This window comes from uncultured Marinobacter sp., from assembly GCF_913055835.1.
Lineage (GTDB): Bacteria > Pseudomonadota > Gammaproteobacteria > Pseudomonadales > Oleiphilaceae > Marinobacter.
Genome location: NZ_CAJXKQ010000020.1, coordinates 1 through 56,772 on the forward strand (window position 1 = coordinate 1; position 56,772 = coordinate 56,772).

General features: G+C 56.6%; 52 protein-coding genes, 3 tRNA genes and 1 pseudogene (1 of these 56 only partly in view). 12 read left to right on the forward strand and 44 right to left on the reverse strand.

Annotated elements, in window-relative coordinates:
• Positions 1-82: 82 nt before the first annotated feature.
• A complete protein-coding gene (gene fadB / locus QZ534_RS11790; RefSeq protein ID WP_296934677.1) occupies positions 83-2,230 on the reverse strand; it encodes a fatty acid oxidation complex subunit alpha FadB in 2,148 nt (715 codons plus the stop codon).
• A gap of 436 nt (positions 2,231-2,666) precedes the next feature.
• On the opposite strand from fadB, the gene QZ534_RS11795 reads away from it, so the two are divergent.
• Positions 2,667-3,485: a hypothetical protein gene (locus tag QZ534_RS11795; RefSeq protein ID WP_296934678.1), complete on the forward strand. Its 819-nt coding sequence runs from the start codon at positions 2,667-2,669 to the stop codon at positions 3,483-3,485.
• Between the two features lie 155 nt (positions 3,486-3,640).
• Entirely contained in the window at positions 3,641-4,072 is a 432-nt protein-coding gene (locus tag QZ534_RS11800; protein WP_069185002.1) for a universal stress protein, read from the forward strand.
• Between the two features lie 59 nt (positions 4,073-4,131).
• On the opposite strand, the gene QZ534_RS11805 is transcribed toward QZ534_RS11800, so the two are convergent.
• From QZ534_RS11805 to QZ534_RS11830, 6 genes are all read right to left on the reverse strand, one after another.
• Positions 4,132-4,800: a hypothetical protein gene (locus tag QZ534_RS11805; RefSeq protein WP_296934679.1), complete on the reverse strand. Its 669-nt coding sequence runs from the start codon at positions 4,798-4,800 to the stop codon at positions 4,132-4,134.
• Complete coding sequence (locus QZ534_RS11810; protein ID WP_296934680.1) at positions 4,797-6,749, reverse strand: ATP-binding cassette domain-containing protein; 1,953 nt, start codon at positions 6,747-6,749, stop codon at positions 4,797-4,799. Before QZ534_RS11810 ends, QZ534_RS11805 begins: the two co-directional genes overlap by 4 nt.
• An 8-nt stretch (positions 6,750-6,757) precedes the next feature.
• Positions 6,758-7,552, reverse strand: coding sequence for an MOSC N-terminal beta barrel domain-containing protein (locus tag QZ534_RS11815; RefSeq protein ID WP_296934681.1), 795 nt, complete (start codon positions 7,550-7,552; stop codon positions 6,758-6,760).
• Between the two features lie 134 nt (positions 7,553-7,686).
• Positions 7,687-7,762, reverse strand: a tRNA-Gly gene (locus QZ534_RS11820).
• A gap of 58 nt (positions 7,763-7,820) precedes the next feature.
• Positions 7,821-8,537: a murein L,D-transpeptidase catalytic domain family protein gene (locus tag QZ534_RS11825; protein WP_296934682.1), complete on the reverse strand. Its 717-nt coding sequence runs from the start codon at positions 8,535-8,537 to the stop codon at positions 7,821-7,823.
• Between the two features lie 146 nt (positions 8,538-8,683).
• The gene (locus QZ534_RS11830; protein WP_296934683.1) at positions 8,684-9,286 is read right to left on the reverse strand and encodes a DUF924 family protein; all 603 of its coding nucleotides are present in this window, start codon (positions 9,284-9,286) and stop codon (positions 8,684-8,686) included.
• A gap of 101 nt (positions 9,287-9,387) precedes the next feature.
• Between QZ534_RS11830 and QZ534_RS11835 the strand changes: the two genes are divergently transcribed.
• The 3 genes from QZ534_RS11835 (at position 9,388) to QZ534_RS11845 (ending at position 10,903) form a co-directional block, all read left to right on the forward strand.
• A complete protein-coding gene (locus tag QZ534_RS11835; protein ID WP_296934684.1) occupies positions 9,388-9,762 on the forward strand; it encodes a CbiX/SirB N-terminal domain-containing protein in 375 nt (124 codons plus the stop codon).
• A 54-nt stretch (positions 9,763-9,816) separates the two neighbouring features.
• Positions 9,817-10,728 (forward strand): TIGR01777 family oxidoreductase, encoded by a 912-nt coding sequence (locus tag QZ534_RS11840; RefSeq protein WP_296934685.1) that lies wholly within the window; start codon positions 9,817-9,819, stop codon positions 10,726-10,728.
• A gap of 99 nt (positions 10,729-10,827) precedes the next feature.
• Positions 10,828-10,903, forward strand: a tRNA-Glu gene (locus QZ534_RS11845).
• Between the two features lie 107 nt (positions 10,904-11,010).
• On the opposite strand, the pseudogene ccoM reads toward QZ534_RS11845, so the two are convergent.
• A pseudogene (gene ccoM, locus QZ534_RS18890) lies at positions 11,011-11,103 on the reverse strand (cytochrome c oxidase subunit CcoM); the annotation flags it as partial.
• 239 nt (positions 11,104-11,342) lie between these two features.
• Here ccoM and QZ534_RS11855 point away from each other — a divergent pair.
• The 3 genes from QZ534_RS11855 to pta are packed head-to-tail and all read left to right on the forward strand — an operon-like array spanning position 11,343 to position 17,168.
• Positions 11,343-13,754: an EAL domain-containing protein gene (locus QZ534_RS11855; protein ID WP_296934687.1), complete on the forward strand. Its 2,412-nt coding sequence runs from the start codon at positions 11,343-11,345 to the stop codon at positions 13,752-13,754.
• A gap of 27 nt (positions 13,755-13,781) precedes the next feature.
• Positions 13,782-14,978, forward strand: a complete 1,197-nt coding sequence (locus QZ534_RS11860; RefSeq protein ID WP_296934688.1) for an acetate kinase — start codon at positions 13,782-13,784, stop codon at positions 14,976-14,978.
• A gap of 27 nt (positions 14,979-15,005) precedes the next feature.
• Positions 15,006-17,168, forward strand: a complete 2,163-nt coding sequence (pta, locus tag QZ534_RS11865) for a phosphate acetyltransferase (protein ID WP_296934689.1) — start codon at positions 15,006-15,008, stop codon at positions 17,166-17,168.
• Positions 17,169-17,189: 21 nt separating this feature from the next.
• On the opposite strand, the gene der is transcribed toward pta, so the two are convergent.
• From der to trmJ, 13 genes are all read right to left on the reverse strand, one after another.
• Positions 17,190-18,611: a ribosome biogenesis GTPase Der gene (gene der, locus QZ534_RS11870; protein WP_296934690.1), complete on the reverse strand. Its 1,422-nt coding sequence runs from the start codon at positions 18,609-18,611 to the stop codon at positions 17,190-17,192.
• Positions 18,612-18,620: 9 nt separating this feature from the next.
• On the reverse strand, positions 18,621-19,793 hold the full coding sequence (gene bamB / locus QZ534_RS11875; protein ID WP_296934691.1) for an outer membrane protein assembly factor BamB: 1,173 nt from the start codon (positions 19,791-19,793) through the stop codon (positions 18,621-18,623).
• Positions 19,793-20,449 carry a tetratricopeptide repeat protein gene (locus QZ534_RS11880; protein WP_296934692.1) on the reverse strand — a complete coding sequence of 219 codons (657 nt, stop codon included), beginning with the start codon at positions 20,447-20,449 and terminating at the stop codon, positions 19,793-19,795. Before QZ534_RS11880 ends, bamB begins: the two co-directional genes overlap by 1 nt.
• Before the next feature lie 52 nt (positions 20,450-20,501).
• Entirely contained in the window at positions 20,502-21,782 is a 1,281-nt protein-coding gene (hisS, locus tag QZ534_RS11885; RefSeq protein WP_296934693.1) for a histidine--tRNA ligase, read from the reverse strand.
• Positions 21,783-21,831: 49 nt separating this feature from the next.
• Complete coding sequence (gene ispG, locus QZ534_RS11890) at positions 21,832-22,950, reverse strand: flavodoxin-dependent (E)-4-hydroxy-3-methylbut-2-enyl-diphosphate synthase (protein ID WP_296934694.1); 1,119 nt, start codon at positions 22,948-22,950, stop codon at positions 21,832-21,834.
• Positions 22,951-22,985: 35 nt separating this feature from the next.
• Positions 22,986-24,011, reverse strand: coding sequence for a RodZ domain-containing protein (locus QZ534_RS11895; protein WP_296934695.1), 1,026 nt, complete (start codon positions 24,009-24,011; stop codon positions 22,986-22,988).
• The gene (pilW, locus tag QZ534_RS11900) at positions 24,001-24,762 is read right to left on the reverse strand and encodes a type IV pilus biogenesis/stability protein PilW (protein WP_296934696.1); all 762 of its coding nucleotides are present in this window, start codon (positions 24,760-24,762) and stop codon (positions 24,001-24,003) included. The genes QZ534_RS11895 and pilW overlap by 11 nt, the downstream gene beginning before the upstream one ends.
• A gap of 86 nt (positions 24,763-24,848) precedes the next feature.
• Positions 24,849-25,961 carry a 23S rRNA (adenine(2503)-C(2))-methyltransferase RlmN gene (rlmN, locus tag QZ534_RS11905; RefSeq protein ID WP_296934697.1) on the reverse strand — a complete coding sequence of 371 codons (1,113 nt, stop codon included), beginning with the start codon at positions 25,959-25,961 and terminating at the stop codon, positions 24,849-24,851.
• Between the two features lie 63 nt (positions 25,962-26,024).
• A complete protein-coding gene (gene ndk, locus QZ534_RS11910) occupies positions 26,025-26,453 on the reverse strand; it encodes a nucleoside-diphosphate kinase (protein ID WP_069184985.1) in 429 nt (142 codons plus the stop codon).
• 68 nt (positions 26,454-26,521) lie between these two features.
• A complete protein-coding gene (locus QZ534_RS11915) occupies positions 26,522-27,670 on the reverse strand; it encodes an IscS subfamily cysteine desulfurase (protein ID WP_296934698.1) in 1,149 nt (382 codons plus the stop codon).
• Between the two features lie 22 nt (positions 27,671-27,692).
• A complete protein-coding gene (gene iscR, locus QZ534_RS11920; protein ID WP_296934699.1) occupies positions 27,693-28,190 on the reverse strand; it encodes a Fe-S cluster assembly transcriptional regulator IscR in 498 nt (165 codons plus the stop codon).
• Positions 28,191-28,268: 78 nt separating this feature from the next.
• The gene (cysE, locus tag QZ534_RS11925) at positions 28,269-29,042 is read right to left on the reverse strand and encodes a serine O-acetyltransferase (protein ID WP_064228158.1); all 774 of its coding nucleotides are present in this window, start codon (positions 29,040-29,042) and stop codon (positions 28,269-28,271) included.
• Positions 29,035-29,898 (reverse strand): tRNA (cytosine(32)/uridine(32)-2'-O)-methyltransferase TrmJ, encoded by an 864-nt coding sequence (gene trmJ / locus QZ534_RS11930; protein ID WP_296934700.1) that lies wholly within the window; start codon positions 29,896-29,898, stop codon positions 29,035-29,037. The genes cysE and trmJ overlap by 8 nt, the downstream gene beginning before the upstream one ends.
• Positions 29,899-30,081: 183 nt before the next feature.
• Between trmJ and QZ534_RS11935 the strand changes: the two genes are divergently transcribed.
• Positions 30,082-30,882 carry an inositol monophosphatase family protein gene (locus QZ534_RS11935; RefSeq protein WP_296934701.1) on the forward strand — a complete coding sequence of 267 codons (801 nt, stop codon included), beginning with the start codon at positions 30,082-30,084 and terminating at the stop codon, positions 30,880-30,882.
• 84 nt (positions 30,883-30,966) lie between these two features.
• Here QZ534_RS11935 and secF read toward each other — a convergent pair whose 3' ends face one another.
• The 18 genes from secF to QZ534_RS12025 form a co-directional block, all read right to left on the reverse strand.
• On the reverse strand, positions 30,967-31,920 hold the full coding sequence (gene secF / locus QZ534_RS11940; RefSeq protein ID WP_296934702.1) for a protein translocase subunit SecF: 954 nt from the start codon (positions 31,918-31,920) through the stop codon (positions 30,967-30,969).
• Positions 31,913-33,787, reverse strand: coding sequence for a protein translocase subunit SecD (gene secD / locus QZ534_RS11945; RefSeq protein WP_296934703.1), 1,875 nt, complete (start codon positions 33,785-33,787; stop codon positions 31,913-31,915). Before secD ends, secF begins: the two co-directional genes overlap by 8 nt.
• Positions 33,788-33,881: 94 nt before the next feature.
• Positions 33,882-34,187, reverse strand: coding sequence for a preprotein translocase subunit YajC (gene yajC, locus QZ534_RS11950; RefSeq protein ID WP_228739403.1), 306 nt, complete (start codon positions 34,185-34,187; stop codon positions 33,882-33,884).
• 86 nt (positions 34,188-34,273) lie between these two features.
• Positions 34,274-35,395 (reverse strand): tRNA guanosine(34) transglycosylase Tgt, encoded by a 1,122-nt coding sequence (gene tgt / locus QZ534_RS11955; RefSeq protein ID WP_296934743.1) that lies wholly within the window; start codon positions 35,393-35,395, stop codon positions 34,274-34,276.
• Between the two features lie 14 nt (positions 35,396-35,409).
• Positions 35,410-36,513: a tRNA preQ1(34) S-adenosylmethionine ribosyltransferase-isomerase QueA gene (gene queA / locus QZ534_RS11960; protein ID WP_296934704.1), complete on the reverse strand. Its 1,104-nt coding sequence runs from the start codon at positions 36,511-36,513 to the stop codon at positions 35,410-35,412.
• Positions 36,514-36,548: 35 nt separating this feature from the next.
• Positions 36,549-36,635 (reverse strand) — tRNA-Leu (locus tag QZ534_RS11965).
• 82 nt (positions 36,636-36,717) lie between these two features.
• The gene (gene flgL / locus QZ534_RS11970) at positions 36,718-37,935 is read right to left on the reverse strand and encodes a flagellar hook-associated protein FlgL (RefSeq protein WP_296934705.1); all 1,218 of its coding nucleotides are present in this window, start codon (positions 37,933-37,935) and stop codon (positions 36,718-36,720) included.
• A gap of 18 nt (positions 37,936-37,953) precedes the next feature.
• Positions 37,954-40,017 carry a flagellar hook-associated protein FlgK gene (flgK, locus tag QZ534_RS11975; RefSeq protein WP_296934706.1) on the reverse strand — a complete coding sequence of 688 codons (2,064 nt, stop codon included), beginning with the start codon at positions 40,015-40,017 and terminating at the stop codon, positions 37,954-37,956.
• Between the two features lie 5 nt (positions 40,018-40,022).
• Positions 40,023-41,009, reverse strand: a complete 987-nt coding sequence (flgJ, locus tag QZ534_RS11980; RefSeq protein WP_296934707.1) for a flagellar assembly peptidoglycan hydrolase FlgJ — start codon at positions 41,007-41,009, stop codon at positions 40,023-40,025.
• Positions 41,010-41,017: 8 nt separating this feature from the next.
• A complete protein-coding gene (locus tag QZ534_RS11985) occupies positions 41,018-42,115 on the reverse strand; it encodes a flagellar basal body P-ring protein FlgI (protein ID WP_296934708.1) in 1,098 nt (365 codons plus the stop codon).
• On the reverse strand, positions 42,112-42,804 hold the full coding sequence (gene flgH / locus QZ534_RS11990; protein ID WP_296934744.1) for a flagellar basal body L-ring protein FlgH: 693 nt from the start codon (positions 42,802-42,804) through the stop codon (positions 42,112-42,114). Before flgH ends, QZ534_RS11985 begins: the two co-directional genes overlap by 4 nt.
• A gap of 28 nt (positions 42,805-42,832) precedes the next feature.
• The gene (gene flgG / locus QZ534_RS11995; RefSeq protein WP_296934709.1) at positions 42,833-43,621 is read right to left on the reverse strand and encodes a flagellar basal-body rod protein FlgG; all 789 of its coding nucleotides are present in this window, start codon (positions 43,619-43,621) and stop codon (positions 42,833-42,835) included.
• An 81-nt stretch (positions 43,622-43,702) separates the two neighbouring features.
• Complete coding sequence (locus tag QZ534_RS12000; RefSeq protein ID WP_153634643.1) at positions 43,703-44,455, reverse strand: flagellar basal body rod protein FlgF; 753 nt, start codon at positions 44,453-44,455, stop codon at positions 43,703-43,705.
• 76 nt (positions 44,456-44,531) lie between these two features.
• On the reverse strand, positions 44,532-46,433 hold the full coding sequence (locus QZ534_RS12005) for a flagellar hook protein FlgE (protein WP_296934710.1): 1,902 nt from the start codon (positions 46,431-46,433) through the stop codon (positions 44,532-44,534).
• A gap of 27 nt (positions 46,434-46,460) precedes the next feature.
• The gene (locus tag QZ534_RS12010) at positions 46,461-47,138 is read right to left on the reverse strand and encodes a flagellar hook assembly protein FlgD (RefSeq protein WP_064226898.1); all 678 of its coding nucleotides are present in this window, start codon (positions 47,136-47,138) and stop codon (positions 46,461-46,463) included.
• 18 nt (positions 47,139-47,156) lie between these two features.
• Positions 47,157-47,606: a flagellar basal body rod protein FlgC gene (gene flgC, locus QZ534_RS12015; protein WP_296934711.1), complete on the reverse strand. Its 450-nt coding sequence runs from the start codon at positions 47,604-47,606 to the stop codon at positions 47,157-47,159.
• Between the two features lie 28 nt (positions 47,607-47,634).
• Positions 47,635-48,036 (reverse strand): flagellar basal body rod protein FlgB, encoded by a 402-nt coding sequence (flgB, locus tag QZ534_RS12020; protein ID WP_296934712.1) that lies wholly within the window; start codon positions 48,034-48,036, stop codon positions 47,635-47,637.
• Positions 48,037-48,275: 239 nt separating this feature from the next.
• Positions 48,276-48,827: a nitroreductase family protein gene (locus QZ534_RS12025; RefSeq protein ID WP_296934713.1), complete on the reverse strand. Its 552-nt coding sequence runs from the start codon at positions 48,825-48,827 to the stop codon at positions 48,276-48,278.
• A gap of 167 nt (positions 48,828-48,994) precedes the next feature.
• On the opposite strand from QZ534_RS12025, the gene QZ534_RS12030 reads away from it, so the two are divergent.
• The gene (locus tag QZ534_RS12030) at positions 48,995-49,306 is read left to right on the forward strand and encodes an Mpo1-like protein (protein WP_296934714.1); all 312 of its coding nucleotides are present in this window, start codon (positions 48,995-48,997) and stop codon (positions 49,304-49,306) included.
• Position 49,307: 1 nt separating this feature from the next.
• Positions 49,308-50,747, forward strand: coding sequence for an adenylate/guanylate cyclase domain-containing protein (locus tag QZ534_RS12035; protein WP_296934715.1), 1,440 nt, complete (start codon positions 49,308-49,310; stop codon positions 50,745-50,747).
• Between the two features lie 30 nt (positions 50,748-50,777).
• Here QZ534_RS12035 and queF read toward each other — a convergent pair whose 3' ends face one another.
• From queF to QZ534_RS12050, 3 genes are read right to left on the reverse strand one after another with little or no spacing between them, the layout of a single operon-like run.
• Positions 50,778-51,596, reverse strand: coding sequence for an NADPH-dependent 7-cyano-7-deazaguanine reductase QueF (gene queF, locus QZ534_RS12040; RefSeq protein ID WP_296934716.1), 819 nt, complete (start codon positions 51,594-51,596; stop codon positions 50,778-50,780).
• Between the two features lie 14 nt (positions 51,597-51,610).
• Entirely contained in the window at positions 51,611-52,384 is a 774-nt protein-coding gene (locus QZ534_RS12045; protein WP_296934717.1) for an ABC transporter permease, read from the reverse strand.
• Positions 52,381-53,331, reverse strand: coding sequence for an ABC transporter ATP-binding protein (locus QZ534_RS12050; protein ID WP_296934718.1), 951 nt, complete (start codon positions 53,329-53,331; stop codon positions 52,381-52,383). The genes QZ534_RS12045 and QZ534_RS12050 overlap by 4 nt, the downstream gene beginning before the upstream one ends.
• A 262-nt stretch (positions 53,332-53,593) precedes the next feature.
• On the opposite strand from QZ534_RS12050, the gene QZ534_RS12055 reads away from it, so the two are divergent.
• Complete coding sequence (locus QZ534_RS12055) at positions 53,594-54,709, forward strand: organic solvent ABC transporter permease (RefSeq protein WP_296934719.1); 1,116 nt, start codon at positions 53,594-53,596, stop codon at positions 54,707-54,709.
• On the opposite strand, the gene QZ534_RS12060 is transcribed toward QZ534_RS12055, so the two are convergent.
• Together QZ534_RS12060 and QZ534_RS12065 are read right to left on the reverse strand one after the other, a co-directional pair.
• Positions 54,699-56,006, reverse strand: coding sequence for an HD-GYP domain-containing protein (locus QZ534_RS12060; RefSeq protein ID WP_296934720.1), 1,308 nt, complete (start codon positions 56,004-56,006; stop codon positions 54,699-54,701). The two genes, QZ534_RS12055 and QZ534_RS12060, sit on opposite strands and share 11 nt — an antisense overlap.
• Before the next feature lie 176 nt (positions 56,007-56,182).
• Positions 56,183-56,772 carry the 3' portion of a hypothetical protein gene (locus QZ534_RS12065; protein WP_296934721.1) on the reverse strand. It continues 4 nt past the right edge of the window, so only the last 590 of its 594 coding nucleotides appear in the window; its start codon lies beyond the right edge, outside the window — the gene reads right to left on this strand; its stop codon occupies positions 56,183-56,185.

A 56,772-nucleotide genomic window follows, 5' to 3' on the forward strand; every position in this document is an offset into this window, starting at 1 on the left:
GAGTCCGCACGCAATCGACGACGACAACGTCTCTCGGATTAAGGCTCATAGATCTTTCTCCGTTCGGAAATCTCGTTCAGGGTTAGCCAAAGAACTTTTTGCCAGTCTTGGCCATTTCACGCAGCTTCTCGGTCGGGTGATAAAGAGGACCAAGATCTGCAAACTTGTCTGCCAGCTCGACGAACTTGTCTACACCCATGTCGTCGATATAGCGCAGGGCACCACCACGGAACGGCGGGAAGCCGATACCGAAAATCAGGCCCATATCAGCATCTGCCGGATCTTCGACAATGCCGTCTTCCAAGCAGCGAACGGTTTCCAGGCACAGAGGAATCATCATACGGGCGATGATGTCTTCGTCACTGAACTCGTTCTTACCCTGAACAACCGGCTCGAGCAGCTTGTAGGTCTCTTCATCAACAACCTTCTTCTGCTTGCCCTTGCGGTCCAGTTCATACTTGTAGAAGCCCTTGTCGTTCTTCTGTCCGTAACGGTTGTTATCGAACATCACGTCAATGGCGGTTGTGCCTTCGTGCTTCATCCGGTCCGGGAAGCCGTCTGCCATCACTTCGCCAGCGTGCTTGCCGGTGTCCATGCCGACCACGTCCAGCAGGTAGGCGGGACCCATGGGCCAACCGAACTTTTCCATAACCTTGTCAACGTGCTGGAAGTCAGCACCGTCACGTACCAGGCCGATAAAGCCGCCGAAGTAAGGGAACAGAACACGGTTAACCAGGAAGCCCGGGCAATCGTTTACAACGATCGGGGTCTTGCCCATGGCCTTGGCGTAGGCCACGGTGGTTGCGATAGCGCGATCGCTGGTCTTCTCGCCACGGATAACCTCAACCAGCGGCATCATGTGCACCGGGTTGAAGAAGTGCATGCCGCAGAAGTTTTCCGGGCGCTTCAGGTTCTTGGCCAGCAGGTCGATGGAAATCGTCGAGGTGTTGGAGGTCAGGATGGTGTCCTCGCGAACCGCGTCTTCGGTTTCACGAAGAACCGCATCCTTCACTTTCGGGTTCTCGACAACCGCTTCAACGACCAGATCCACATTCTTGAAGTCGCCATAGTTAAGGGTCGGCGTGATGCTGTTGAGCACATCAGCCATCTGATCCGGCTTCATCTTGCCCTTTTCAACACGCTTGGTCAGAAGCTTTTTGGCTTCCTTCAGACCCAGGGCGATACCGTCCTGGTTGATGTCCTTCATGATGATCGGCGTGCCTTTCAGGGCAGACTGGAAAGCAACACCGCCACCCATGATACCGGCGCCAAGTACGGCGGCCAGGTTCACGTCATTGGCTTCCTTTTCCCAGGCCTTGGCCTTCTTCTTGAGCTCCTGATCATTCAGGAACAGGCCAACCAGACAAGCCGCAACGTTGGTCTTGGCCATCTTGGCGAAGCCTTTGGCTTCCACTTCGATTGCCTTGTCACGGGTCATACCGGCATGCTTCTGCATAACCTTGATGGCCTCGACAGGCGCCGGATAGTTCTTGCCAGCCTTACCGGCAACAAACGCCTTGGAGATCTCGAATGCCATCATGCTTTCCATGGCATTGAGCTTGATCTTGCCCTTCTTCTCTTCGCGACGGGCTTCGTGATCCAGCTTGCCTTCGTTGCACTGGTTGATAATGGCAACAGCAGCGTCGACCAGCTTGTCGGACTCGAGCACGGCGTCAACGGCACCGACTTTCAGAGCAACATCCGCACGGTTCTCGGTGCCACCACTGATCCACTCAACGGCATTGTCCACACCCACCAGACGGGAGAGACGCACAGTACCGCCGAACCCCGGGAAGATTCCCAGCTTCACTTCCGGAAGACCTACTTTGGCCTTCTTGTCCATCACCCGGTAATCGGTTGCCAGACACATCTCGAAACCGCCACCCAGCGCCATTCCATTGATTGCGGTAACGGTGGGGAACGGCAGATCTTCAACGGCGTTGAAGACTTCGTTGGCCTTGAGGTTGTTGGCTACCAGATCTTCCTCGGAGCCGGCGAACAGCTCGGTGAATTCGGTAATATCGGCACCAACAATGAAGCTGTCCTTGGAGCTGGTAACTACCAGACCCTTCAGGTTCTTCTGCGCTTTCAGTGCGTCAGTCGCGGCGCGGAGCTCTTCAATAGTGAGACGGTTGAACTTGTTTACTGACTCGCCCTGCAAGTCGAAGTTCAACTGAGCGATCCCGCCTTCGATCTCTTTAACCGTGATGGCTTTACCTTCGTAAATCATCAACTGATCTCCAGTCTGTGTTTGGAACTGCTTTCAGCCGGGCGGAACTTTTTGATTAACCAGCGCGGCTGTTTGTGCAGCGAGATTTCGGTCACTGCCCGATCATCCGATTCAAAATTCATACAGTCGTTTGAATCGTGAGGGCACACGATGAAAAAAAACGGCGCATTTGTCAATTTGTTTCTTTCGGGAGGGTTGCAAAAGTCCCCAAAATGCCGGGGGCAACCAAAGAAAATTGGAGCGGAATTGTTATGTTTCAGTGAACTGGAAGCCACTGCTCAGGGAAAACCGGAACTTCGTCACGCAAATTTCAAACTTGTTTACATTTACCGGCGGCACCGCCGCCAAAACTGCTTGATTGGCTGACGGAGTTACTTTACCTTCGATCTACGACTTTGGTCCACAATAATAAAACCGCTTTACGGAGACCCATCCGATGATAGACGCCAACCTGCGGATACGCTCCTTTGTAGCCGCCCTTGTTTTACTTGCAATGACGTCCACAGGTGCCCTCGCCCAGGACAGCGCCGACGGATTCCTCTCCGATCTCCACAATTTCCGGGTCAGCAACTACATGGCTCTCGATGCTTATTACCGTTTCAGCGGCACCGGGGATACCGACACCCTGAACGAGATTGTACAGGGCATCAACTCGGCCAATGACTCCATGAACTCCATTGCCGACAGCGATTCCGGCGTGCTGTCAGGCGAAGAGCTTGAAGGGCTCAATCAGGAGTTCGACAAGTTCAAGAACCTGATGCGCGACAACATCAACGATGTGCGCAATCAGGGGTATCCGGATCTGCGCCTGGTATCCGATATGGCCAACCAGGCACTGACCATGAACGAGAAAGCCACCGAACTGTACCGGTTGGCCCAGGAAAGTTCCCAGACCGATACCAATCCGAGGGTTGAAGCCGCCCGCTCGGCTGCCGTGAAGATGGCACAGATGATGGCCAAGTATTCTGTAAGGACTAACTCCTCGGTTGCCCAGACCTTCCAGGGTTCATCTACCGAAACCCCGCTGGACGAGCAGGCCCGGGAACTGGATCAACTGCTGGCATCCGTTAAACAGGGCGAGGAAACACCGGAACTGAAAGCGGCTATCGATGATATTTCATCCAAGTGGCAGTTCATTCGCGGCTCCTACATCAATTACAACGAAAACAACGTAGGTTTTGTGATTGATCGGTACTCCAAGGGCATTCTTAAGGGGCTGGCCACCACTATCGAGCTTCTCCAGGGCAACGCCTGATTACCAACTCTCGTTCTCTGGCGGGTGTAATTGCCTGCCAGAGAAGCAGTTTTCCGCTTCCGTTTTTGATACCCGTCAGTTTCCCGCTACACTTTCCCGACCGGATTTAAGGTACTATCCTCAGAACAATACCCCGTGTGCGAAGGAGCGATACGATGTCTGCCTATAAAAAGATGCTTGTTGCCATTGATCTCACCGAAGAAGCCCCGCAGGTGCTGGACAAGGCAAAAGCCGTGAGCGAGGCCCACGGTGCCGAGCTGATGTTGGTCCACGTAGTTGAGCCTGTCGGGTATGCCTATGGTGGCGATATCCCCATGGACCTCACAGAGCTGCAGGACCAGCTCGACAAAGCGGCCCGGGAACAGTTGGGGACTTATGGCGATCAGTACGGTGTGGCAAAGAACAATCAGGTGGTGACGGTCGGACGTCCGGAGTCAGAAATTCACAGGCTCGCCAAGGAACAGGAGGTGGATCTTGTGATTGTCGGCAGTCACGGGCGAAAGGGTTTTCAGCTGTTGCTGGGCTCAACCGCCAATGGGGTTCTGCATGGAACCGAATGCGATGTCCTGGCCGTTCGGATTCATTAAGGGTTACTAAGCAAAAGGCCCGGGGCTGGATCCGGGCCGGCACTCAGGGGAAGCGGCTTTCAGGCCCCCTCCCCGCCCATCTTCGCCTCCAGCTTGCGCAACTGACTTTCCAGTGAAAAGCTGACACTGGAGGCCATTGAAAAGAAGTTCAGTAACGCCTTCAGGTTGCTGTCGCCTTTGCACACCGAATGAATACGCTGCCACAGGGCCTGGTTGACCAGCTGCAGCCTCTGATTCCTCTCCACAAGCCCCTTCAGTTCCCAGTCCGGGTTCTGGTGATTGCGTTTGGCAAAGTATTGCTGCAAAAGGTAGTGGGAAACGCTGCGCATGATAAATTCATCGGTGTTTGCAAACGGCAGATGGTGGATTGCCATCGGCTTGAGCTCTGAAAGCACAGGGCACCCGCTGGTTGCCATTTTCAATCCAAGTAACGACCGGAGCGCCTCTTCAAGGGCCGTCTGTTTCAAATAGCTGCGGCGGTCATCGGTGACCTTTACTTCAACCTTCTGATAAGCGTCCTCATCGCGAAAGGCCTCCACAACGGGCAATATTTCCGTTGCCGCCGGGCAGTGGGGAGATTCCGAAGCTTTCAGCGGGCAGTTGCTACACTGGCAATGCTCCAGTCTGGTCCATGCCGGAAGCGCGCCCGAGGGCCGGGACGGCTTGTCCGTGACCTTGAATTCAACGGTACGACCGTCCTGAAATCTGAAATCATAATGTACGTTCATTGGTTAGCCTGTTCTTCCAGCTCCATCCACCGCTCAATGACCTGCTCCAGACGGTTTTCCTTTTCCGTCAGCGTTTCCAGAGTGGCCGAGACTTCATCGGGTGGGCCTGAATAAAAATCAGCCCGGGAAATTTTTTCCTGCAGGCCGGCGACTTCCTGCTCAAGGGCCTCAATCTGCCCCGGCAGCTGCTCAAGCTCAAGCTTGAGCTTATAGCTCAGCTTCACGGGTTTACCTTTCTCCGACTGCGCCCCCGCTTTTTCATTTACTCCCGTTTTCTGTGTTTCTACCTTGCCAGCATCACCGGACGACTTGCTGGTTTTATCCTGCTTGTCCGGCCGGTTGCCGGTTGCCTCCGATGGGAAACAACCGCCCTGCCGACGCCAGTCGGTGTAGCCGCCGACAAACTCACGCACTTTGCCCGATCCGTCGAGGAAAACCGTTTCGGTGATCACATTATCAAGAAACTCACGATCGTGACTGATCACGATCACGGTGCCGGCAAATTCCGACAATTGTTCTTCCAACAATTCCAGTGTTTCCACGTCCAGATCGTTGGTTGGCTCGTCGAGCACCAGGATATTGGCAGGCTTGCTGAACAGTTTGGCCAGGAGCAGCCTGGCACGCTCACCGCCGGAAAACACACTGACCGGTGATCTGGCCCGCTCCGGGGTAAAGAGGAACTCCTGCAAATAACCGAGTACATGTTTGCTCTGGCCATTGATGTCGATGAATTCCCGGCCCTCGGAGAGGTTATCCAGCGCATTGCGGGTCAGATCCAGCTCGCCACGCAACTGATCGAAATAAGCGACCTGCAGATTGGTCCCCAGACGAATGGAACCCTCGGTTGGTTCCAGATCCCCCAACAAAAGCCGGACAAGAGTGGTTTTGCCAGTACCATTCTCGCCTACGAGCCCAATCTTGTCCCCGCGCAGGATGGTAAGGTCCATATCTTTGATTACCGCGCTGCCATTCGGGTAAGCAAACCCTGCGTTCCGGGTTTCCACCACCAGTTTTCCGGAGCGCGCCGCGTCTTCCACCGTAAAGCTCGCGGTTCCACCCCGAACCCTGCGCTGCCGGTGCTCCTCACGCATCGCTTTCAAGGCACGAACACGGCCCATATTACGAGTCCTGCGGGCCTTGATACCCTGTCTGATCCAGGCCTCTTCCTGCTTGAGGCGCTTATCGAACAGGGCGTTCTGGCGCTCCTCCTCTTCCAGCGCTTTCTCTTTCAGCTCGAGGTAGCGATCATACGTGGCGGCAAAGCTCACCAGCTTACCCCGGTCCAATTCCACAATCCGGGTTGCCATACGCCGGATAAACGCGCGATCGTGGCTGACGAACAGCATGGCGCCGCGGAATTGGCCAAGGGCCTCTTCCAGCCAGGCAATAGCGGGTACATCCAGGTGGTTTGTCGGCTCGTCCAGCAGCAGTATGTCGGGGTCGGCAACCAGTGCCCTCGCCAGCAAAACCCGGCGCTGCCATCCGCCAGACAACGTATCCAATGTCCGATCCGGATCAACGCCATACTGGCCGAGGATGGTGGTGACCTTCTGATCCAGTCGCCAACCATCCAGAGCCTCCAGACGCTCCTGGACTTTCATCAGCCGGTCAAGACTCGCTTCATCCGCCTGCTGAGAGAGCTGATGAAATTCCGCGAGCAGCTTGCCGGTTTCCGGAAAGGCCCCGGCGACCACTTCATACGCAGTGCGGGTGTCTTCCGAAGGCAGATTTTGCGGAAGCACAGCCAGCACAGCCCCGTCGTCCAGACGAACCACACCACCATCGGGTATCACTTCCCCACTGACAATCTTGAGCAGGGTCGATTTCCCCTCACCATTACGGCCCAGCAAACACACGCGCTCACCGGCATCGATAACCAGTGAGGCCTGATCCAGCAGCGGGTGCATTCCATAAGCCAGGGAAACTGAGTCCAGCGTTAACAGTGGCACGTTTGGTTCTACTCCGATTTGTTGACGGTAACGGGATCACCCACCCGAATAATACCCGGTGATTCATGAATGGCGTTCTGGCCGAAGATCACACCCTCCTGGGTTCTGCGATAGCCGGAGAGCGTCCTCAGGGGTTGCAGGGCAGCATCCTTCTGGCCCGTGGTCGGGTCTACAGTGGTCATTACACAGCGCGAGCAGGGTTTGACGATGCTCAGTTGGTTGTCGCCAATGCTCAGGCTTTGCCAATGGTCTTCATCCCAGGCCTCTGCTCCCTCAACCACAATATTGGGGCGGAATCTGCGAATCTCCACGGGCGCCGTGAGCCTCGAATTCAGCTCTGCCAGAGAGGCAGTATTGGTTACCAGAAAGGGGAAACCGTCAGCGAATCCCACCCGTCGATACTCGTCGACCCGGCCCGCATCAACACGGCGAAAGGAGCTTTCCGGCATAAAGACCAAACGAACAGGCTTGCCGCAGAAACGGCTCAGGGCGTCGTCTGCCTCGGGCAAACCTGTCAGGGCCTTGACCCAGTCTCGCCAGACCAGAACCCTGACCTCCTCTTCTGTGGCACTCAGGGCAAACTCGCCCTCATCAGGAATACTGATGACTACCCGGTCACCATCCAGACGGGTTCCGACTCGGGCAAGCTCCGGGTGCTCCCGCTGAGTGACAAACCGGCGGTCGTCATCCACGATCATCCATCGGCGATCTGCCACAGGCCCGAAGTCATCGGTAACAAAGCTGGAAACTTCAATGCCGGACAGGGATTTGACCGGGTACACGAACAGCGAATGGACCTTCATGGCAGGCAGCCTCCCCAGGGAATCAGGATACGCAACAGGCTGCTGAGTATACCTGACCACACACCGTGGCGCCGAGTTTGCGGGTGCCGGAAATGAAAAAACCCGGTCCTTTTCAGGACCGGGTTTTTTGAATCTGGAGCGGGAAACGAGATTCGAACTCGCGACCCCAACCTTGGCAAGGTTGTGCTCTACCAACTGAGCTATTCCCGCAAAGCTGATCGGCTGTTACCGACAACGGAGGCGTATTCTACGGATCCCGACGAAGCCGTCAACCACTTTTTTGCAGGTTTTTTCCCGCCAGTGTCTTGTTGTCGCATTTCAGGAAACCGGAACTGTGCAGCCACTCCTGGTCCGGGTAGTACTTGAACACCAGCTGCCCACCCTTCAGGTTGTCTACCACACGCTTCACGATCTGGTTATCAACAGCCGGACATCCGTGGCTACGGCCGATGCGGCCGTATTTGCTGACCCAGTCCTCATTCACATAGTCGGCGCCATGAATCACGATGGCCCGCTGCCTGGCAAGATCATTGATGCCCGGCTCAAGGCCATCCAGCCTGAGCGAGTACCCGTGCTTGCCGTAATAGGATTCCCGGGCCTGAAATAGCCCGATACTGGACTGGTAACTGCCCTCGATATTGGAGAAGGCGGTCGATTTGAAATTCCCGGAATTCTTGCCGTGTGCGACCAGATCACGCAGCAACAACTCGCCGTTTTCGAGATCAAAGATCCACAACCTTTCCTGGCTCGACGGCAACGAGAAATCGATAACCGCAAGCCGCTCCGGCATCTGAACACCATTGGAAACAGCACAGCGCGAGGCATCAATGGCCGTCTTGAGAACCGCTGTATCGATCTTGGGCGCGGCTGCACTAAGACGATCAAGAAGCTGGTCATCCAGAGAGGCGCCGAACGACGAAAGAGGTAGCGCAGCACACACGGCCAAAAGCAGGCCTGCGGGCGAAAAACGCCGCGTTTTTTGCATTTCACGTCCCCGATAAAATGATTGAAGGCTGCGAATCACATCGCGAGCCTGTCAGAAGTCAGTGTTCCGCATTTTATCAGGGAATATTGCCAACCCTGTCAGAATGTACGTTTTTTATACAAAACTTTAAGGAAACAGTGATTATTTTACTGGCCGAACCGGCGCCCTCCCTCCAGGTATTCCTGCTCTTCCGGGGTGGAAGTTCTACCGAGGGCCTTGTTGCGATGGGGAAAGCGTCCGTACTGTTGAATGATGGCACGATGGTCCCGGGCAGACTGCAAAAAGCTGCCCATGAAGTCGGCCAGGATCCCCTCGGTAGACCGTGCCAATTGCTCATAACATTCCACGGACGTGTCCTGGTCCTCCTTGAGCTCTGAATGCTGCAACGGCATATAGAGAAAAGCACGGTGGACCGGAGCAAGCATCATATCCTGGCCTTTTTGCATCGCTTGGCGACAGAGCTGCCTGGCCTGGCGGTCCTGGTCAAATGCCATCGCGCCCCCGCGGAATATATTCCGTGAGAATTGATCCAGCAGGATAATCTCGGCGAGTATGCCACCTGCCTCGCGACGCCAGTGGTCCAGTCCCTGCTCCGACGCAAACAGCACCATCGACAGGAAGCGCCGCCGGATCTCCTGGTCAAACCTGCGATCGGAACGGAACCATTTGTTCCGATGGTCACTGTCTGGCAGCCCATATTCGTCCAATTCGCCAAACCAGAAATCCAGAATCTCTTTCCAATCGAACATTCAGCGTCACCCTGTTACTTTACTGTTTGCCGGTCGCTAAATAGCGGCCAGTATTCCCGACTTAAGACAGGCCCTATCAAAATGACTACTCAGGAGCGGTAATGAACAGCCCCCGCATTATTCTGTTGGCACATGGAAGCAGTGACAAGCGCTGGTGTGAAACCTTCGAACAGCTTGCGGCGCCAACTCTTGCGTCTGTCAGCAATGCCCGGGTTGCCTATATGGAACTCGCCGAACCATCCATGGACACTGTAATCAAGGAGGGTGTCGCGGACGGTGCCACAGAATTTACGATCATCCCGCTGTTCCTCGCAGCCGGACGTCACTTGCGCAAGGACGTTCCCGCGATGATAGAAGAACTCGAAAAGGCCCATGGCGTAGCCATTCAACTTGCACCACCAATTGGCGAGAACCCACTTCTGGGACAGGCGATCCGGGATGTTGTTATGCTTCAACTGGAACAGACGCCAGCCTGAACCGAGCGTTTCAAAGACCGATTCGGCCGGCAGTGCGCGACAGGAGCAACGATTATGTCGAAAAGGATTCTGATTACCGGTGGAACCGGATTTATCGGCCATGTTCTGTGCCGTGAATTGCTGGCACGAGAGTACGAACTCACTGTTTTCAGCCGGCAACCGGCAGAATCGGTCAAGTCCAGTTGCGGTCGTGTGGAAGCAGTCCGCGATCTGCAGCAGCTGCGCGCCCACCCGGGCTATGATGCTGTCATTAACCTCGCCGGCGAAGGCATCGCCGACAAACGTTGGTCCGAGGCCCGCAAGCAGGAACTGCGGGACAGCAGGATAGGTGTGACCGAAACGCTGGTGGAGGTGATACGTAGTTGGGAACGGGCGCCTGAGGTAATCGTCTCGGGATCGGCTGTTGGCTTTTACGGGGATCAGGGGGCTGCACTCGTCACCGAGGATACCAACCCCAACGATGAATTTACCCACCGCCTTTGTCGCGATTGGGAAAATGCCGCTAAACCTCTGGCCGATGAGGGAGTGAGGGTCTGTTTCTCCCGGACGGGCGTGGTGGCAGGCCCGGGCGGAGGTTTCCTTGAACGGATGATTCTACCGTTCAAGCTTGGGCTTGGCGGGCGGCTGGGAAGCGGTACCCAGTACATGCCCTGGGTCCACCGCGACGACGTTGTTGGCGCTCTTATCTGGATGATGGAGAACTCGAGCGCCTCAGGCCCGTTTAATGTGGTGAGCCCCAACCCGGCAACCAACGCTGAGTTCACCCGAAGTCTGGGCAAGGTTTTGCATCGCCCCACGCTTTTTCCGGCGCCAGCGCCGGTACTGAAGATTGCCCTGGGAGAAATGGCCCGCCTTCTGCTAACCGGGCAGAAAGCTGTTCCAGAGAAACTTGTGAGGGAAAAGTTTGAATTCCGGTATCCCGAACTGGAGCAGGCATTGGCTCAGTGCATTGCCCCCGGGGTCTGATCGGCACCCGTGATTTTTTTCACAAAAAGCGTTGACAGCGTTCGGATGCTTTCTTAATATACGCGCCACCTCGACGAGGCAAGGTGTTGAAAACGTTGCGTCCCCTTCGTCTAGTGGCCTAGGACTCCGCCCTTTCACGGCGGCAACAGGGGTTCGAACCCCCTAGGGGACGCCAATTTTTCTCCTTGATGCTTTGGAAAGTTAAATGTTTCCAAAGACGCCTCAGATCGGCTTCTGTCCGTGCTTCCCTTCTTTTGTATCCCGGTGTCCGTGCTCCTTCTGGTCTTTAATGACGAAGATGCCCACACCAACGAAAAAGCCAACCATCAGCAGTACAGTGGCAATACCTGCGATAACAACGGCGTCCATATACATAGCATTTCCCCTTCCGGTAATTAACTTGATTAAACTCAGGTTACGCCCGGCTCACCTGCAGGGTATTGATCCAGGTCAACGGATTCGCCAGCCCCGATGTACGCATAAATACTGAACCACAACACATTTCCTTCGATTTTTCCTGCATTTGCAAGACATTCGAAAGAAACTGCTGCTATAGTCGGAAACAAAGGAAGTGTCCGATCTCCTAACCGGTCTGGGTAGCTGAAGTTCAAGACATGCCAAAACTGTCGACGCGTCTTCAACGTTTTCGCACAGGCTCACCCCTGTCTTTCAGGCTGCTGGCCTGGATTCTTCTGTTCAGTTCCGCCTTTACACTGGTGGCCTCCGCGTTCCAGATCTACTCCGACTATCGAAAAGACCTCTCTCAGATCGACAACCGCATGCAGGTGGTCGAAGCCGGTTATGCATCCAGTCTTGCCCGCAGTCTGTGGGCCCTGGACCAGAAATTACTGCAAACGCAGATGGAAGGGATTCTCAGCCTGCCCGATGTGGTTCATTTGCGGTTGAGAATCGAACCGGACTCCGAACTGGTTATGGGAGAAATTCCGCGGGAATCCAAAACCACTTCCCACAGCTTCAGCCTCGTCCATCAAGGCGATGAAATGTTCAAGTTGGGTGAGCTGACTGTGACGGCAGACCTCGACAGGGTCTACGATGATCTCAAGCAGAGAGTGGGTTTCATTCTTCTGACGCAATTCCTGAAGACCTTCTTTGTGTCGATCCTGATCCTCTGGATATTCCAGCACTTCGTGGCACGCCATCTCACCACCATGGCCAACTACGCCCGGGACTTTTCCCTTAAGACCACCTCGAAGCCACTGACCCTGGACAGGCCCAACACGCCATCCAACCGCAACGACGAGCTAGGCCGGGTTACAGACGCCATCAACCAGATGCGCGAGCGACTGAATTCAGATATGGAACGCCAGCAAAAGGACGCGGCGGAGATCCGGAAGTTTTCCAAAGCCATCGAACAAAGCCCATCCTCTGTTCTGATCTGCGACCGTCAATGGCGCATCGAGTTTGCCAACCAGAAATTTACTCAGCTAACCGGCTACGACGGCGCGTCGATTATTGGCAAACATCCCGGCTCACTTGGAAGCAACGATATCGAAAACCGTGAAAGCCGCCATCTCTGGCAATCCATCCGCCTACAGGTACAGAGAGTCGGAGTCTGGCAGGGTGAAGTGAACAGCGTGCGCCGGAACGGTGAACGTTTCTGGGAGCAGCTGATCGTCACCCCGATCAAGGACGAATCCGGCGGCACTACCGGCTACCTCATCCTCGGTGAGGACATCAGCATCCGCAAACGCTATGAACAGCAGCTCCTGCGCCAGGCGAACTACGACATCCTGACCGGGCTACCGAACCGGATGCTGGCCCTGGACCGGCTGAAGCTGGCACTTGCCCAGGCACGGCGGGAAAGCACTCTCGTGGGCGTGATGTTCCTGGATCTGGACAACTTCAAACACATCAACGACACCCTGGGCCATGATGCGGGTGACAACCTGCTGATCGAGGCAGCCCGACGGATTTCCAGCTGCCTTCGTGGTACCAGCACCGTCGCGCGGTTGGGGGGTGATGAGTTCCTGGTAATCCTGCCGGGGCTGACCGGCCCGGAAGCCTCATCCCAGGTGGCAGAGCGTATCCTCAAGACATTCTCGCCGCCCTACATACTCAACGGGCAGGAAGTGTTCGTAACCACGAGCATCGGTATCGCTATTTTCCCGACGGACTCCGATAACAGCGGAACACTGCTGCAGCACGCCGACGCCGCCATGTACCAGGCCAAGCACAAGGGCAAAAGTTCCTTCGCCCATTTCGCGCCGGAAATGACGGAAGTCTCCCATGAACGCCTGAAGATGGAGTCCAGCATGCGCAGGGCTCTGGAGCTGAAGGAGTTCGAACTCTATTTCCAGCCTATCGTAAATACCGATTCCGGAACGCTCTGCTCGGTCGAGGCTCTGCTGCGTTGGAATAATCCGGCCATGGGCATGGTGATGCCCGATCGCTTCATTCCACTGGCTGAAGAAACCGGCCTGATAACACCCATCGGCGAATGGGTTCTCGAGGAAGCTTGTCGGGCAGCCGTGCAATGGCGGCAGGCCACCGGAAGAGACATCGGTATTTCGGTGAATGTATCCCCCCGCCAGTTCCGGGATCCCGGCTTTACCGAAGCCGTGATGCACGCCCTCTCCGCCAGTGGACTGGCACCGGAACAGCTGGAGCTTGAAATCACCGAACGGCTGATTCTGGACAACTCCATTGAAACCGCCGAAATTCTGCGCCAGCTCGACAAGGCCGGGATCCGCTTGTCAGTGGACGATTTTGGTACAGGCTATTCTGCCCTCAGCTACCTGAAGAGCTATCCGTTTGATACGCTGAAAATCGACAAGTCCTTTGTCCAGGATGTCATGAAGGAACCTGAAGATGCCTCGCTGGTACGGGCTATTATCAACATGGCCCATAGCCTGGGCCTCCGGGTGATCGCTGAAGGGGTTGAAGAAGAGGCTCAGACCCATTTCCTGAAAAAGGAAGGTTGCGACTTTTCCCAGGGGTACTTCTACAGCCGCCCTCTGCCGGCTTCTGATTTTGATGCCTGGCTGGCCAGCAATCATCGCGTATAGATCGATAACCGATGGAATCGCACTCCCATGGAAGACACCGTACTTGTCGTGAACTGCGGCAGCTCATCCCTGAAACTCGCCTTATTCGATGGCCAACACAGAAAACTGGCATCCGCTCTCGCCGAGCGCCTCGGCCAGAACGACGTGTTTGCCCGAGTTGAAGGCCAGGAAGAGACCATACCCCTGGATTCAGGTGCCAACCACGATCAGGCGCTGAATGCGCTGGTCGCTGAATTCAGGGATCAAGGACTGATGGCGTCCTCCCCCAACGCCATTGGCCACCGGGTTGTGCATGGCGGCGAGACTTTCCGTGAAGCTGTGCTGCTTGACGACGATGTCATTGATGCCATTGAGGACTGTGCGGCTCTTGCCCCTTTGCACAATCCGGTTAATCTTTCCGGTATTCGCGCAACCATGGCCCTGTTTCCCGGGGTACCCCAGACAGCCGTTTTCGACACTGCCTTTCATCAGACCCTGCCCAAAAGGGCATTCCTTTATGCACTGCCGGAGGCCTGGTACCGCGACTGGGGAATTCGCAGGTATGGCTTCCATGGTACCAGTCATGCCTTCATGGCCGCCGAAGCTGCCCGCTTGCTGGGGAAAACACCGGCAACCACCTCGATAATCTCAGCCCACCTGGGCAACGGATGCAGCATTACTGCCATCCGGGACGGCATCAGCGTGGATACCAGCATGGGCCTTACGCCACTGGAAGGGCTGGTGATGGGAACCCGCAGCGGGGATGTCGACCCCGGTCTTTTCGACTTCCTCCGCAGCAAAGGCCTGGCCGCCGATGAGGTGCACCGTGTCCTGAACCAGGAAAGCGGCCTCCTTGGTCTGTCGGGCCAGACCAATGACATGCGCTCGCTCTGTGAACTCGCGGATCATGGCCATGAGCCATCACAAACCGCCATTGATGTGTTCTGCTTCCGCCTGGCCCGTTACGTCGGGGCCATGATGGCATCGCTTAGTCACCTGGACGCGCTGGTTTTCACCGGTGGCATCGGGGAAAACAGTGCCCGGATCAGAGCCGAGACCATCAACCACCTCACACTCATGGGATTTGAACTCAGTCCGGACCTCAACAATCATCACGGAGAGTTCAGCGACGGACGAATTGACAGCCCCGACTCCAGGTTTCCCGTTTTGGTGATTCCCACCAACGAGGAACTGGTCATTGCACGAGAAGCATCACGGCTTGCGGGCTGCTCGTCTCCAGCCTGAACGACACGCAACATCAGGAATACCATCATGGCAAAGAGTCTCTTTTTTGCACCGACATCCATGGATTCCGGGCTCACTTCGGTCTGTCTCGGTCTGCTCCGCGCACTAGAACGCGTGGGTGTGAGCGTCGGCTTTTACAAGCCGTTCTGTCAGACGGTTCACCGCGCAGAATCCATGCATAACGCTGGTCAGGATTCCTCCGTGGCCTTCGTGCGGGCAAGTAGCCACCTCAACCCACCAGATCCGATTGCCCTCAAGGAAGCCCAGCAGCTGCTTAACAGGGGTAAATCGGATTACCTGCTGGAGACAGTGGTGGGCGAATACCAGAAAGTTGCCCGGGACGTCGACGTTGTGATCATTGAGGGCCTGGTACCAGACCGTAGCGAGGCCTATATTGCCAGGCTGAACGTTGAGGTCGCCCGCAATCTCGGTTCCGAGGTCATCCTGGTGAGCACGCCCAAGAACCTGGACGCCCGCCAAATGGATGAAGAACTGGACTTCTCATCGCGCCTGTTTGCCAATCCGAGCGACCCGGATGTTATTGGTGTCATACTCAACAAGGTCGGCGAACCCGAACAGGCCGGGCTTGAGCCCCGTTCCAACAGCAACCACCCTGCCCCCAGCACCATTGATTACCAGAACCAGTGCAAAGTATTCAGCGACGGCCGTTTTCGGCTGATTGCGGAGATTCCCTGGCAGCCGGAGCTGCTTGCACCGAGGGTCTCAGACATAGCCAGGGAACTCGGGCTACCCATTCTCAACGAGGGCCAGATGCACGCCAGGCGCGTGCAGAAGGTCTCGGTATGTGCCCGAAGCATCCGCAATATGACCGAGACCCTGAGGCCCGGAACCCTGCTGGTGACACCGGGTGATCGTGAAGACATCGTAGTGACCACGGCTGTTGCCGCCCTGAACGGCGTTCCCCTCGCTGGCCTGATGTTAACCGGGGGCCTGATGCCGGACCAGCGCGTAATCGATCTTTGTCACCGGGCTTTGGAAACCGGCCTGCCGGTTCTCGGCTCTGATTCCAACACCTATGAAACCGCCCACATGCTGGCCAATCTTTCTTCCGGCATTCCCATCGATGACCCCAATCGGATTGAAAAGGCAATGGAGGCCGTTGCCACCCGCATAGACACTGACTGGTTGCAGCAGCATCTAAAGGTGGCCCGTCAGGACAGGCTTTCTCCTCCCGCGTTCCGCTACCAGCTTTCCGAACGCGCCCGGGCAGCGAACAAACGCATCGTTTTACCGGAAGGAAGCGAACCAAGAACGGTGCAGGCGGCCATCATCTGCCATCAGCGCAAGCTGGCGCGGTGCGCCCTGATTGGTGACGCAGCGGAAATAAGGCGGGTCGCGGATTCCCAGGATCTGGAACTGCCCGAAGATATCGAGATTATTGATCCATCAGAGGTGCGCCAGCGCTACGTCGCCCCAATGGTGGAGCTGCGAAAGCATAAAGGCCTGACACCGGACATGGCCGAAGCCATGCTCGAAGACAACGTAGTTCTCGGCACTATGATGGTGGCCCTGGATGAAGCAGATGGCCTGGTGTCCGGGGCCATTCACACAACGGCCAATACCGTGCGCCCCGCCCTGCAGCTGATCAAGACCCACGACCATGCGAAGGTCGTCTCTTCTGTGTTCTTCATGCTACTGCCGCAACAAGTAGTGGTTTATGGGGACTGCGCCATCAATCCGGACCCGAACGCCGAGGAACTGGCAGACATCGCTATCCAGAGTGCGGAATCGGCTGAAGCCTTCGGGATCGAGCCACTGGTAGCGATGATCAGTTACAGCACTGGTGAGTCTGGCAGCGGCCAGGATGTCGACAAGGTCAGAGAAGCCACAAGGATTGCCCGGGAACGCAGGCCGGATCTGCTGATCGATGGCCCCCTGCAATATGATGCGGCCGCAATCGACAGCGTGGCCAGGAGCAAGGCGCCGGACAGCAAGGTAGCGGGCAAGGCCACGGTATTCGTGTTCCCGGATCTGAATACCGGCAACACCACCTACAAGGCCGTTCAGCGCAGTGCCAACGTGGTCAGCATCGGGCCAATGCTGCAGGGTCTGCGCAAGCCGGTCAACGATCTGTCCCGGGGCGCACTGGTGGAGGATATTGTGTTTACCGTTGCCTTGACCGCGGTTCAGGCAAAGCAGGTTGAAAGCGCCAAACCGGGCCAGGGATAGACCCTGGGCCCGATCTCCAAATCAGCGCTTGAGACTCTTCTGGCGCTGTTTCTTCGGACGACGGCCCTTCTTCTCGTCGTTGTCCTTCTTCACCTTCTGACGCGGAGTCAGGCGATCCACTTTGCCGGCAAACGGGTTTTCACCCGATTTGAACTCGAAGCGGATTGGTGAACCGGTGACTTTCAGGACCTTCCGGAAGGTATTTTCAAGATACCGCTTGTACGCCCCAGGCAATGAATCCACCTGGTTACCGTGAACCACGATGACCGGCGGATTGGACCCGCCCTGGTGGGCGTAACGCAGTTTGATTCGACGCCCGTGCACCATGGGGGGCTGATGCTGGGCAATGGCATCCTGGAGAATCGCAGTCAGGCGATTGGTCGGCCACTTTGCCATGGCAGATTCGTAACAGGCCTGCACCGACTCATACATCACGCCCACGCCAGATCCGTGGAGCGCCGAGATGTAGTGCTTGTCGGCGTAATCCAGGAAGTCCAGACGACGCTGCACCTGCTCTTTCACCCGAACACGGTCTTCCGGGTCCATGCCATCCCACTTGTTGACGGCGATCACCAGAGAGCGGCCGGCATCAAGGACAAACCCGATCAGGTGTAGATCCTGGTCCACGAGGCCTTCCCGGGCATCAATGACCAGAATGACCACATGGGCGTCATCAATGGCCTGCAGCGTTTTGATGATGGAGAACTTCTCCACCACTTCACTGACATTTTTCCGGCGGCGGACACCGGCGGTGTCAATCAACGTGTACTGACTGCCCTGGCGCTCATACGGGATATAAACGCTATCCCGGGTCGTACCCGGCATATCGTAAACCACCACGCGCTCTTCACCGAGCATCCGGTTGACCAGGGTGGACTTGCCTACGTTCGGTCGGCCAACCACGCCAATGCGGATGCCGGGGTAACGGTCCGCCCGGTCCTCTTCCTCCCGCTCCTCCTCGGAGGGCAGCAGGATTTCCAGCATTGAGCGGATACCCCGGTTGTGGGAGGCTGCAATCAGGAAGGTGGATTCAAAACCCAGGCTGTAGAAATCCGATGCCGCGATGTCCGGATCCTGGCCATCGGTCTTGTTCACAACCAGATGGGCCTGCTTGCCGGACCGGCGAAGACTGTCTGCAATAAGCTCATCGCCAGCGGTCAGGCCGGCACGACCGTCCACCAGGAACAAAACGATGTCTGCCTCTTCCACCGCCTGCATGGACTGGCGGGCCATTTCAAGATCAAGGCCCTGCTCGTCGCCGGTAAGACCACCGGTGTCGATGACGATGAAGCGCTGCCCCTCGTAGCTGCCCTCACCGTATTTGCGGTCACGGGTTAGCCCCGGAAAGTCCGCAACCAGGGCATCCCTGGAACGGGTCATCTGATTAAACAGTGTCGATTTGCCGACGTTAGGGCGTCCGACAAGGGCAATTACTGGGGTCATAATCGGGGATCAATCCTGCGGCTTAACCTGGAATACGGCCATCTTTCCGCTGTTGCCAAAAACCAGCAGGTTACCATTGGCGAGTCGCTGTGCCGGTACGCGGATACCCTCATCGTCGAACTCCAACTGGCCCACCAGTTTGCCATCCTCACGGTCGAGGACATGAAGGTAGCCTTCGAAATCGCCGACCACCAGATAGTCTTCATAGACCATTGGCTGGGTCAGCTGGCGCCAGGCAAGACGATCCTGGGTCCAGATTTCCCGGCGGTCCGAGCCTCTCAGGGCAACTATGTCGCCATTGGCCGAGGCCAGATAGATCTCGCCGCCACCAATCATCGGGGAATAGAGGCTGGACGCCTTCCGGCTCCAGATCTCCTGGCCGGTACGAATATCCACGAGGGCAAGTTTGCCCTGATAGCCAACCACCATGACGGCGGTCTCAATGACCAGCGGTTGCCCGGTCACGTCAACCAGCCTTTCCAGCTCGGTGCGGCCCTGGGGTTGGCCCACTTCGTATTGCCACATTGGTTGACCAGAGGCTGCTGCCAGGGCGATCAGTTTGCCGCTGGCAAAGGACGCTATGACCACGTCACCACCGACCAGTGGTGCAGCGGCGGCCCGCATTGAAAGGACCGGAACGGTACCGTCGTATTGCCATAGCTTTTCGCCATCGGCAGCGTTGAAGCCAAGAACCTTGCCATCAGTCGTCTGGGTAACAACGAGCGAGCCATTGGACTGGGGCGCCGACAGCACTTCTGTTGGCAGTGCCTGGCGCCAGACCTCCGAGCCATCCTCACGGGAAAGGGCCACCAGGTCGGCGTTCTCGGTGGTCAGGTAAAGATACTGCCCATCACCGCCGAGACCAGAGAAAATACGTCCTTCAAATTCTGATTCCCAGACAACCTTGCCGGAATCCGATGCTACTGCGTAGATCTCGCCGTCCGCCGAAGCAGCGTAAATAAGGTCACCGGTATTCAATGGCGCCAGGTAGAGGAAGTCACCATCATGGCCGTCGCCCACGGACATGCTCCAGACCCTCTTGAATTCAGCCGTCGCCTCAATCTCGGGTACCGGAACAGGTTGTTCGAAAGTGTCCGTGGCGCTACAGCCGGCAAGTGTGACCAGGAGCGCCAGCCCCATCAGCAGTCCGCGTATTGAGAAGCTGTCGCGGAGAACCGGCATCAGGCATCCTCCCCGACACCGAGGTCTGCCAGTTTCAGCTCAAGAATACCGCTACGACCCTGCTGGCTCTGTTCGCGGGCAGCAAGATAGGCCTCACGTGCGCCTTCCCTGTCACCCTGGGCCAAAAGGATGTCGCCACGCAGCTCGGAATACATGGCATCAAACGCATCTGCATTGCCGGCGCCGTCGATGGTAGCCAGAGCCTCTTCATATTGGCCTGCAGAAAACTGGGCACGAGCCAGACGATTGCGCACCACAAGCGCCAGTGCCTCGTGCTCGCCGGTCTTGTCCAGCGCCCATTTGAGGGAGTCAACGGCAGCTTCGGCGTTGCCTTCCTGCATCAATTGCTGACGGGCAAGGATAAGGTTTCCGTAAACTGCATAGGCACTGTCTGTGTAATCTTCCCTCAGGGTCTGGGCCACGAAAGCGACGGTCTCGCCGCTGGTTTCATCGGCCTGGTCACTGAAGGCATTCAGCAGGTTGGCGAACTGGTTTGCTGCCTCGGTGCGCTGCTGGGCCTGATGGTTCTGCCAGGCCTGCCAGCCAAACACGATGGCCAGAGCCGCACCAATGCCGATCAGCAGAGAACTGCCGTTCTTTTTCCACCAGTCCTTGATCGCCTGGATCTGTTCTTCTTCGGTGCGCAACTCTGCCATGAGGACTCCTGTTGTCGAATTTTTGCTTTTGTATCAGTAAATTTGGTCAAATTCAGTTGGCCAGCGCCGCTGCCAGAGTGGCGGCCAGCTCGTCCTGGGCAATCTCGGTCTGCGGCTCATCAGCGCGCAAGGGTTTCAGACCCGCGGTTCCATTGGCGACTTCGTTCTCACCCAGAATCACCGCATACCTGGCACCGCTTCGGTCAGCCTTCTTCATCTGACTTTTGAAGCTGCCGCCACCACAGTGAGAAACAACGACCCGCTCAGGCAAGGCCGCGCGCAGTCTTTCAGCCAGTACCAGGGCCGGGGCCAACGCCATGTCACCCATCGCCGTCACATAGACATCGGCATTGCTGTTCACGTGTTCAGGAACCAGCTCAAGTGTCTCAAGCAGCAGGATGAGGCGCTCAAGACCCATCGCAAAACCCACCGCAAATGTCGGTTTGCCACCCAGCTGTTCCACCAGGCCATCGTATCGGCCACCGGCGCACACAGTGCCCTGGGCACCGAGACTGTCAGTTATCCATTCAAAGACCGTCTTCCCGTAATAATCCAGGCCCCTGACCAGCGCAGGATTCACGGAATACGACACGCCCGCAGCATCCAGCAGCGCCTTCAGGCGCTCAAAGTGCTCCCGGGATTCGTCATCGAGATAGTCATCAAGGCTGGGCGCGTTTTCCAGTATCTTGCGGGTGGAAGGATCCTTGCTGTCCAGGATCCTCAAGGGGTTAGACTCCAGACGACGCTGACTGTCGTCATCGAGGTCTGACTTGAACTGGCTCAGGTAATCCACCAGGGCTGACCGGTAAACCCGGCGGGACTCGGAGGTTCCGATGGAGTTGATTTCCAACCGGGTGTGCTCGCCAAGCCCCAGCTCTTTCCAGAGTCGTGCGGTCAGTATCAGCAATTCGGCATCAATATCAGGGCCAGCCATACCGAAACATTCCACGCCAATCTGGTGGAACTGACGATAGCGCCCCTTCTGCGGGCGTTCATGCCGGAACATGGGGCCCGTGTACCAGAGCCGACGGGTCTGATTGAACAGCAGACCGTGTTCCTCGGCTGCCCGAACACAGCCAGCCGTGCCCTCCGGGCGCAGGGTCAGGCTGTCACCATTGCGATCTTCAAAGGTGTACATTTCCTTTTCGACGATGTCGGTAACTTCACCAATCGATCGCTTGAACAGGTCGGTCTGTTCCACAATCGGCATGCGGATTTCCTGGTAGCCATACTGGGCCAGTACCCGGCGCACCGTGGACTCTACAAACTGCCAAACCGGCGTCTGCTCCGGCAGGATATCGTTCATCCCGCGAATTGCCTGAATCTTTGCCAATGTTAACCCTTAACTCTGTCTGGATGGTTGTGCCCGGAAATCGAAACGATCAGTTGTCTGAACGGGCTATGATCGATTCTTCCTGTTCCTTGCGACGTGCCACTTCCTCGCGAATCAGGCGCTCCAGATCGTCAGTCAGTGTGGCGTTGTCCAGCTTCTGGTTTGGCTTGCCCGCCATGTAGAAAAGGTTCTTCGGGCTGCCACCGGTAAGTCCGAGATCAGCAACTTTGGCCTCACCCGGGCCATTGACGATGCATCCTATAATCGCCACGTCGAGGGAATCATTCACATCCTCCAGCCGTGCCTCCAGATCGTTCATGGTCTGGATCACGTCGAAGTTCTGACGGGAACAGCTCGGACAGGCAATGAAGTTAATGCCCCGACTGCGCAGGCGAAGGCTCTTGAGAATATCAAAGCCTACCTTGATTTCCTGCACCGGATCCGCAGCGAGTGATACACGGATGGTGTCACCGATGCCATCCATCAGTAGCATGCCAAGACCAATGGAAGACTTGACCGTACCCGAGCGCAGGCCACCGGCTTCGGTAATGCCCAGATGCAGCGGCTGCTCAATCTGCTGGGCGATCTTGCGGTAGGCGTCCACAGTCATGAACACCTCTGACGCCTTCAGGCTGACCTTGAAATCCTGGAAGTCATGGCGATCGAGGATATCAATGTGGCGCATGGCGGATTCCACCAGCGCGTCTGCCGTGGGCTCACCGTACTTGCGCTGAAGTGATTTCTCCAGGGAGCCGGCGTTAACACCAATACGAATCGGTATGTTGCCGTCCCGGGCTGCACTGATAACCGCACTGACGCGATCATCGCGGCCGATATTACCCGGGTTGATCCGAAGGCAGTCGACACCCAGCTCTGCCACCCGAAGGGCGATCTTGTAATCAAAGTGGATGTCGGCGACAAGCGGCAGGGATACCTGCTTCCGAATCTGTCCGAACGCCTCTGCGGCGTCCATGGAAGGCACAGAAACCCGCACGATGTCCGCACCCGCTTCCTGCAATGCCGTGATCTGGCCAACCGTGGCCTCCACATCGCAGGTGTTGGTGTTGGTCATGCTCTGCACCGCAATCGGCGCATCGCCACCCACAGGAACATTGCCCACCATGATCTGGCGGGATTTGCGTCTGGTAATCGGGGAATCCTGTTTCATGTCTTACTGACCGATATAGAAAATTTGATCAAATTTCAGATTGTCAGGGTAAATTCTGACCGGTTGTTGACAACCCGATAGCCGCCGATATCCACAGGCTCACCCTGGAAACGGATGGATTCAACCGCATCTACCGCGCCAATGACAACCCGCAGCGGAGCTCGTCCGGAAACATCGATCTGGTCTCCATCACGCTGAAGTGAATTCACCAACCGGTTACCGGCAGCATCACTGACCTGAACCCAACAATCGTCGCTGAAGCGAATCTCCAGCCGCCCGGTGTCCGCCACTTCAGCCAGTCCGTTTGGATTTTCAAGCACCGGCTCGGGCGTCTGGACAACCGCCGGAATCTGGTCGGCTGCCGGCTCGGTGGGCTCCGGGCGGGTTTCTTCAACCGCTGCCGTGTCTGTCGGAGCCTGAGCTTCGCCAACATCCGGTTCAACCGGTTCTGTCGGCTGCTCCTGCTGCTCTGTAGCCTCGGACTCAGATTCCACTACCGCAGGCTCAGGCTCTGCAACGGTTGCTACGGTCTCAACCTCCGAACGCTCGGGCTCCGCCAACGCCGCCAATTCCTCAGTGGCGCCCTGGTCTTCAGACACCGCCTCGGGCTCTGTTACCGCCTCCGAGGGTGCGGAATCCTGTTCAGGAGCCAGGAAGGTAAGCGCCAGATAACCGGCAATGCCCAGAACGACAAGAAAGAACAGAGCTTTCGCGAGCTGCCGCTTCCTACGCCTGCGACGCTCGATATCCACCAGAGGATTCGCTGCCTGCTCCTGTTCGCGCTGTTGCCGGATGGGCTCAAGCTCCTGATCCAGATCGGCAATTACCGCATCCGCATCCAGCTCAACCTGTTTTGCATAAGCCCTGACATACCCTTTCAGAAAGAGTTCACTATCAATCTGGCTGTAATCTCCAGACTCAATCGCCTGAATCACCGAGGGGCGCAAATGTTGCGCTGCGGCGACATCTCCAGTACTCAAACCGGCTTTTTCACGTGCTTTCTGAAGCTGCTGCCCTACGGGCTCTTTCATCGCTGGCTGTGGATTTTCTTCAGTTGCCATTAGAAATCAGCACCTTATATTGTTGGTATTCGACTGACTCCGGAAATTTGTTTCTGAGCTGAAGTGCAAGGCTCGCTTCCTGATCTTCATCACTGTAATAGCGGGCAATGCGGATGCCGGTAAGAAGACTCTCCGGTGAGTGAACCAGGCGCTGATTCCTCTGCATCATTGAAATCAGGCGCGAATAATAACGGGCTGCATCGTCGTAATTGCCAGATTCAACGGACACCCTGGAAAGCGCCAGCAAGGATCGGGCATCGCCCCGTGTCAGTTCCACCGCCCGGCGATAGGATGTTGCTGCAGCCTCCAGCTCGCCAAGCCGTTCCTGAGTCATGCCCAGGTTAAAGAACACCGAACCACGATCCTCATAACCTGTATCCCGGGAGGCCGCACGAAACTGGTCGCGGGCATCTTCCATCCGATTTTGCCCGAACAGGAAGGCCCCATAATAGACTCGCGCCCTCGTATAGCCCGGGTCCTCGGAAATGGCCTGCTTGAAATTACGCTCGGCCAGCTCGGGCTCACCCTCTGCGTTATAGACAAGGCCCATGGCAGCCCTGGCACCGGGGTCGTCTGAATCCAGCTTCAACGCCCTGTCGAGGTGATGACGCGCACGTTCAAGGTTACCCTGCCCGATATAGGCAGTGGCCAGTTTTACATAGTTATCCAGCGCTTCCTGCTTATCTGCTTCCCGTGAAAACCGACTGTCGGTGGTGGTAACGCAACCTGTAACCAGCAGAGTCAGCAGCATAGCGGCTAACGTAAAAAAGCGTCGGTTTGCTGGTGCTGTTATCACGGGTATCCCCTTCCTCGATTGGGCTGCAAGACGTTCCTGGTTCAGGGATTCACCTGCTGAACCTGAATATACCTCTGGCTCCGACGGGTTCTGTCTTCAACCCGACCTACCAGCTGACCACAAGCAGCATCAATGTCGTCACCCCGGGTAGTTCTGATGGTCGTTATGTAGCCGGCCTCGTTCAGAACCGCCTGGAACCGACGGGTCGCATTCATACTTGGCCTCCGGAAGTCACTCTCCGGAAACGGGTTGAAGGGAATCAGGTTGATCTTGCACGGCAGATCCCGCAGGAGCACTGCAAGCTCGCGGGCATGTTCCGGCTGATCGTTCATCCCCTCAATCACGGTGTACTCGATTGTTGCCTTGCGCTTATCCGGCAACCGGGCGAAGTAGCGCTTGGTCGCGGCCAGCAACTCGGCAATCGGGTACTTTTTATTCAACGGAACCAGTTTGTTACGAAGTTCATCATTCGGGGCATGCAGGGAAATGGCCAGTGAAACATCGGTAACTTCCGACAGGCGGTCCAGAGCAGGCACAACACCCGACGTGCTGAGGGTAACCCGACGCTTGGAGATGCCGTAGGCCAGATCCTCCATCATGAGGTTCATGGCATCCACGACATTATCGAAATTGAGCAGGGGCTCGCCCATGCCCATCATGACCACATTGGTAATAGGCCGATCCGGGCCCGGCTCAAAGGGCATGAATGCCTTGCGCGCAACCCACACCTGGCCGATGACTTCCGCCGCGGTAAGATTGCGGTTGAATCCGCGCTTGCCGGTAGAACAAAAGGTGCAGTCCAGGCTGCAACCGATCTGCGAGGAAACGCAGAGCGTTCCGCGCTCCCCGTCCGGAATCAGCACAGTCTCAACGCTGTTGCCGTTATCCATGCGCATCACCCATTTACGGGTGCCGTCTTTGGACGTTTCGTCGTAAACCACCTCAGGACCACGAATCTCGGCAACCTGCTTCAGCTTTTCCCGCAGCGCCTTGCTCATATTGGTCATTTGATCGAAGTCATCAGCGCCACGCTGATGGATCCACTGCAAAACCTGGGTGGCACGAAAACGCTTCTCCCCCAGGGATTCAAAGAAAGCTTCGAGCTTTGCTTTCGGCATCCCCAGCAGATTGGTTTTTTCAGCGGCCGCTGTCATTTCATAACCTCGATCAGATAACCAATTCGGAGGCGATCGAACGATCGCCCCCGATCAACGCCATCAGCCCCGCGGGCAGATCTCGTTGTCATTGAAGAAATATGCGATTTCGCGCTCGGCAGAAGCCGCGGAATCAGAGCCGTGGACGGCGTTCGCGTCGATGGAAGATGCGAAATCGGCACGGATAGTGCCGGCATCGGCTTCCTTCGGGTTGGTCGCGCCCATCAGATCACGGTTCTTCAGGATGGCGCCCTCGCCTTCCAGAACCTGCACAACCACCGGACCGGAAGTCATGAAAGCAACCAGATCGTTGAAGAACGGACGCTCTTTGTGCTCAGCGTAGAAGCCTTCTGCCTGCTCCTGGGTAAGGTGCATCATTTTGGCAGCAACGATGTTCAGGCCAGCTTTCTCGAAGCGGCTGTAGATTTCACCGATCACGTTCTTTGCTACCGCGTCGGGCTTGATAATCGAGAGCGTGCGCTCAGTTGCCATGGTCTTTCTCCAGTTTGTGGATGGTAAAAATTCTGGCCTGCGATTATACGCAGTCCGGGGCAAACTTCCTACCGCACTGCGCGGAGGCGGCTAACAACATCAACTATTTGCGAACTGGCAAAGGCCACTTCCTCTTCAGTCGTGAAACGGCCGAGGGAAAAACGAAGCGCACGATGGGCCTGCTCATCACTCAGCCCAATGCCACGGAGAACATAAGAAGGCTCTACTGTAGCCGAAGCGCAGGCCGAGCCGGAGGAGACAGCCAGATCCCTCAGGCCCAGCATCAGGGACTCAGCATCAACGCCTTCAAAGGACAGGTTCACGATGCCGGGAACGCAGCTGCTTTCGCTGCCATTGAGGGTTACACCCTCAAGAGATTGAAGCCCGGCCAGGAAGGCTTTCCTTAGCGCCTCCAGTTTAGCGATTTCTTCCTCGAGCCCGGCCTGGGCAATGGAGAATGCCTTTCCCATTCCCACAATCTGGTGGGTCGGCAGGGTTCCGGAACGCATCCCCCGCTCATGCCCGCCACCGTGAATCTGGGCTTCAATTCGAACGTCCGGAGACCGCCTCACGAAGAGTGCCCCGACGCCTTTCGGCCCGTAAACCTTGTGCCCGGAAAGCGCCAGAAGGTCCACCGGCATGGATGTTACATCCACCGCCATCTTGCCGGCCGCCTGGGCAGCGTCAACATGGAACAGAATTCCCCGCTCACGCAATTCGGCACCAATGGCAGCGACATCCGTGACGGTACCCAGCTCATTATTCACCAGCATCAGGCTGACGAGCACCGTATTATCCTTGAGCGCACCCAAAACCTGATCACAAGTTATTTGGCCGTCGGCGGCGGGATCCAGCCAGGTCACTTCGGTCCCCTGACGCTCCAGCCACTTGCAGGTATCCACAACTGCCTTATGTTCAATCTTCGAGGTAACAATATGGGCATTCTGGCGACCGGCAACCGCACCCTTGATAGCCAGGTTATCCGACTCTGTCGCTCCCGAAGTCCAGACGATTTCACGAGGGTCGGCGTGAATCAGCCCGGCAACCTGCTTACGTGCAGCTTCAACAGCAGCTTCCGCCTGCCAGCCGTAGGCGTGGGTGCGGGACGCAGGATTACCGAATACACCATCCAGCGTTAGGTACTTCATCATTTCATCGGCGACAGCTGGATCAACGGGCGTGGTGGCCGCGTAGTCCATATAAACGGGCTTTTTCATGGATTCCGGAAACTTTTTGGTGTCAGGCCGGCGCCTGATCGGACAGGCGTTCGGTATTGATGGTTTCAGAGCCGTTGTCAGACTGGCGGCGATTCTGCCGGTCCGCAACCTGGCGAATTTCATGCTTCTTCATCAGATCTCCGAGGCTGATCTCGCTGAGAAACTGATGAATCTGATCACTGAGATCAGACCAGAGATGGTGGGTCAGGCATTTCTCGCCATTCTGGCAATCACCTTTGTTGCCACACCGGGTAGTGTCCAGCGATTCGCTGACGGCATCGACAACTTCAGCGATGTAAAGCTCAGCCGCCGGACGACTGAGCCTGTAGCCTCCACCGGGGCCACGAATACTGATGACCAGCTTCTGGCGGCGGAGACGGGAGAAAAGCTGTTCCAGGTAGGACAGTGAGATTTCCTGACGGGCCGAAATATCGGCGAGACTCACCGGCCCCTGGTCTCCATGCAGAGCCAGATCGAGCATTGCCGTTACGGCATAGCGGCCTTTGGTGGTCAACTTCATAGTGTCAGCCCCATGACGGGATTGAATCTCAAAAACGCAGCTGAGAGTATGAATTGACCAACCATTTCAGTCAAGTATTCAGCGCCGCACCTCATCGTCATCGCGGACGCAATCAAAGTCCTCTTCCTGCAACGGTGGCAGCTCGCCATTCTGGTACTCGCTGTTCACCTTGCGCAACGCCTTGCACATGTTCTCGATACGGTCATCCACCGCATGCATGTGGTCAAGCAGTGAGCGCATGGCCCGGGCAACCGGGTCTGGCATTTCCTCGGTCACACCATAGGCGTCGAAGCCCATGCGCTCTTCCATCTCCTTGCGGCGCGCATCATCTTCGCCTTTGCGTTTGACGATCACCCTGCCGGGAATGCCAACCACCGTCGCGCCCGCGGGCACTTCCTTGGTCACCACGGAATTGGAGCCGATCTTGGCCCCTTCGCCCACCTCAAACGGCCCCAGAATCTTTGCGCCGGCACCAACCACGACACTGTTACCAATCGTGGGATGGCGCTTGCCCTTGTTCCAGCTGGTTCCACCCAGCGTAACGCCCTGATAAAGGGTCACGTCGTCGCCGATCACCGTAGTCTCGCCAATGACCACGCCCATGCCGTGGTCAATGAAGAACCGGCGACCAATCGTCGCGCCCGGATGGATCTCGATGCCAGTCAGCCAACGGGCAATGGTGGAAATGGTGCGAGCAAGCCATTTCAGACCGAGACTCCACAACCAATGGGAAAACCGATGGAAAAGCAGTGCGTGCAAGCCCGGGTAGTTAGTCAGAACCTCAAAGGTGTTCCTCGCGGCGGGATCCCGGTGGAACACGCTATTAATGTCTTCCCGCAAACGCTCAAACATGGCCATTATCCTGTTCCGTCGCCGCAGTTCCGGCCTCGGTTGATTTGCTGTTATTCCGCGTGCCTGCTGCCTTCTGAACAGCAGTGAGAATACCCCTGAGAATGTTGATTTCCATCTGATCCAGTCTGGCGCGCTGGAACAGTCGCCGCAAGCGCGTCATCAGCTGCCTGGGGTTCTCCCGTCGATGGAAATCCACATCGATCAGCACCTGCTCCAGGTGCCCGAAAAAGCCCTCCACATCCTGAACTTTGGCGGGCGGCACATCCCAACCTTCATCCCCGGGTCTGGTCATCGACTTTAGGTATGGGCTTCCCTCACCGCCTTCAAGGCTTCGCAGATAAAACATGCGCAGTTCATAACACATCACCTGTACCGCCATGGCCAGATTGAGGGAGCTGTAATCCGGGTTGGACGGAATATGAATGTGGTAGTGGCAGCGTTGCAGCTCGTCGTTACTCAGACCATGATTCTCCCGTCCGAACACCATGGCAACCGGGCCGCTTTCGGCATGCCCTGCTGCAGCGGCTGCCGCCTCTGGGGGCGCGCAGACCGGCCAGGGCACCTTGCGTCCACGGGCACTTGTACCCATCACCAGCACGCAATCGGCCAGGGCATCATCCAGGGAAGAAACAACCTGGGCGTTATCAAGCACATCCGAAGCACCGGCCGCGCGCGCATAGGAAGCTTCATCCGGAAAAGAACAGGGATTGACCAGCCACAGATTACCCAGCCCCATGTTTTTCATGGCACGGGCGACGGCGCCGATGTTGCCTGAATGGGATGTTTCTACCAGGACAATCCGGATCTGATCCTGAAATGTTTCCGTCCCTTCCTGTGGAAGTGCGCTTTTGTGCATTGTTAGCAGGCCCAAGGTTATTGATCAGGGCGGCAATGATAACAGAAAGCACCGGCCCCCTGCCCCTCCGGAGAACCCGTAACCTCTGGTTATCCGTGCTATTGCGGAGTCAAAAAACATACAAGCGGGGTGATCTTTTGCTATGATACCCGGCCTTCACACACCCGGATAACGAACACTCAGATGCAACCAGCTATTAAAATGGCCCTGCGCGTCGCGCGTCAGGGGTCCGATTATCTGAAAGCCCATTTCGAGCGCCAGGAACCCACCGGCAAGGACGACTCCGAACGCCGTCGTCAGCTGGAGCGGGTTGAGCAGTCTATCTACGATAACTTTGCCGAACAGCTCGAAAAGGCCTACAAGGACCACAGCATCGCGCCCTTGAACGAAGCGAATGCCGGAACCAGCGAAAAAAGCTGGCATATTTTTCCAGTCCTGGGCCGTGAGAATTTCCTTCGGGGCATTCCGGAGTTTGCTCTGGCACTGTCCCAGAAGAAGAATAACCGTACCGAGAACCTGCTACTGGTGAACCCGGTTACCGGCGAGGAATACTCCGCCAGCCGTGGCCACGGTGCCGCCCTGAACAGCCGCCGGGTTCGGGCTTCGGAAATCAAGCTGCCCGAGAAAGCCGCCATCGCCACCAACCTGCTGGACCAGGCCCGCAAGAGCGAGGATCCGATGCTCTGGGGCGAAATGGCCGCTGTACTGGCGCGGGATTCCGGCATGTTCCGCACATCTGGCTGCGTGGTACTGGACATTGCTCGGGTTTCCGCGGGCCTGATGGACGCGGCGATCATCTTCCGGCCGGAAGCCACCGATCTGGATCTGGGCGTCACACTGGCCATGGAATCCGGCGCACTGACAGGTGACTTCTCCGGTAACCCCTCGACCGGTAACGCCCGCCAACTGGTAGTGGCAAACCCGAAACTGTTCCGTGAAGTTTTGAAAGTACTGCACCCGTTCCGGGGCCGCCTGCCCCGCTGAGGCTGTCAGTTCTTGCGAGCATAAGAAAACCGCCAACGTCATGTGGCGGTTTTTTTTGTGCCTGAATCTGATGAACCGGGCCGGTTACATCCTGTTCAGCCATTCAGGCGGTTGCTCTTCCTCATCCGGATTTTCCGCGCCTTCCTTCGGCGGAACAATCAGATCGTCACGGGATACACCCATAACCATCAGAAGATTCGCGGACACGTAGATGGATGAGTAGGTACCGACAATCACACCTATAATCAGGGCCAGGGCGAAGTTGTTAATCGCCTCACCACCCAGGAAATACAGGGCGAAAAGCACTACGAGCGTTGTACCGGATGTATTGATGGTCCGAGCGATGGTCTGGTGAATCGACTCGTTGATAATGTCCCAGGGCTCACCCACTCTCATCTTGCGGAAATTTTCACGAATACGGTCAGCAACAACGATGGTGTCGTTCAGCGAGTAGCCGATAACGGCAAGCAGAGCCGCCAGAACCGTAAGATCGAAGGTCCACTGGAACAGGGCAAAGACACCCAGAACGATAATCACATCGTGAGCCAGGGGCACCACCGAGGCAATACCGAACTTGAACTGGAAGCGCATACCCACGTAGATGAGCACAACTGCCAGCGCAATCAGCAGGCCCAATCCACTGTCTTCCTTGAGTTCTTCCCCAACCTGGGAGCCGACGAACTCGGAACTGATCAGCTCTAGCTCTGCACCACCCTCTTTCAGGGTTCGGGTGACTTCCGGGGCCAGTTGGTCATTGTCGGCCTCGGCCATCCGCACCAGCACCGTAGTGTCAGCCCCAAAGTTCTGGACGGAGAACTGCTCATAACCGGCGGCATCAAGCCTGGAACGAATTTCGTCAAGCTGCGGCGCCTCTGCGTATTCGAATTCAACAGAGGTACCGCCGGTGAAGTCCATACCCAGATTCAGGCCACGGGTAGCCAGTAGCGCAATGGATACAACGATCAGCGAAATAGAAATTACGGAAGCAATCTTCCGCAACCCCATGAAATCAAACGGTTGCTTCTGATCTTCAGACATTGGCGAGCTTTCCTCCGATCGACAGCTTCTCGACCCTGCGGCCGCCGTAAACAATGTTAACGATGCTCCGGCTGACCATCAGGCCAGAGAACATCGACGTCAGGATCCCGATGCACAGTGTTACCGCAAAGCCTTTCACCGGGCCGGAACCCATGGCAAACAGAATCACGGCAACCAGCAAGGTAGTGATATTGGCATCAAAGATGGAAACGAAAGCCCGGGAATAGCCAGAGTTGATGGCCGTCTGGGGCGGCACACCGGCTTTAAGCTCTTCCTTGATACGCTCAAAGATAAGCACGTTGGCATCCACAGCCATACCCACCGTCAAGACGATACCGGCAATACCCGGCAAGGTCAGTGTCGCCGACAGGATCGACATGCAGGCTACCAGCAGCATCAGGTTCAGGGTCAGGGCAATGTTTGCCACAACGCCGAACCCACGGTAATAAACAAGCATATACAAGAGCACCAGGCCGAAGCCAAGCGCTACCGACATCATGCCGGCATCAATATTCTTCTGACCAAGGCTAGGCCCGATGGTCCGCTCCTGAACGAAGTACATCGGAGCCGCCAGCGCGCCAGCACGCAGCAGCAGTGCGAGCTCTGCGGCCTCCGGGATGGAATCAAGCCCGGTAATGCGGAAGCTGCTACCCAAAGCGGACTGCACGGTGGCAAGGCTGATAATGCCTTTCTCCACAACGCGGTTCTCGACTTCCTGGGGCTCACCATCCACCATTCTGGTTTCGGTTTCCGTGCGGTACTCAATAAAGAGCACCGCCATCCTGCGACCAATGGCATTTCGGGTTGCCCGATTCATCAGGTCGCCACCAACAGAGTCCATGGTGATGTTCACCTGGGGCTGGCCGTTCTCATCAAAAGCCTGCTGGGCATTGGCCACGTTGTTACCGGTAGCAATCACCTCCTGCTCAAGGCGCGCGGTACGCTGGGGCTGATCCCGGAAACTGAATTCCTCGGTTTCGCTACTCGGGGCGTCCTGACGCGCCTCCATACGGAACTCAAGGTTTGCGGTGGCGCCAAGAACACGCTTGGCCTGTGCGGTGTCCTGCACACCCGGCAACTCAACGATAATGCGATCGGCACCCTGCTGTTGAACCAGGGGCTCTGCAACGCCCAGCTCATTTACCCGGTTACGGATGGTTGTCAGGTTTTGCTCAAGCGCGTAATCCTGAATTGCGGACACTTCTGCTTCTGAAAGAGTCAGCACCAGGAGAAACTCATCACCTTCGGTCTGTTCATCGAGAAGGAATTCGTTGTACTGGTCACGGACCATATTGAAGGCTTCGGTACGGGACTCTTCATCCCTGAAGCTGAGAACGATCTCCCGATTTTCCTGTACATCCCCGCCACGGTAACGGATCCGCTCTTCCCGCAGTTCACGCTTGATCTGGCCGGACATGGCTTCCAGACGCTGGCTGACTGCCGTTTCCATGTCGACTTCCAGCAGGAAGTGAACACCGCCGCGAAGGTCCAGGCCCAACTTCATCGGGCCGGCACCGAGACTTTTCAGCCATTCCGGCGTGGAGGCCGCCATGTTCAGCGCCACCAGGTATTCGCTGCCAAGGGCAGCCTGCACCAGGGGACGAGCCTGCAATTGGTCTTCTGAGTTGGTGAGACGGATCAGAGCATCCCGATCCTGAAGAGTACTGCTTTTCACCTCGATACCGCGGCGCTCCAGAACATCCACCGCCCTGTCGAGCACACCGGCATTAACCTCGGTGCTGCTGCGGGCGCCAGTGATCTGGATCGCGTAATCGTCGGGGAAGAGGTTGGGCAAAGCGTAGATAAACCCGATCACGAGCGCGACCAGGATAACCAGGTTTTTCCAAAGCGGATACTTGTTCAGCATGGGATCCCTTGTAGCCGGCCTGGTGGCCGGCCTTGGTGTTTCAGCCAGGAAGATTCAGACCGGCCACCAGGGATGGCCGGCTAAATGGCCCCGCTCAGATGTCCTTGAGCGTGCCCTTCGGCAGAGCTGCTGCCACGGCTACTTTCTGGACCTTGATCTCTACGTTATCGGCAACTTCCACAACGATAAAATCGTCGGTTACCTTGGTGATCTTGCCGGCAACGCCACCGGAAGTGACAACTTCGTCACCCTTGTTCAGGCCGGACATCAGGGCTTTGTGCTCTTTCGCACGCTTGGACTGCGGGCGCCAGATCAGGAAATAGAAAATCAGGATGAAGCCTGCAAAAAAGATTACCTGGCCCATAACACCCATTCCCTGAGCACCCGGATCCTGTGCCATGGCCAGAGCAGGCATCAGAGCCAAAAGGCCGGCAACGAGCATTTTAATAGATTTCATTGAATATCTCCGTTGGTTTAGCGAATAGATCAAACATTGCCCAGGGGCGGAACGGTCTCTCCGCGCAGGGCATAGAAGTCGGTTACAAAGTCCGACAATGTACCTGCTTCAATGGCCCCACGCAATCCAGCCATCAGGTTCTGGTAGAACCGGAGGTTGTGAATGGTATTCAGCTGTGAACCCAGCATTTCTCCACACTTATCCAGATGATGCAGATAACTTCTCGAAAAATTCTTGCAGGTATAACAATCGCAACGCTCATCCAGCGGGGCGGTGTCGTGACGGTGCCGCGCATTGCGAATTTTTACAATACCGGTCGAAGTGAACAGGTAACCGTTTCTGGCATTGCGGGTCGGCATCACGCAGTCGAACATATCCACACCGCGCCGAACGGCCTCAACAATATCTTCCGGGCGCCCCACCCCCATCAGGTACCGCGGCTTGTCCTCCGGCATCTTAGGAGGCAAATGATCCAGAATCCGGATCATATCTTCCTTGGGCTCGCCAACCGAAAGGCCACCAATGGCATAGCCATCAAAGCCAATATCTGTAAGCCCTTCCAGGGACTGGTCCCGCAAAGTCTCGTACATGCCTCCCTGGACAATGCCAAACAATGCCGCGGGATTGCCTTCGTGGGCATCCTTGCTCCGTTGCGCCCAACGCAGCGACAACTCCATGGAATCTTTTGCCTGGCGCTCGGTGGCAGGGTAAGGCGTGCATTCGTCAAAGATCATGACAATGTCTGACCCCAGATCCCGCTGGACCTGGATGGCGATCTCCGGGGACAACTCAACTGGCGAGCCGTCTACCGGTGAGCGGAAGGTAACGCCGTCCTCGGTAATCTTGCGCATTTCGCCCAGGCTGAACACCTGGAAGCCACCGGAATCGGTCAGTATCGGCCCCTGCCACTGGGTAAAATCATGAAGATCGCCGTGAGCCTTGACTACCTCGGTGCCCGGTCGGAGCATCAGGTGAAAGGTATTACCCAGAATGATTTCTGCGCCAATCTCATGGATATCGCGGGGCAACATACCCTTAACAGTGCCGTACGTACCAACCGGCATGAAGGCGGGCGTTTCAACGGTGCCCCGGGGGAACGTCAGCCGGCCACGACGGGCGCGCCCATCCTCTCCCAGCTTTTCAAACGACATGAAACAGGTTTGTGTCACAAGGCCTCCCCGGCGTTATCGGTACCGGATTCATTGGATTCCACGGCTGCCCCCAACAACATGCCACGGCTGGGCTCCTGCCCGGTAATAAACATGGCGTCGCCGTAACTGAAAAAGCGGTAGCGTTCTTTCACCGCTTCCCGATAGGCCGCCATAACATTGTCATAGCCGGCGAACGCACTGACCAGCATGATCAGGGTGGATTCCGGCAAATGGAAGTTCGTAATCAGGGCATCAACGGTCTGGAAGCGGTACCCCGGGTAAATGAAGATATCGGTCTCGCCGGTGAATGCCCTGAGGCGGCCGCCACGGCTGGCAGACTCAAGGGATCGAACCGATGTGGTACCAACGGCAACCACACGCCCTCCCCGTGCGCGGGTCTGCTCGATCGCGTCAACGGCGTCCTGGGGAACGTTCACCACCTCGCTGTGCATGGTGTGATCTTCGATCTTGTCCACCCGAACCGGCTGAAAGGTGCCGGCACCCACGTGCAACGTTACAAAGGTACTTTCGATTCCACACGCGGCCAGCTTCTGCAGCAGACTTTCATCGAAGTGCAGCCCCGCCGTCGGCGCAGCAACGGCACCTGCCTCGCGGGCATAGACGGTCTGGTAACGTTCCCGATCAGTGGATTCGTCCGGCCGGTCAACATAAGGCGGCAGCGGCATATGACCAATGCGTTCAAGAACGTCGAGCACGGGTTCGTCAGATTCACAGACCAGATGAAATAGCGCCTCATCCCGGCCCGACATTCTCAAAGAGGTGCCATCTTCCAGAATTACCGTCTGCCCCTCCTTCAACGCCTTGGAAGCACGGACATGTGCGATGATTTCATGTTCCCCGGTTACCCGCTCAACAAGAATCTCAACCTGGCCACCGGTCTCCTTTTTGCCAAAAAGGCGAGCAGGAATCACCCGGGTGTTATTAAACACCAGCAGGTCGCCGGGCTGGAGAAGGTCAGGAAGTTCACTGAAAATGCGGTGGTCCAGCTTGCCGGAAAGACCGTCCAGGCAAAGCAGCCGGGATGCGCTGCGATCTTTGAGCGGATAGCGGGCGATCAGTTCGTCCGGCAGATCAAAATGAAAATCGGAGACATTCATGGAATGGACTGTTAACGACGCCGAAGGAAAGAAGATGGTAGCGGCGGGCGGACTCGAACCGCCACGGGTTTTACCCCAACGGATTTTGAATCCGTCGTGTCTACCAATTTCACCACGCCGCCATCGGAGAGTGTTGGGGATTATACTGAGCTAAATCGCGAAAGCAATAAGCCAGCGGACACAACTGCCCGCTGGTTCAGATATTTACAATCTGTCGAACAAGGACAGTTGCGAAACCTGCGCAAATGACTGCTGAGCGGCCTGCAGCACAAAGCTCTGGAAACTCAGATTGCTGATCGCTTCTGCGTAGTCCACATCCTGTAACTGGGAGCGGATTTCATTGGTGTAGACCGAAGAATCCTCAAGGAAGGTCTTGGTCGATTCGACCGCGTTCATCCGGCCACCCAGTTCGGTCTGTTTGAGGATAATGCTCTCCTGGGCGTTATCCAGGTTGATCAGGGAATTGGCAATCAGGTCATCGTACTCGGCCTGGCCGCCGGGACTGCTCTTGTCGATGCTGTTCAGGCCGGCAATCAGGTTTTCGATGGTGCCGAACACTGACTGCTTTTCGTTGATCTTTAGTGTAAATGCATCGCCGGGTACGGCATCAGTGATCGTTGCCTCTACACCGGCAACCACAAACGGCTCACCACTTTGATAACTTCCCGGGACGACGGGAGGATTACCTCCTTGGCTGTCTGTTGCTATTAAATTCCCGCTCGCGTCAATCTGGATCGAGATATCATCCGGAAATCCCCCTGAATAGGCCGCGGTAAGATCAGCATCACTCACTACTTCCACACCGGAAATTCGGGCATCCGCGCTAGTCCCAACGGCCTTCTCTCCAACTGCAGCAGCCGGGATCCTAACAAAGATATCTTTGCCATTGTCGCTGATAGGAACGGTCACGCCGTCATCGATTTCAAGCCCCCGTTGACCTTCGTCGCCCTGATAGGTCCAGCTCCCAAACTCGTCTTGCTCAAACGCCTTTACGGAGCCCTGGAACCCGCTAAATATATACTCGCCAGACGCATCCCGTGTATTGGCAATATTCGCCAGCTGCCCCAGACGCTCTTCCAGCTCGGAAGAAATCGAGCGCCGGTCGTTGGCCGACAGCGATCCGTTACCCGCCTGAACAGTTAACTCGCGGATCCGCTGAATCACATCGATTGAGCTTTCCAGAGCACTCTCTTCCTGCTTCAGACGATTGTCCGCCAGATCGACATTGCGCTGATAGGTTTCAACCCGCGACAGCTCCTGGTCCAGTTTCAAAATCCGCGCCGCAGCAACCGGATCGTCCGATGGTTTGTTCACCCGCTTGCCAGTGGAGATCTGCTGCTGGGTATTGTTCAGGTTGGTATTTAGCTCCTGGAGCCGATTGATACCGCCTGAGAAAATCTGCTGTGATGAAATTCTGATCATGTCACATCACCTCAACCATTACCGGAAACTCTGCAACAGGGTGTTGAACAGGTCCTGAGCCACCGACATCACCTGGGCCGAGGCATTGTATGCGGCCTGATACTGGATCAGGCGGCCGGCTTCTTCATCCAGGTTGACGCCGGATACCGATTCCCGCTGATTGGTCGACTGTTCCAGAAGGGTCTTGCCGGCATCCACATCCAGTTGACTCTGGCGTGTTTTGACACCGATGTCTTCAACCAGCCCCGCATAGCCTTCTGCAAAGCTCTGACTGCCGCCATTAAGCGTATTTGCTGTTCCAAAGGCGGCAAGAAGTTCCGCATTTCGGTTATCAGAAACGCCATTGGAATTGAATTCAATGGTGAATTTGTCACCTTCGAATCCGGTGGCAGCATTGGCGACTGCCGGCTTACCAGTCATCCGGAACTGAAAACCTTGATAATCTGAACCTGCCGCAGCAGGGTCTTCTTCGAATAGATTATTAATTCTTTGCGGATCGTATTCACCACTGGCCACCACATTGTTGGGCGGCGCCGAATTGTCCGTCACCGAATACAAAATTCCTGTTGAACCGCCCGGTTCGAATGACACAGTGAGCGGGCCATTTGCCAACGTCCCGGAAGATTGAAAACCAGGCAACAACGAATTGGTAAACGGATTTCTGACATCTAGCATAGTGCCCTGATCAATCTCAGCCGTGCCAATGTTATCGTCACCGGCGCTCGCGCGGATTGGGCTAGCAAAAGCCAGATCTTCTTCACGGCTAACGACAAGGCCAATGCTCTCCGCCGCATTCCGGCTGGGCTGAATCAGGTATTTATCACCGGCATTGAAGGTGCCGCCTTCAACCCGGATATTGAAGCCGGGCATACTTATCTCAGACTGGGCAGGGTCCGGCAAACGCCCCTGGTTCACGGTTTTCCCAGTTGCCTGGTCAATCAATTCGTAGCTCCGCCCGTCGCCACTGAACTGGAGGGTCCAGCGTCCTGCAGGAAGAGCCGAGCTGTCCGTTATTTCCACGGCCAATTGGCCGGTGGTGGCCGGCGCGTTATTGCCATTGGGAACCACCCGGCTCCGTTGCGCCTCAAGCGAATTGATATCGGTGAAGAACAGACCACCGAGCTCGCCTTCCAGATCCATCCCGATTTCATGCTGGTGGTTCATGGTGTCGGACAGCGCAATGGCAATTCTGCCAAGCTCATCGAAGGCCGGCTTCAGGCCTTCGGTATCGAAACGCAGAAGCCCGCCCAGCTTGCCGCCGGTAATCTGCTCATCAATATTGAGCGTGCGCCCACCGTTGCTCAGGGTGAATTCTAGACGAGTCGGATCCTCGGCGTTCTCACGGGTACCCAGGGTCGATGCATTGCTGCCAACCACCAGGGAAAGACCGTTCGACAGGGAAACGTTAACCTGGCTGCCGTCAGTCGGCGTGACCTTGATACTCACCAGCTCCGAAAGCTGGCGCAGTTTCTCGTCGCGCTTGTCCAGCAACTCGTTTGGCATTTGCCCCTGGGCAATGCCCGGTGATTCCGAAATTGCCAGGTTCAGTTCTGCAATGCTCTTCAGCAGCGTATTGGCATCTTTCACACCCTGCTGCATCTGGGTCTTGATGGACTCCCGCTGCTGGATGAACTCCTGATTCAGGGCCTGGAACCGGTTAACAACCTGCTGTGCCTCGCTCAAAACCAGCTGGCGCTGAGGCAGAGACGTCGGATCTTCGGCGGCGTTCTGAAGGCTGGCGAAAAAGTTGTTCAGGGCATTGCTGAGGCCCGTGGTTTCGCCTCCCAGCAGGTTATCCAGCCTGGAGAGCTCCGAGTTGAGGGCTTGCTGTTCGCCATAAAGCGTACTGTCCTCACGCACTTGCTGAACCAGGTATTCATTGGCCAGACGGCGAATGTCAGCAACGTTCACGCCGCTGCCAATGGTGCCCGCGCCGGTGCGCTGGCCTTCCTGGGTTTCAAACAGTACTTCCTGGCGACTGTAACCCGGTGTGTTGGCGTTGGTTATATTGTTGCCGGTCGTGTTCAGCGCTGCCTGATGACTGAGGATGCCGGTCAGACCAATACCTATTAGCCCTGCCATAAGGTTTACTCCTTCATCCCGTCACTGCCCATGGACAGTGTCATCAGTGAGTCACGGTTCATGATCTGGCGGATCTTGCTGCCGTAGTTGGGGTCGGTGGCGTAGCCGGCTTCCTGGAGCTTCTCCGCAAAGACTTCAGGCTGGTCCGCTACTGACAGCACCTCCCGGTATCGGGGATTGGATTCCAGGAAGGAGACATAATCACGGAAGCTGGATTCGTAATCCTGATAGGCCCGGAAACTGGCCTGCTCCTTCATGGGCAGCCCTTCGCGGTATTCCGTGGTAGTGATGGACACCGCATCGCCCTGCCAGCGGCTATCCGCCTTGATGCCGAACAGGTTGAAGCTGGGCTCACCCTGCTCCCCGCGAATCATGTGGCGCCCCCAACCAGTCTCCAGGGCGGCCTGGGCCACCATGAGTTTCGGATCAATGCCAGAGTCGCGGGCAACCCGCTCGGCCATCGGTAACAGTTCGGTCACGAAATGCTCTGGGGACTCGAACCGCTCTGGCAAACTCGAGGGTGTGGCAAACACTGGTGATGTTGCCTTCTCTGCCACTGCTGTCACTTGCTGCACGCGATCGGGCAATTGAGGGGTCAGAGCAGGCAGGCTTCGATCATAGTCTGCAAGACTTGCCTTATGGCCGGCAAGCCTGCCACCGTCGTTGTCCATACCCGGGATCTGTTTGCTCAGTTGGCGCACCAGTGCTTCGGCAAGACCACTACCCTTGCCTCCCGCCATGGTGAGACTCATCTGGCTGTCGAACATATCCCGGTACAGCTCGGACTGATTGCTCTTCAGGTAGTTGCCCTCGGAAAAAACATCGCCGGCCTTGCGCATGGATTTCAACATCTCAGACAGGAACAGGCTCTCGAACTGGCGCGCCACTTCACGCAGAGCTGACTCTTTGTCAGTGCGAGCCTGGGCCTTCAACGCATTGAGACCGTTGAAGTCGGTGTAAACCTGGGCCTGTTGAACCTTGTAGTCCTGCATCACGCCACCTAGATAACAATCAGCTCGGCACGTAATGCACCGGCCTGTTTCAGGGCTTCGAGTACAGCCATGACGTCGCCCGGGGCCGCACCCACCTGGTTTACCGCCTGCACAATCTCGTTGAGCGTGACGGCGGGGCCGAACTTGAACATCCGGGCCGGCTCCTCGGTAATGGCAATCTGGGAATCCTGCTCGATGGCGGTGTCACCACCGGCAAAGGGATTCGGCTGCTCTACATTGGGATTTTCCTGAATGGTGACTGTCAGGTTGCCGTGGGTGACCGCCGCCGGGCTGACCTGAACATTCTGGCCAACCACGATGGTGCCGGTGCGGCTGTTAATCACCACTTTCGCGGCGTCTTCGGCCGGATCCACTTCGATGTTCTCCAGGATCGACAGGAAGCTGACCCGCTGGGACGGATCCCGGGGCGCTCGTACAGACACCGAGGTGGCATCGTGGGCATAGGCCATATCGGGGCCCAGCCGGTCGTTCACCGCTTCCACAACCCGACGTGCCGTTGTGAAATCCGGGCGCAGCAGATGAAAGGTAATGGTATCGCCCTGACTGAATGGCGAAGCCACCTCCCGCTCAATCGTTGCCCCGTTGGGAATGCGACCGACGCTGGGAACATTCACGGTGATTCTGGATCCGTCCTGCCCCTGGGCCCCGAAGCCACCGACCACCAGACTACCCTGCGCCATGGCATAAACGTTGTTGTCCGCACCCTTCAGCGGTGTCATGAGGAGCGTGCCGCCACGCAGACTGTCTGCATTGCCGATGGACGAGACCGTGATGTCGATTTCCTGGCCCGCTTTTGCAAAAGGCGGCAGTGTTGCACTGACCGTAACGGCGGCAACGTTGGCAAGATTCGGATTGACACCTTCCGGGAGAGTCACACCAAACTGATTCATCATGTTCCTGAAGGTCTGATTGGTAAACGGTGCTTTGTCACCGGTACCGTCAAGACCAACCACCAGGCCATAACCCACCAGCTGGTTGTTACGGACCCCCTTGATCCGGGACAGATCCTTCAGGCGGTCCGCCATGACCGGGGCCGAAACAACAGCCAGCGCAAGTACCCAGACAATCAAACGTCGCAGGCTCATAACGGCCACCACTCACTGTTAAAGAAGCGCGCCAGCCAGCCCATCTGGTTTGCCTGGTCAAAATCACCGGTGCCGCCGTAGGCGATCCGCGCATCGGCAATCCGATTCGACGCCACGGAATTATCCGGCTGGATATCCTGGGGGCGTACCAGCCCGGTCAAACGGATGTATTCATCGCCATTGGTCAGCGACAGCCACTTTTCGCCGCGAATACGAAGGACGCCATTGGGCAGCACCTCCGTCACGGTCACGGTAATACTGCCCGCAAGGCTGTTGCTCTGGTCGGCTTCGGCCGCGCCTTCAAAATCCCGCTCATGGTTAAACGATGTATTTATCCCGAAGTTGTCCTTGCCCAGAATGGTCGGGTTCGGCAAGGTCGTCTCGTTGTCCTTGGTGATGCTGGTTTCGGCATTCTTGCTGGCACGGGTGGATTCCTGCAGGTTCACTGTCAGAACATCACCCACGTTCAGCGCCACGGTATCGCCGTAGAAGTTGTAGTTCCGGGAAACCTGGTAGATGGAACCTGAGGAGCTGTCCCGCTGCATCATGGCCTGGGGGCGAACCGGTGCAAACTCCGGGTCATCCGGAACTGCCCGGGGGCGATTCATGGCGGTACATCCCTGCAACAGGATAAGCAGCACCACCATCGCCACCGTGCTGGCACTCTGAGTTATCCGGCTTGATGTCATCAGTTTCATGACGTCACCTCTGGCGGCGTTAGCCGATGTTTTGAGTGATGAACTGGAGCATCTGGTCGGTTGTAGAGACCACTTTGGAGTTCATCTCATAGGCCCGCTGGGTGGTGATCATATTCACCAGCTCCTCGACGACTTCCACGTTGGATGACTCCACAGATCCCTGCTCAATGGTGCCCAACCCGGCCAACCCAGCCTCACCCTCGGCCGGATCGCCGCTGGCATTGGTGGCCTTGAACAGATTGTTACCGATGGCCTGAAGGCCCTGGGGGTTGATGAAATCCACCAGTGTAATCTGACCCAGGTTCACTGGTGCCGCCTGATCGTCTGTTACTGCCGTCACAGTGCCGTCTTTACCGATGGTGATATTGGTGGCGTTCTCCGGCACGTTGATGGCCGGCTCCAATGGGTAGCCATCCGGGTTCACCACATCACCATCGGCATTGAGCTGGAACTGGCCGTCCCGGGTGTAGGCAATCTGGCCGTCCGGCAACTGAACCTGCAGGAAGCCACGGCCATTGATCGCCATATCCAGGGGCTGCTCGGTAATCTGCAGGTTGCCCTGGGAGAACTGCTTGGCGGTGCCCACAACCCTCACACCGGTACCCAGCTGCAGACCAGACGGCAACTCGGAGTTCTGGGTTGTCAGACCACCCGGCTGCCGGTTGATCTGGTACAGCAGGTCCTGAAACACGGCCCTGTCCCGCTTGAAGCCAGTGGTGTTGACGTTCGCCAGGTTGTTGGAAATGGTGGACATGTTGGTGTCCTGAGCGCTCAACCCGGTCTTGCTGACCCAAAGTGCTGGATGCATGCTGCTTACTCCTTGCCGGGGGCTGTCAGGCGGCCATTTTTTGCCGCTTCAGCCCGCCAGGCCAATGTGTTCAGTCGTTACTTAAAGGTTCTGCAACAGCCGTGCCGTTGCTTCGGAATTCTCGTTGGCAGTAGTCATTACCTTCACCTGCATCTCGTATTGCCGGGAAAGCTGAAGGTTGGAGATCATCTCCTCGACCGCATTCACGTTGGAGCTTTCAAGGAACCCGGAGGCAACCCGCTGGTTTGCATCCGGTGGCTCGGGACCATCCACGGCCTGATCCGGCTTGCGGCGCATGTGCCCATCAAGGCCTTTCTCGAGGGCTTCAGGCGGCGGGCTGACCAGTTTCAGGCGATCCACTTCAACCAGCTGGTCCGGTGGTCCACCCACGGGAACAATCGACACAGTGCCATCGGCGCCAATCTCGACGTTGTCAAAAGGAGGAAGCGCAACCGGCCCACCGTTGCCGAGCACCAATTCGCCGTTGGCCAGGCGCACCAGGCCGTTCACATCCACCTGGAGACTGCCACTACGGGTGAAGACTTCCTCGCCCTGATCGTTCTGTATGGCCAGCCATCCCTCACCTTCCACCGCGACATCCAGCTTGCGCCCGGTTTCCATCAGCGCGCCGGCGGAAAGATCGGTGCCGGGCCTTTCTGTCATGGCATAGGCGCGGGTTGGGTGGTGCTCCCCGTAGACAGGCATACTGCGGGCCTGGGCGAAGTCTTTCTTGAAGCCGGTGGTGCTTACATTCGCCAGGTTATTGGCATGGGCCTGCTGAGCCAGCATATTCTGCTTGGCGCCAGACATACCGATGTAGAGGGCTTTGTCCATGGGAAAACTCCTGCCGGAATTTTGACTGTTTCCAGTCTTCCTGCAGGAGTCATGCCATGTTCGCTAGTTCGCGATATTAACGGAGGTTGATGATGGTCTGGGTGACCGCATCGGAAGTTTCAATGGTCTTGGCGTTTGCCTGATAGTTTCGCTGGGCGATGATCAGGTTCACCAGTTCCGCAGACAGGTCCACGTTGGATTCTTCCACCGAGCTGGCCTTGATCGATCCAAGGGTTCCAGTATCGGGAGCACCGATGATTGGTTGGCCGGATTCGAAAGTTTCTACCCAGGAGGTGTCCCCTACCGGCGACAGCCCATTGGTGTTATTGAACGATGCCAACGCTACCTGACCCAATGCCTGGGATTGGCCGTTTGTGTAACGGGCGAACAATACCCCCTGATCCGATACGTCAAGTCCGGAAAGGCGACCGGTGGTATAACCATTTTGCTGCTGGTCATTTACCCCGAATGCCGCACCGTACTGGGTTGTACCGCTCAGATTTATCACAAAAGCCGAGGTTGTTGGCGGCTCGGGAATCGGCGTCACCACCGTCTCGCCGGCTGCCGGAGGTCCGTCCGCGCCGTTGGGCTGACCGGCATCATCCTTTGGAATCCAGTCGTCGATCAATATCTCACCGCTTGGATCGCCATCAATAGACTGCAAAGCACCATCCTGGTCAAACCGGGCCGTATAGGGTGTCACGTCGGTTCCGCCCACAAATTCGCCATCAATCTGGGCATAGACCGACCACTCACTCACGCCAACACCATTACCCGGAGACGGGTTTTTCACGAAGAACTGTGTCAGTTCATGAGAGTTACCCAGGCTGTCGTAAATCGTGGTGGATGTGGCGTGGTTATAGGTGCGCTGATCCAGAGGATTGAATTGGTTGGTAACGCGAATCGGAGACGCGTTGAAGGCCAACTCAAAATCATTATCCGCAGTAGTTGATGTAATGCCAGCTACCGTTCGGTCAGCGGTAACATTTATATCTCCCTCAACGGTGCCCGTATCGCCGTTTCCATTTCCATCTGCAAAGGTGTAATCGAGTGTTTCACCCTGATTATGAATTACCCGCAGGACATCATTACTACCAGACCCATCGTCCACTAGAGATGCCGAAATTGCGGTTTCAGAGGAATTGTTGATGGAATCCACCAGATCCTGAAGCGAATTGATGTTGGAGGTATCCAGCGTCAACGGCGAACCGTTGATATCGAGACTGAAGGAGAAAGAACTGGCTCCGGTAATGAAAGCATCATCAAGAGCCGGTGTTCCGTCAAACGTCGCCGTTGTTGTGGCAGAGGCACTTAATCCAGAGGCATCGTTGATGGTGGAAGCCGCCTCACGAGCGCTCGCGGTGGGATCAATAGCCACGTTGAAGTCCGGCGAGCCGTCCGAATACTGCACATCAAAGCTCTCACCCTGAATCGACGCAAGCGTCAACGGCCCGATATCTCTCACTCGGGTTTCCAGAACAGACTCTCTTGAGTCCAGGTTCAGGTCGGAATCCAGATTGGTCGTGCGACGCGGCGCCAGGTTATCCGTCTCAATCTGCAAATCTCCCCGAATGCCAGACAAATTGCCGTCTTCGTCGGCAGTGTATCCCTGTACCCGCATATTCTGGTTGTTCGTTACGTAGCCGTCCTTATCAATGCCGAACTGACCTGCGCGGGAATAACGAATCTCGCCGCCGTTATTCAGGATAAAGAAACCGTCGCCGGCAATCGCCATGTCCAGGCCGTTGTCAGTAAAGCTGATGTTGCCCTGGCCAAAGGACTGCTTTACATCCTGAACCCGGACACCGTCGCCGATCGGATTGGTGCCTGCACTCAGGAAACCGCTGGCGTAAAGATCGCCAAACTGGGCCTTGCTGCCCTTGAAGCCAACGGTGCTGGCGTTCGCAATGTTGTTGCCGGTGACGTCCAGATCCACCGATGCCGCACGAAGGCCGCTCAAACCTGTATTAAATGCCATGGTTCACCCCTTGGTGTTTCACCGGTCTCAGTTAATTTGTTTCACATCAGACAGAGCGATGGAGCCCATGCCTGCAAGATTCAGGGTTATCGAGCCGCCCTGGCCCAGGGATACGCTGTCCACATTGGCGCTCACCATGGTGCCCAGCTGCTGCGGACCATCTGGGTAGGAAGCTTCTGCCACAATCCGGTAGGGACCCGGCGGCAAGGGATTGCCGTTTCCGTCCTGACCGTCCCAGCGGAAGGACACAACACCTGCCTGGCTGCTGCCCATATCAATCTGCCGCACCCGTTCGCCATTCTGCCCCTCAATCGAAAGGCGCAGACCGCCCGTTGAAGCAGGCACCTCAATCGTTCCTGTAATTTCGCCTTCAGCCCCGAGGATCCCGATCTGGGAAGGTGCCAGAACAGTCTTGCCCACCATGGCCGAAGCCTGAAGCGCCTGTGTGGATCGAAACTGGCCAACCACATCCTCAACCGTGCCGGAGAGATTCTGCATCTCCTCCAGCGAGCTGAACTGTGCAAGCTGGGAGATAAATTCGCCGTTATCCTGAGGTTCCAGCGGATTCTGGTTTTTCAATTGCGCCAGCATCAGTTCCATGAACTCGTTCCGGCCCAGCTCACTGGTGCCCTGGCCGCCATTCTGTTGCTTAAGCTGGTACTGGCTCAGAACATCCGACGCATCTGTTGCGTTTACTGCAGTCATGTTGTGCTCCTCACCCTGTTACTGCTGACCAAGAGTCAGAATGCGCTGCATCATGGACTTGGCAGTGTTCATGACATCCACATTCATCTGGAAACTTCTGGACGACGACATCATGTCTGCCATCTCTTCAACCACATTCACGTTCGGGTAGTAGACATACCCGTCTTCGTTGGCCGCCGGGTGGTGGGGCTCGTAGCGCATCTGCAGCTCCGCATCACTCTCAACAATACCGTCAACCCTGACCCCGGCACCTGGCCCTTCATCCGCCGCCATCGGAAAACCACCCTGCCCCGGATTCATCAGGGACTGCTGAATGGCGGAGAAAACCGGTTTCCTGGCCCGATAGGTTTCGCCGGTGCTGGAACTGGCTGTCTCCGCATTGGCAATGTTGGACGCGGTTGTATTCAGCCGCAGTGATTGCGCGGTCATGCCGGAACCGGCGATATCAAAAATGCTGCCCAGTGACATGAGGAATCTCCTTCGCTAATCCCGAGGCTTACTGATTGCCGCTCAGGGCTTTGTTCAATCCGGAAAACTTGCTGTTCAGGAACTGGAAACTTGCCTGGAAATCCATGGCGTTACGCATGAAACGGGTCTGCTCCTGCTGGGCATCAACGGTATTGCCGTCAACCGACGGCTGGTGGGGCACCCGATACAACAGATCGCTTTCCGAGGCCGACGGGGAGGTATCCATGTGCGCGTCATGGGTTTTCGTCATCTGGAAACCGCTGACCTGCTCCTGGGCTTTCTGCATCATTGCCTGGAAGTCCAGGTCTCGGGCCTTGAAGCCCGGGGTATCCGCGTTCGCCAGGTTGTTTGCCAGAACTTCGGCACGTTTAACCCTTGCTTCAACCGCGTGTTGGTGAATGCCCAGAGCCGAATCGAACGTAATTGCCATGTTGCCTCCCGAAAACTGCACCAGTAAGCCGACCTGTTTTTGCCGGCTGTGCTCTTTGACAGGACTAAAGCAAGCTGGATGCCAGATTTAAGATGGCCTTTTAATTTGTCAGGAAGGCCAGTATTGGCGGGCCCTGGCCAGAGATGGACTGGCAGCCAGGGAGAAGGAATCAGGGAACGGACAGGAAAAAGCGGCAAACTGCTTCCCCCGGTGCTCACCGGGGGCGTTCAGTCAGGAAGTCAGGGCCAATGACGTACGAACTCGTCAACCGACGGTCTGGGGACAGCCGGCTTTGAAGTTGAGACCGTTCCGGTGTAGAGAAAACCGACGATCTGCTCGTGTCCTTCCAGCCCCAGACCCTCGTGTACCGACGAATGGTATGCGACAGAGCCGGTCCTCCACATCACGCCGTACCCTGCATCCTGCAACGCCAGTTCCACAAAACTCATGCCGGCTGCAGCCGACATAACCTGCTCGATTTCAGGCACCTTCGGATGCGCTTTGGTCGATGCTATACCTACGATCACCATTGGCGCCCTGAGAGGTGCGCGCCTGAGCTTCTCGATTTCTTTCTCGTCGCTGTTATTGGCACAGGTGGAGGCAAACAGTTCGCCCAGGGCCTCCAGCCCTTCGCCTTCTACAATCAGATAACGCCAGGGCCTCAGCAGCGCGTGATCTGGCGCGCGGGCGGCACAGGCAAGCGCCCGTTCGAGGGTTGCCGGGTCCGGCGCGGGCGATTCCAGCCTGGGCTCTGACGAACGATTAAGGAGGAAATCGGTAACTGCTGTCATATTGACTCACTGTATGATGGCTGTTCTGATGAATTGTAAAAAACCGGTACGAATACAATTCCCTGCTGTGAATTGTGGCTTGTACGTAATGCTGTTAACCTTTAGTCGTAGTCGGGTCTGCCAACAACTATAAATGACGCGGTCGTACAACGGTGAGTGGCAACACAATGAGCAACCAGCAAACCTTCAACAACTTTTCCGAATTCTATCCTTACTACCTCGAAGAGCACAGCGATGTCACCTGTCGCCGTCTGCACTTTGTCGGCAGCCTGCTGGTTCTGGTCGTAGCCCTGTGGGCACTCACTACAGGCAAACTTGTGTGGCTTCTCGCCTTGCCGGTCATTGGCTACGGCTTTGCCTGGGTGGGGCATTTCAAGTTTGAGAAAAACCGCCCTGCCACCTTCAAGTACCCACTGTACAGCCTGATGGGCGACTGGGTCATGTTCCGGGACATGCTCATTGGCAGGATCCGTTTCTGAGATGATGAGCGCCCCGGCAGACCTTCGCAACGCCAGCAGCTCCGCTGGCAGAACCCTTGCGTCTGAGGCATCGGGCAACCCGATCGCCATTCCGCCAATGCCCGATTACAACGGCCGGGTTCTGGCGTATACGTCTACTGCCGCCATTATCGTTACCGGTGTTTTGCAGGGCGCATTTCCCCAATGGCTTCTATGGCTTGTGGCCGGGGCGCTGACCTGGCCCCACATTGCTCACGCCCTGACCCGACGAACGTTCCTGAGAAACTCGCCACGCATCCGTCAGAAAATGCTGATTTTCGATTGCGTTGTAGGCGGCGCGTTTATCGGCTGCATCGGGCTGATCGTCATCCCCTCCCTGGCAGTCGCGCTGATGCTGATGTTCAGCTGCCTGATAGTCGGTGGTATCCGCCAGTGGCTCATGGGCACCGTTTTCATGGCCGCCGCCATTGCTGGCTCTGTCGCTATCCTTGGCCCCGCAGACGGACCACATTCGCCACTGCTCACAAGCATTGTGTCGATTCTCTCAACCGGGCTTTATATCTGCGTCACTGCCTATTACTCCCACCAACAGGCACGGGCGTTGATGCTGGCAAAAACCCAGATCCAGAACCAGCGTGAGCAGTCCATCGCGCTCTCCCACAAGCTTTCCAAGTACCTCTCGCCCCAGGTCTGGCAGTCGATCTTTACCGGCGAGCGGGATGTGCGACTGGAAACCCAGCGCAAAAAGCTGGCGGTATTCTTCTCAGACATCAAAGGTTTCACCGAGCTCTCCGAGGAAATGGAGCCCGAAGCCCTGACCGAGCTACTGAATCACTACTTCAACGAAATGTCCGAAGTGGCCCTGAAATATGGCGGCACTATCGACAAATTCGTTGGCGATTCCATCATGGTGTTCTTTGGCGACCCAACCAGCCGGGGCCAGCGGGAGGACGCCTTTGCCTGCGTCTCCATGGCCATCGAGATGCGCAAGCACATGAAGATCATGCGCCAGAAATGGCGCAGCCAGGGCATCAAGACCCCGCTTGAAATTCGTATGGGGATCAGCACCGGTTACACAACCGTAGGTAACTTCGGCGCGGAAAACCGGATGGACTACACCATCATCGGCAAGGAAGTGAATCTTGCCAGCCGGCTTGAATCCCTGGCAGAACCGGGTGAAATCCTGGTTTCCTACGAGACCTTCTCGCTGATCAAGGACAAGATCATGTGCCGGGACAAGGGCGAAATCACCGTGAAAGGCTTCGGCAAGCCCGTGCCTATTTATGAGGTGGTGGATTTCCGCCGCGACATGGGCCCCAACCGCAGCTTCCTCGAGCACGAGCACAGTGGCTTCGCCATGTATCTGGACTCAGACAAGATTACCGAGAAAGAACGCCAATCCATTCTGAACGCGCTCGAAGACGCCGCAGACCGTCTGCGCCGGGAAGAGGATGTTTCCTGAGGCGCATCCCTGCGCTCAACTCAATTCTTCTTACTGACGTATCAGTCGCGGCCCGACATCCTTGCCGGTTTCCGTGCTTCGCCAGGGATTGATATCCAGCCCGCCCCGGCGGGTATATCGGGCAACGACTGTCAGCGACTCCGGATCGCATCGGCTCATCAGATCGGTAAACACCGTTTCCACGCAATGCTCGTGGAAATCCTGTTTCTGCCGGAAGCTCACCACGTACCGCAGCAAACCAGCCCTGTCGATTTTCGGGCCAGTGTAGCTCACCAGCAAAGTGGCCCAGTCCGGCTGGCCCGTCACCGGGCAGTTGCTCTTGAGCAGATGGGAGCACAGTTGCTCAGTCACTATGTCTTTGCCTGCCTTCAGAGAGCCCGGTGAATACTCGTACACCACATCGCTCACAGGTTCGTCGTCAATCAACTCGAACCCCGCAGGCCGGCCAATGGCCTCTCCGGATTCGTCCACACTTAACAGGTTAACCTGTACCGCACCGCCGCAAGCACTGGAAAGATCCTGGGCAATCACCTCCGCCACCTGCTCACGGGAGGAGTAAAGCGCCTGGTTCAGGGAATTGAGGTACAGCTTGAGCGATTTGGACTCGATGATTGAAGGGGATGCTGCCGGGAAGACAATCTCTGCCCAGGCTACCTCCGGCACGCCGCTTGAGCGCAGCCAGGAGATTTCCCAGGCCTGCCACAGGTCTTCGCCAAACCATGGCCAGCGGCCGTCGTCCAGCCCCAGGCGGCGGCGGTTTTCCTCCCTCGCCACGGGGAACAACAGGCCCGGGTCGTAGCTGTCCGGGTAATCGCTTGTCTTGCCAAGCGGCGCGTCATTGAGTGCCATAGGTGTTCCTGAAATCAGTGGCGAATACCTTTACCACGCTCAAGCATTCTGAGTGCAATGAATGCCAGCAAGGAGATGAAAACCAGAATCATACCAAGAGAGACAAACGGATTAACGTCTGACACGCCCAGAATTCCATACCGGAAGCCATTAACCATATACAGGATGGGATTGGCCATGGATACGCCCTGCCAGAACCCTGGCAGCAGATCAATGCTGTAGAACACACCACCCAGATAAGTAAGGGGTGTCAGTACGAAGGTGGGCACGATGGAGATGTCATCAAACTTCGTTGCCAGCATGGCGTTTATAAAACCGCCCAATGCGAACAGCGCAGACGTCAAGAAAACCGTCAAAACCATCATGGGCAGGTTGTGGATCGACAACCGGGTGAACGCCAATGACAGCAACGTGACAATGAGGCCAATACCCAGGCCCCGGGCCATGCCTCCGGTCACATAACCGGCGAGGATCACCCAGTTCGGCACCGGGGACACCAGGAGCTCTTCAATGCTGCGCTGGAACTTCATGGAGAAAAACGACGACACCACGTTGGCGTAGGAGCTTGTGATCACTGCCATCATGACCAGCCCGGGTACGATGAACGACATATAATCAAAGCCGCCCATTTCGCCAATTCGGGAACCGATCAGGTTGCCGAAAATAATGAAATACAGGGTCATCGTAACCGCCGGCGGCAGCAGCGTCTGCGCCCAGATTCGGGTAAATCGGCGCACCTCACGGACAACAATGGTGCTGAAGGCTGTAAACAAAGCGTGCGGTGTCATGCTGCACCCTCCACTGCCTTGCTGGATTCCGCGGCGTTCTCCTCAACCATGCGAATGAACAGCTCCTCCAGACGGTTGGCCTTGGTTCTCATGCTGACCACCTTGATGCCCCGCCGTTCAAGCTCCACAAACACCTGGTTGAGCCCCTGGCCTTTCTCCACTTCCACCTCCAGAGCTCCCTCCGCGTCGAGGCGTGTCGGAAAGCCGTTCAGTTCGGGCGCGGAATCCAGGGGCTTCTCGGTATCCAACACAAAAGTCTCCAGACTCAGTTGCTGCAGCAAGGCCTTCTTGCTGGTGTGCCGGAGGATTTTGCCATGGTCGATAATGGCAATGTTGCGGCAAAGGGCTTCCGCTTCCTCCAGGTAATGGGTCGTCAGGATGATGGTGGTACCCTGGCGGTTCATCTCTTCCAGAAAGGTCCACATGGAACGGCGCAGCTCAATATCCACGCCGGCGGTGGGCTCGTCCAGAATCAGCAGTTTTGGCTCGTGGACCAGAGCGCGGGCAATCATCAGACGGCGCTTCATGCCACCGGACAGCATGCGGGCCGGGGTGTCCCGCTTGTCCCAGAGCCCGAGCTTTTTCAGGTATTTCTCGGCCGAGGCCGAGGCCTGCTTCAACGGAATTCCGTAGTAACCGGCCTGGGTGGTCACAATATCGAAGACTTTCTCGAACTGGTTGAAGTTGAACTCCTGAGGCACCACGCCGAGATTCAGCTTGGCATCGGAGAGATGAGTATCAGTGTCATACCCGAAAACACGCACCTTGCCCGCTGTCTTGTTCACCAGGGAGCAAACGATACCAAGGGTGGTCGATTTTCCGGCCCCGTTGGGCCCCAGCAAGGCGAAGAAATCCCCTTCAGCAACGTGCAGATCAATCCCCTTGAGGGCCTGGAACCCATCACCGTAGGTCTTGGTGAGGCCCTCAATTTCCAGTGCATTGGTCATAGATCATCCCGATTCGGTAAAAAACGGCAATGAACGGCTCAAGCCGCCAGCCAGAATTTAGAGTGCTAATTATTGTGGCGAAGCCGCTGATTTCAAGGCCCTTATCAGCCGGAGACATCCCCTTGGCCAATAACGGAAACTGCGACAGGAATCCCGATATGAGGCAAACCCCGCCCCTATAATGCGGTTACAACAATTTACAAAAGGGGCTACCGCACCCTGAGTGCGGGCGCGCTGAATCGAAGGGAATGTACGAGTAACCATGAGATCCGTTCACCGCATCCGACTAACGTTTACCCTGCTGGGCGCCCTCGCCCTCTCTGGCTGCCTGGATGAGGACGGCGGCTCTGGCGACGACACCAGCACAGGCCGGGTCAATTACAACGGCTTTAACGGCCTTTCCTACCAGACTGCGAGCCAATCGGGCATCACGAACTCGGCGGGGGAGTTCCGTTACTATCCCGGGGAAACACTCACCTTCCGCGTTGGCGACCTACCTTTGGTCAGTGGTGTTCCGGCCCGGCAATATGTGACGCTGCTCGAGTTCTTCGAGAACACTCGCACAGAGCTGCAATCGCCAATGGTCGACGACGAAGGCCTGAGCACCCACACGCTGACCGAGCAACTGGTTTTGGAAGACACGACACTGATGAACATCTCCCGCTTCCTGATGCTTCTGAACTGGAGCCAGAATGTTGCCGAGGGAGAGGGTATCGATATCCGCAACCGGGTGATTGCGCAACTGAATGCCGCCCTGCCTGACCTGACAGCACCTGTCGATTTCAGTGTCAGCGAATCCGAATTCACCGCCACCAATCCCCTGTCTCCGGCCAATCAGCTGCTGGCCGCCATCTGCTTTTACCCGGAAGACGATGAACTCTGCGAGGATCCACCAACCCAGGAAGAGATCGACAACGCTCCTCCACGGCCAGAGAACGACGAGGATCGCGACCCGGACATTGAATACAGCGAAGACCTGCAGGCCAAAAAGGACCGGATCGAAAATGCCGTGCGCTCCATGGAAGATATCGACTCGGAAGATGCCCAGACTTATCTCACGCGGGAACTGAAGGCGATTAGCACAACCGTCGCAAACCGCTATTTCCTCGACGACGACGTAGCCAGCCACCCCTCCACCGATACAGCCCTGAAGCAGGTTTCGGTTCGAAAGATCGGGGGCGGACTCTCGCTGGCCGAGCTGGAAGCCATCAGCACACGCCCGCAGGATGTTCAGATAAACTCAGCTGACTGGCAAAGCGGAAAAGTGGAATATTTTGTTGCTGGCCCCTCCGGCGGAGAATCAGAGCTGCTGCTCAGCTTCCGTCCGGAGGATACCTATCGGTGGGTTCGCAAACAGCTGCGTGTGATTATCCGCTGATCAGGCGGGACAGGCTCCAGCGTGACTCAACCCCGGTTACATCGTAGTAGGACGGGTCCAGACCTTCCGTGCCATGCGGCAGGCAATCACGAATACGCACCGTTTCCGCCGCTTCCTTGCCTTCGTTGTACCGGGCCAGATCAATGATCTTTGCCGTTTTCAATGGCCGGGAAGCCGCATCTGTCATTACCATGACACGGGGCCAGAGCCGGCGTTCCGGAGAGTGTGAAACCACGATGCCGCGTTGGCCGTCACTAAGCTCCACGAGGCTGCCGGTGGGGTAGATACCAATTGCCTGGATGAAATTCTCCACCAGGTCTTCCTGGAATTCGATGTTGCGCATCTCGTACAGCAGCGTTACCGCTTTCGCTGGCGTCATCGGCTCGGTGTGAGAGCGTGGCGCAATCAACGATTCGAAAAATTCCGCGATACCGGCCACTTTGGCCAACAGTGGAATGCGGTCACCCCGAACACCTTCCGGGAAGCCGGAGCCGTTATGGCGTTCGCGATGTCCCTGGACGACACTGAGCACTGCACGTGAGAGCCCGCTGTTCTCGAGCATGGCAACACCGCGATTAACGTAGCCACGGTAGGAAAGGTACTCCTCGGCGCTCAGTTGACCCTCACGGGCGAGCAACTCAGGTGGCAGCGTAGTTTTGCCAACCTGTGACAACAGACAGCCGAGGCCAAGATGATTGAGAAGACCCTCGTTCAACCCAAGGTGTCGACCACACACCAGAGCCCAGACCGATGTATTCAGGGCATGACTGTAAAGGTAACTGTCATGGGCACGTGTGCGACTGAGCCACAATAACGCGTCAGGCTGGCGAACAACGCTGCTCACCATTTTACTGGTGATCGCGGCGATCGGTCTGAGATCCGGAACGCCGTCTGCACGAAGTGTCTCAAAAAGCTGGTCCAGCGCCGCTTCCACATCGTCGAGCAGACGCCTGGATGTTTTCATTTCCTTTTTGAGGCTGGTAACGGTTTCGTAGGTGACCGGCTCCCGAATACTCAGGGGTGGCAACTGAAGCTGCTCTCGCCCACCACCACGTTTATTCAGTGTCTTGCCGAAAACCGGCTTGCTACCACCTTTTACTTCTTTCGCCTCCCGTGCTTCCGCCACATCGACCATAACCCACTTGCAATGGGAAACGAGCGCGCGAACGTCGTCCTGGGAGCGAATATGGAAACCCTGAATCGGAAATGGAGTCTGGTGCCACGGCCTGTCCAGATCAGACACGAACATGCCCACTTCCAGATCATGTACTGCGACTTTTTTCTGTTGGACACCCACGGGCCACCTCACACAACAAACTTTTCGATGGCTACCATTCTGACCGAACCGCCGGAAGACACAATTACAATATCGTATCCTCAGGTAACCCAAACGCGACAAAGCGTAACGCTAATCTTCAATAGGAAACAAAATGTAGCAACGTGATGGGTATCACATATCAACGTCAGAAAGTGTCACTCTGCGTCACATACGGATTCGTCAAACTCGGGCAGCCGGGCACGCATCGAACCTCGCGGAGCCTTGCGGACATAGACGGTGTAGGGCACTGAAGAAGCCCTCAGGTAATCAAGGTTCACGGCATCATCACCCTGCACCTTTTCGACAACTGCGGGAGTACAGGAAACCAGCAACTCCAGTTTACCGTCCAGTTCTGCGATACGGGCCCGCGGATCCGACGGATTAATGGCCATGCACCGGGTCGAGCTGTTTGCGGGCTGGCCCGTCCCGGCCACCAGATCCTTGCCCGATTCGCCACAGGCGCGAATGCCCGTGCCGCAGCCACCCGCATCATCGCCATCACGCAGGCGCCAGACACGGTCACTGCATTGGGTTTCCAGTTTTACCGAGGTTGCCTTGTCAGCGGCAAACCACCAACCGGGGTATTCGGCACTCTGCCAGGATATCCTTGCATGCCGCGGTTCCCCTGACGAATTCTCCGCAGGAAACATCGCAAAATGGGAGTAATAGCTGGCACAACCCGACGTGAGCAAGACCATCAGGCTTGCAAAAACTGGCTTGTACGCTCTGGAAAAGGCTGGAAAGA

What these genes read in the sequence shown, in the direction of transcription:
- fadB (WP_296934677.1), bottom strand. Translation starts at nt 2,230, where the DNA reads ATGATTTACGAAGGTAAAGCCATCACGGTTAAAGAGATCGAAGGCGGG.
- QZ534_RS11795 (WP_296934678.1), top strand. Translation starts at nt 2,667, where the DNA reads ATGATAGACGCCAACCTGCGGATACGCTCCTTTGTAGCCGCCCTTGTT.
- QZ534_RS11800 (WP_069185002.1), top strand. Translation starts at nt 3,641, where the DNA reads ATGTCTGCCTATAAAAAGATGCTTGTTGCCATTGATCTCACCGAAGAA.
- QZ534_RS11805 (WP_296934679.1), bottom strand. Translation starts at nt 4,800, where the DNA reads ATGAACGTACATTATGATTTCAGATTTCAGGACGGTCGTACCGTTGAA.
- QZ534_RS11815 (WP_296934681.1), bottom strand. Translation starts at nt 7,552, where the DNA reads ATGAAGGTCCATTCGCTGTTCGTGTACCCGGTCAAATCCCTGTCCGGC.
- QZ534_RS11825 (WP_296934682.1), bottom strand. Translation starts at nt 8,537, where the DNA reads ATGCAAAAAACGCGGCGTTTTTCGCCCGCAGGCCTGCTTTTGGCCGTG.
- QZ534_RS11830 (WP_296934683.1), bottom strand. Translation starts at nt 9,286, where the DNA reads ATGTTCGATTGGAAAGAGATTCTGGATTTCTGGTTTGGCGAATTGGAC.
- QZ534_RS11835 (WP_296934684.1), top strand. Translation starts at nt 9,388, where the DNA reads ATGAACAGCCCCCGCATTATTCTGTTGGCACATGGAAGCAGTGACAAG.
- QZ534_RS11840 (WP_296934685.1), top strand. Translation starts at nt 9,817, where the DNA reads ATGTCGAAAAGGATTCTGATTACCGGTGGAACCGGATTTATCGGCCAT.
- QZ534_RS11855 (WP_296934687.1), top strand. Translation starts at nt 11,343, where the DNA reads ATGCCAAAACTGTCGACGCGTCTTCAACGTTTTCGCACAGGCTCACCC.
- QZ534_RS11860 (WP_296934688.1), top strand. Translation starts at nt 13,782, where the DNA reads ATGGAAGACACCGTACTTGTCGTGAACTGCGGCAGCTCATCCCTGAAA.
- pta (WP_296934689.1), top strand. Translation starts at nt 15,006, where the DNA reads ATGGCAAAGAGTCTCTTTTTTGCACCGACATCCATGGATTCCGGGCTC.
- der (WP_296934690.1), bottom strand. Translation starts at nt 18,611, where the DNA reads ATGACCCCAGTAATTGCCCTTGTCGGACGCCCTAACGTCGGCAAATCG.
- bamB (WP_296934691.1), bottom strand. Translation starts at nt 19,793, where the DNA reads ATGCCGGTTCTCCGCGACAGCTTCTCAATACGCGGACTGCTGATGGGG.
- QZ534_RS11880 (WP_296934692.1), bottom strand. Translation starts at nt 20,449, where the DNA reads ATGGCAGAGTTGCGCACCGAAGAAGAACAGATCCAGGCGATCAAGGAC.
- ispG (WP_296934694.1), bottom strand. Translation starts at nt 22,950, where the DNA reads ATGAAACAGGATTCCCCGATTACCAGACGCAAATCCCGCCAGATCATG.
- QZ534_RS11895 (WP_296934695.1), bottom strand. Translation starts at nt 24,011, where the DNA reads ATGGCAACTGAAGAAAATCCACAGCCAGCGATGAAAGAGCCCGTAGGG.
- pilW (WP_296934696.1), bottom strand. Translation starts at nt 24,762, where the DNA reads ATGCTGCTGACTCTGCTGGTTACAGGTTGCGTTACCACCACCGACAGT.
- rlmN (WP_296934697.1), bottom strand. Translation starts at nt 25,961, where the DNA reads ATGACAGCGGCCGCTGAAAAAACCAATCTGCTGGGGATGCCGAAAGCA.
- ndk (WP_069184985.1), bottom strand. Translation starts at nt 26,453, where the DNA reads ATGGCAACTGAGCGCACGCTCTCGATTATCAAGCCCGACGCGGTAGCA.
- QZ534_RS11915 (WP_296934698.1), bottom strand. Translation starts at nt 27,670, where the DNA reads ATGAAAAAGCCCGTTTATATGGACTACGCGGCCACCACGCCCGTTGAT.
- iscR (WP_296934699.1), bottom strand. Translation starts at nt 28,190, where the DNA reads ATGAAGTTGACCACCAAAGGCCGCTATGCCGTAACGGCAATGCTCGAT.
- cysE (WP_064228158.1), bottom strand. Translation starts at nt 29,042, where the DNA reads ATGTTTGAGCGTTTGCGGGAAGACATTAATAGCGTGTTCCACCGGGAT.
- trmJ (WP_296934700.1), bottom strand. Translation starts at nt 29,898, where the DNA reads ATGCACAAAAGCGCACTTCCACAGGAAGGGACGGAAACATTTCAGGAT.
- QZ534_RS11935 (WP_296934701.1), top strand. Translation starts at nt 30,082, where the DNA reads ATGCAACCAGCTATTAAAATGGCCCTGCGCGTCGCGCGTCAGGGGTCC.
- secF (WP_296934702.1), bottom strand. Translation starts at nt 31,920, where the DNA reads ATGTCTGAAGATCAGAAGCAACCGTTTGATTTCATGGGGTTGCGGAAG.
- secD (WP_296934703.1), bottom strand. Translation starts at nt 33,787, where the DNA reads ATGCTGAACAAGTATCCGCTTTGGAAAAACCTGGTTATCCTGGTCGCG.
- yajC (WP_228739403.1), bottom strand. Translation starts at nt 34,187, where the DNA reads ATGGCACAGGATCCGGGTGCTCAGGGAATGGGTGTTATGGGCCAGGTA.
- tgt (WP_296934743.1), bottom strand. Translation starts at nt 35,395, where the DNA reads ATGTCGTTTGAAAAGCTGGGAGAGGATGGGCGCGCCCGTCGTGGCCGG.
- queA (WP_296934704.1), bottom strand. Translation starts at nt 36,513, where the DNA reads ATGAATGTCTCCGATTTTCATTTTGATCTGCCGGACGAACTGATCGCC.
- flgL (WP_296934705.1), bottom strand. Translation starts at nt 37,935, where the DNA reads ATGATCAGAATTTCATCACAGCAGATTTTCTCAGGCGGTATCAATCGG.
- flgK (WP_296934706.1), bottom strand. Translation starts at nt 40,017, where the DNA reads ATGGCAGGGCTAATAGGTATTGGTCTGACCGGCATCCTCAGTCATCAG.
- flgJ (WP_296934707.1), bottom strand. Translation starts at nt 41,009, where the DNA reads ATGCAGGACTACAAGGTTCAACAGGCCCAGGTTTACACCGACTTCAAC.
- QZ534_RS11985 (WP_296934708.1), bottom strand. Translation starts at nt 42,115, where the DNA reads ATGAGCCTGCGACGTTTGATTGTCTGGGTACTTGCGCTGGCTGTTGTT.
- flgH (WP_296934744.1), bottom strand. Translation starts at nt 42,804, where the DNA reads ATGACATCAAGCCGGATAACTCAGAGTGCCAGCACGGTGGCGATGGTG.
- flgG (WP_296934709.1), bottom strand. Translation starts at nt 43,621, where the DNA reads ATGCATCCAGCACTTTGGGTCAGCAAGACCGGGTTGAGCGCTCAGGAC.
- QZ534_RS12000 (WP_153634643.1), bottom strand. Translation starts at nt 44,455, where the DNA reads ATGGACAAAGCCCTCTACATCGGTATGTCTGGCGCCAAGCAGAATATG.
- QZ534_RS12005 (WP_296934710.1), bottom strand. Translation starts at nt 46,433, where the DNA reads ATGGCATTTAATACAGGTTTGAGCGGCCTTCGTGCGGCATCGGTGGAT.
- QZ534_RS12010 (WP_064226898.1), bottom strand. Translation starts at nt 47,138, where the DNA reads ATGACTGCAGTAAACGCAACAGATGCGTCGGATGTTCTGAGCCAGTAC.
- flgC (WP_296934711.1), bottom strand. Translation starts at nt 47,606, where the DNA reads ATGTCACTGGGCAGCATTTTTGATATCGCCGGTTCCGGCATGACCGCG.
- flgB (WP_296934712.1), bottom strand. Translation starts at nt 48,036, where the DNA reads ATGGCAATTACGTTCGATTCGGCTCTGGGCATTCACCAACACGCGGTT.
- QZ534_RS12025 (WP_296934713.1), bottom strand. Translation starts at nt 48,827, where the DNA reads ATGACAGCAGTTACCGATTTCCTCCTTAATCGTTCGTCAGAGCCCAGG.
- QZ534_RS12030 (WP_296934714.1), top strand. Translation starts at nt 48,995, where the DNA reads ATGAGCAACCAGCAAACCTTCAACAACTTTTCCGAATTCTATCCTTAC.
- QZ534_RS12035 (WP_296934715.1), top strand. Translation starts at nt 49,308, where the DNA reads ATGATGAGCGCCCCGGCAGACCTTCGCAACGCCAGCAGCTCCGCTGGC.
- queF (WP_296934716.1), bottom strand. Translation starts at nt 51,596, where the DNA reads ATGGCACTCAATGACGCGCCGCTTGGCAAGACAAGCGATTACCCGGAC.
- QZ534_RS12045 (WP_296934717.1), bottom strand. Translation starts at nt 52,384, where the DNA reads ATGACACCGCACGCTTTGTTTACAGCCTTCAGCACCATTGTTGTCCGT.
- QZ534_RS12050 (WP_296934718.1), bottom strand. Translation starts at nt 53,331, where the DNA reads ATGACCAATGCACTGGAAATTGAGGGCCTCACCAAGACCTACGGTGAT.
- QZ534_RS12055 (WP_296934719.1), top strand. Translation starts at nt 53,594, where the DNA reads ATGAGATCCGTTCACCGCATCCGACTAACGTTTACCCTGCTGGGCGCC.